The organism is Paraburkholderia nodosa DSM 21604, assembly GCF_000519185.1.
GTDB classification, from domain to species: Bacteria; Pseudomonadota; Gammaproteobacteria; order Burkholderiales; family Burkholderiaceae; genus Paraburkholderia; species Paraburkholderia nodosa.
On sequence record NZ_JAFA01000023.1, the window covers coordinates 54,557 to 106,909 of the forward strand.

Annotated in this window: 68 protein-coding genes, 1 tRNA gene and 1 riboswitch (2 of these 70 only partly in view); of the genes, 38 read left to right on the forward strand and 31 right to left on the reverse strand. The window is 64.2% G+C overall.

The genetic code is table 11. The features are described 5' to 3' along the window. Positions 1–1,384, reverse strand: the 5' portion of a protein-coding gene (locus A3CW_RS0128295; RefSeq protein ID WP_028206556.1) for an ABC transporter ATP-binding protein/permease. The gene continues 374 nt to the left of window position 1, outside the view; the window shows 1,384 of its 1,758 coding nt (coding positions 1–1,384); it begins with the start codon at positions 1,382–1,384; its stop codon lies beyond the left edge, outside the window. 310 nt (positions 1,385–1,694) lie between these two features. Continuing rightward, a riboswitch (TPP riboswitch) is annotated at positions 1,695–1,809 on the forward strand. A gap of 256 nt (positions 1,810–2,065) precedes the next feature. Here A3CW_RS0128295 and A3CW_RS0128300 point away from each other — a divergent pair. The 28 genes from A3CW_RS0128300 (at position 2,066) to tatC (ending at position 23,999) form a co-directional block, all read left to right on the forward strand. Next, positions 2,066–3,214: an FAD-dependent oxidoreductase gene (locus A3CW_RS0128300; RefSeq protein WP_028206557.1), complete on the forward strand. Its 1,149-nt coding sequence runs from the start codon at positions 2,066–2,068 to the stop codon at positions 3,212–3,214. Between the two features lie 42 nt (positions 3,215–3,256). Continuing rightward, positions 3,257–3,454, forward strand: coding sequence for a sulfur carrier protein ThiS (gene thiS / locus A3CW_RS0128305; RefSeq protein WP_028206558.1), 198 nt, complete (start codon positions 3,257–3,259; stop codon positions 3,452–3,454). 80 nt (positions 3,455–3,534) lie between these two features. Further along, positions 3,535–4,350 (forward strand): thiazole synthase, encoded by an 816-nt coding sequence (locus A3CW_RS0128310; RefSeq protein ID WP_028206559.1) that lies wholly within the window; start codon positions 3,535–3,537, stop codon positions 4,348–4,350. Then, positions 4,347–5,459, forward strand: coding sequence for a thiamine phosphate synthase (gene thiE / locus A3CW_RS51310; protein ID WP_081771850.1), 1,113 nt, complete (start codon positions 4,347–4,349; stop codon positions 5,457–5,459). The genes A3CW_RS0128310 and thiE overlap by 4 nt, the downstream gene beginning before the upstream one ends. A gap of 169 nt (positions 5,460–5,628) precedes the next feature. Then, complete coding sequence (locus A3CW_RS0128320; protein WP_028206560.1) at positions 5,629–6,450, forward strand: ABC transporter ATP-binding protein; 822 nt, start codon at positions 5,629–5,631, stop codon at positions 6,448–6,450. Beyond that, entirely contained in the window at positions 6,447–7,223 is a 777-nt protein-coding gene (gene mlaE / locus A3CW_RS0128325) for a lipid asymmetry maintenance ABC transporter permease subunit MlaE (RefSeq protein WP_028206561.1), read from the forward strand. Before A3CW_RS0128320 ends, mlaE begins: the two co-directional genes overlap by 4 nt. A gap of 73 nt (positions 7,224–7,296) precedes the next feature. Beyond that, positions 7,297–7,878, forward strand: coding sequence for an outer membrane lipid asymmetry maintenance protein MlaD (gene mlaD, locus A3CW_RS0128330; RefSeq protein ID WP_028206562.1), 582 nt, complete (start codon positions 7,297–7,299; stop codon positions 7,876–7,878). A gap of 14 nt (positions 7,879–7,892) precedes the next feature. Then, a complete protein-coding gene (locus tag A3CW_RS0128335; protein ID WP_028206563.1) occupies positions 7,893–8,879 on the forward strand; it encodes an MlaA family lipoprotein in 987 nt (328 codons plus the stop codon). 178 nt (positions 8,880–9,057) lie between these two features. After that, positions 9,058–9,690, forward strand: coding sequence for an MlaC/ttg2D family ABC transporter substrate-binding protein (locus A3CW_RS0128340; RefSeq protein ID WP_028206564.1), 633 nt, complete (start codon positions 9,058–9,060; stop codon positions 9,688–9,690). Continuing rightward, positions 9,687–9,959, forward strand: coding sequence for an STAS domain-containing protein (locus A3CW_RS0128345; RefSeq protein WP_028206565.1), 273 nt, complete (start codon positions 9,687–9,689; stop codon positions 9,957–9,959). The genes A3CW_RS0128340 and A3CW_RS0128345 overlap by 4 nt, the downstream gene beginning before the upstream one ends. A gap of 277 nt (positions 9,960–10,236) precedes the next feature. Continuing rightward, a complete protein-coding gene (locus tag A3CW_RS0128350; RefSeq protein ID WP_028206566.1) occupies positions 10,237–11,163 on the forward strand; it encodes an ABC transporter ATP-binding protein in 927 nt (308 codons plus the stop codon). Further along, the gene (locus tag A3CW_RS0128355; RefSeq protein WP_028206567.1) at positions 11,160–11,915 is read left to right on the forward strand and encodes an ABC transporter permease; all 756 of its coding nucleotides are present in this window, start codon (positions 11,160–11,162) and stop codon (positions 11,913–11,915) included. Before A3CW_RS0128350 ends, A3CW_RS0128355 begins: the two co-directional genes overlap by 4 nt. Positions 11,916–11,930: 15 nt before the next feature. Then, positions 11,931–12,170, forward strand: a complete 240-nt coding sequence (locus tag A3CW_RS0128360; RefSeq protein WP_028206568.1) for a BolA family protein — start codon at positions 11,931–11,933, stop codon at positions 12,168–12,170. Positions 12,171–12,278: 108 nt separating this feature from the next. Further along, positions 12,279–13,541: a UDP-N-acetylglucosamine 1-carboxyvinyltransferase gene (murA, locus tag A3CW_RS0128365; RefSeq protein ID WP_028206569.1), complete on the forward strand. Its 1,263-nt coding sequence runs from the start codon at positions 12,279–12,281 to the stop codon at positions 13,539–13,541. Then, positions 13,538–14,236 (forward strand): ATP phosphoribosyltransferase, encoded by a 699-nt coding sequence (hisG, locus tag A3CW_RS0128370; protein ID WP_028206570.1) that lies wholly within the window; start codon positions 13,538–13,540, stop codon positions 14,234–14,236. Before murA ends, hisG begins: the two co-directional genes overlap by 4 nt. A gap of 97 nt (positions 14,237–14,333) precedes the next feature. After that, positions 14,334–15,653, forward strand: a complete 1,320-nt coding sequence (gene hisD, locus A3CW_RS0128375; RefSeq protein ID WP_028206571.1) for a histidinol dehydrogenase — start codon at positions 14,334–14,336, stop codon at positions 15,651–15,653. Positions 15,654–15,864: 211 nt separating this feature from the next. Next, the gene (hisC, locus tag A3CW_RS0128380) at positions 15,865–16,941 is read left to right on the forward strand and encodes a histidinol-phosphate transaminase (protein ID WP_028206572.1); all 1,077 of its coding nucleotides are present in this window, start codon (positions 15,865–15,867) and stop codon (positions 16,939–16,941) included. 54 nt (positions 16,942–16,995) lie between these two features. Next, complete coding sequence (gene hisB / locus A3CW_RS0128385; protein WP_028206573.1) at positions 16,996–17,583, forward strand: imidazoleglycerol-phosphate dehydratase HisB; 588 nt, start codon at positions 16,996–16,998, stop codon at positions 17,581–17,583. A gap of 255 nt (positions 17,584–17,838) precedes the next feature. Further along, positions 17,839–18,480 carry an imidazole glycerol phosphate synthase subunit HisH gene (gene hisH, locus A3CW_RS0128390; RefSeq protein ID WP_028206574.1) on the forward strand — a complete coding sequence of 214 codons (642 nt, stop codon included), beginning with the start codon at positions 17,839–17,841 and terminating at the stop codon, positions 18,478–18,480. A 174-nt stretch (positions 18,481–18,654) separates the two neighbouring features. Then, a complete protein-coding gene (gene hisA, locus A3CW_RS0128395) occupies positions 18,655–19,407 on the forward strand; it encodes a 1-(5-phosphoribosyl)-5-[(5-phosphoribosylamino)methylideneamino]imidazole-4-carboxamide isomerase (protein ID WP_028206575.1) in 753 nt (250 codons plus the stop codon). Between the two features lie 223 nt (positions 19,408–19,630). Then, positions 19,631–20,404: an imidazole glycerol phosphate synthase subunit HisF gene (gene hisF, locus A3CW_RS0128400; RefSeq protein WP_028206576.1), complete on the forward strand. Its 774-nt coding sequence runs from the start codon at positions 19,631–19,633 to the stop codon at positions 20,402–20,404. A gap of 4 nt (positions 20,405–20,408) precedes the next feature. Next, the gene (gene hisI, locus A3CW_RS0128405) at positions 20,409–20,846 is read left to right on the forward strand and encodes a phosphoribosyl-AMP cyclohydrolase (RefSeq protein ID WP_028206577.1); all 438 of its coding nucleotides are present in this window, start codon (positions 20,409–20,411) and stop codon (positions 20,844–20,846) included. Further along, a complete protein-coding gene (locus A3CW_RS0128410) occupies positions 20,843–21,211 on the forward strand; it encodes a phosphoribosyl-ATP diphosphatase (protein WP_028206578.1) in 369 nt (122 codons plus the stop codon). The genes hisI and A3CW_RS0128410 overlap by 4 nt, the downstream gene beginning before the upstream one ends. Before the next feature lie 99 nt (positions 21,212–21,310). Then, positions 21,311–21,703, forward strand: a complete 393-nt coding sequence (locus A3CW_RS0128415) for a DUF4870 family protein (protein WP_028206579.1) — start codon at positions 21,311–21,313, stop codon at positions 21,701–21,703. A 41-nt stretch (positions 21,704–21,744) separates the two neighbouring features. Beyond that, a complete protein-coding gene (locus A3CW_RS0128420) occupies positions 21,745–22,113 on the forward strand; it encodes a histidine triad nucleotide-binding protein (RefSeq protein WP_028206580.1) in 369 nt (122 codons plus the stop codon). A gap of 160 nt (positions 22,114–22,273) precedes the next feature. Next, positions 22,274–22,516: a Sec-independent protein translocase subunit TatA gene (tatA, locus tag A3CW_RS0128425; protein ID WP_028206581.1), complete on the forward strand. Its 243-nt coding sequence runs from the start codon at positions 22,274–22,276 to the stop codon at positions 22,514–22,516. 97 nt (positions 22,517–22,613) lie between these two features. Beyond that, complete coding sequence (gene tatB / locus A3CW_RS0128430) at positions 22,614–23,171, forward strand: Sec-independent protein translocase protein TatB (RefSeq protein ID WP_028206582.1); 558 nt, start codon at positions 22,614–22,616, stop codon at positions 23,169–23,171. Between the two features lie 45 nt (positions 23,172–23,216). Beyond that, complete coding sequence (gene tatC / locus A3CW_RS0128435; protein WP_028206583.1) at positions 23,217–23,999, forward strand: twin-arginine translocase subunit TatC; 783 nt, start codon at positions 23,217–23,219, stop codon at positions 23,997–23,999. 117 nt (positions 24,000–24,116) lie between these two features. Here tatC and A3CW_RS0128440 read toward each other — a convergent pair whose 3' ends face one another. Then, positions 24,117–25,334, reverse strand: a complete 1,218-nt coding sequence (locus A3CW_RS0128440) for a Do family serine endopeptidase (protein WP_028206584.1) — start codon at positions 25,332–25,334, stop codon at positions 24,117–24,119. Between the two features lie 19 nt (positions 25,335–25,353). Between A3CW_RS0128440 and A3CW_RS0128445 the strand changes: the two genes are divergently transcribed. The 7 genes from A3CW_RS0128445 to A3CW_RS0128475 all read left to right on the forward strand — a co-directional run bounded on the left by A3CW_RS0128445 (position 25,354) and on the right by A3CW_RS0128475 (position 30,571). Beyond that, positions 25,354–26,100: a Nif3-like dinuclear metal center hexameric protein gene (locus tag A3CW_RS0128445; protein WP_028206585.1), complete on the forward strand. Its 747-nt coding sequence runs from the start codon at positions 25,354–25,356 to the stop codon at positions 26,098–26,100. A 237-nt stretch (positions 26,101–26,337) separates the two neighbouring features. After that, entirely contained in the window at positions 26,338–26,958 is a 621-nt protein-coding gene (gene petA / locus A3CW_RS0128450; protein WP_028206586.1) for a ubiquinol-cytochrome c reductase iron-sulfur subunit, read from the forward strand. Continuing rightward, a complete protein-coding gene (locus A3CW_RS0128455; RefSeq protein WP_028206587.1) occupies positions 26,958–28,346 on the forward strand; it encodes a cytochrome b in 1,389 nt (462 codons plus the stop codon). Before petA ends, A3CW_RS0128455 begins: the two co-directional genes overlap by 1 nt. Before the next feature lie 18 nt (positions 28,347–28,364). Next, positions 28,365–29,165, forward strand: a complete 801-nt coding sequence (locus A3CW_RS0128460; RefSeq protein WP_081771851.1) for a cytochrome c1 — start codon at positions 28,365–28,367, stop codon at positions 29,163–29,165. Between the two features lie 114 nt (positions 29,166–29,279). Further along, on the forward strand, positions 29,280–29,891 hold the full coding sequence (locus tag A3CW_RS0128465) for a glutathione S-transferase N-terminal domain-containing protein (RefSeq protein WP_027797364.1): 612 nt from the start codon (positions 29,280–29,282) through the stop codon (positions 29,889–29,891). Positions 29,892–29,970: 79 nt separating this feature from the next. After that, positions 29,971–30,477, forward strand: coding sequence for a ClpXP protease specificity-enhancing factor (locus A3CW_RS0128470; RefSeq protein WP_028206589.1), 507 nt, complete (start codon positions 29,971–29,973; stop codon positions 30,475–30,477). 18 nt (positions 30,478–30,495) lie between these two features. Next, positions 30,496–30,571, forward strand: a tRNA-Thr gene (locus A3CW_RS0128475). Positions 30,572–30,647: 76 nt separating this feature from the next. On the opposite strand, the gene A3CW_RS0128480 is transcribed toward A3CW_RS0128475, so the two are convergent. From A3CW_RS0128480 to A3CW_RS53985, 12 genes are all read right to left on the reverse strand, one after another. Further along, on the reverse strand, positions 30,648–31,676 hold the full coding sequence (locus A3CW_RS0128480) for a tyrosine-type recombinase/integrase (protein ID WP_028206590.1): 1,029 nt from the start codon (positions 31,674–31,676) through the stop codon (positions 30,648–30,650). After that, positions 31,676–31,957 carry a DUF4224 domain-containing protein gene (locus A3CW_RS0128485; protein WP_245623765.1) on the reverse strand — a complete coding sequence of 94 codons (282 nt, stop codon included), beginning with the start codon at positions 31,955–31,957 and terminating at the stop codon, positions 31,676–31,678. Before A3CW_RS0128485 ends, A3CW_RS0128480 begins: the two co-directional genes overlap by 1 nt. An 86-nt stretch (positions 31,958–32,043) precedes the next feature. Beyond that, entirely contained in the window at positions 32,044–32,439 is a 396-nt protein-coding gene (locus A3CW_RS52575) for a hypothetical protein (protein WP_154678059.1), read from the reverse strand. Next, positions 32,436–35,228, reverse strand: coding sequence for a toprim domain-containing protein (locus A3CW_RS0128490; RefSeq protein WP_028206592.1), 2,793 nt, complete (start codon positions 35,226–35,228; stop codon positions 32,436–32,438). The genes A3CW_RS52575 and A3CW_RS0128490 overlap by 4 nt, the downstream gene beginning before the upstream one ends. 11 nt (positions 35,229–35,239) lie before the next feature. Continuing rightward, entirely contained in the window at positions 35,240–35,494 is a 255-nt protein-coding gene (locus tag A3CW_RS0128495) for a hypothetical protein (RefSeq protein ID WP_028206593.1), read from the reverse strand. Further along, positions 35,491–35,859: a hypothetical protein gene (locus A3CW_RS0128500; RefSeq protein WP_028206594.1), complete on the reverse strand. Its 369-nt coding sequence runs from the start codon at positions 35,857–35,859 to the stop codon at positions 35,491–35,493. The genes A3CW_RS0128495 and A3CW_RS0128500 overlap by 4 nt, the downstream gene beginning before the upstream one ends. A gap of 4 nt (positions 35,860–35,863) precedes the next feature. After that, positions 35,864–36,058, reverse strand: a complete 195-nt coding sequence (locus A3CW_RS0128505; RefSeq protein WP_028206595.1) for a hypothetical protein — start codon at positions 36,056–36,058, stop codon at positions 35,864–35,866. A gap of 47 nt (positions 36,059–36,105) precedes the next feature. Then, positions 36,106–36,306: a hypothetical protein gene (locus A3CW_RS0128510; protein ID WP_028206596.1), complete on the reverse strand. Its 201-nt coding sequence runs from the start codon at positions 36,304–36,306 to the stop codon at positions 36,106–36,108. Positions 36,307–36,310: 4 nt separating this feature from the next. Then, the gene (locus A3CW_RS0128515) at positions 36,311–36,523 is read right to left on the reverse strand and encodes a hypothetical protein (RefSeq protein WP_028206597.1); all 213 of its coding nucleotides are present in this window, start codon (positions 36,521–36,523) and stop codon (positions 36,311–36,313) included. Between the two features lie 85 nt (positions 36,524–36,608). Then, complete coding sequence (locus A3CW_RS0128520) at positions 36,609–36,857, reverse strand: ogr/Delta-like zinc finger family protein (RefSeq protein ID WP_028206598.1); 249 nt, start codon at positions 36,855–36,857, stop codon at positions 36,609–36,611. Then, positions 36,845–37,141, reverse strand: a complete 297-nt coding sequence (locus A3CW_RS47895; protein WP_035514218.1) for a hypothetical protein — start codon at positions 37,139–37,141, stop codon at positions 36,845–36,847. The genes A3CW_RS0128520 and A3CW_RS47895 overlap by 13 nt, the downstream gene beginning before the upstream one ends. A gap of 3 nt (positions 37,142–37,144) precedes the next feature. Continuing rightward, positions 37,145–37,381: a hypothetical protein gene (locus A3CW_RS53985; protein WP_035514242.1), complete on the reverse strand. Its 237-nt coding sequence runs from the start codon at positions 37,379–37,381 to the stop codon at positions 37,145–37,147. An 82-nt stretch (positions 37,382–37,463) separates the two neighbouring features. Between A3CW_RS53985 and A3CW_RS0128530 the strand changes: the two genes are divergently transcribed. From A3CW_RS0128530 to A3CW_RS0128540, 3 genes are all read left to right on the forward strand, one after another. After that, the gene (locus tag A3CW_RS0128530; RefSeq protein ID WP_028206599.1) at positions 37,464–37,901 is read left to right on the forward strand and encodes an XRE family transcriptional regulator; all 438 of its coding nucleotides are present in this window, start codon (positions 37,464–37,466) and stop codon (positions 37,899–37,901) included. 48 nt (positions 37,902–37,949) lie between these two features. After that, complete coding sequence (locus A3CW_RS0128535) at positions 37,950–38,669, forward strand: hypothetical protein (protein ID WP_028206600.1); 720 nt, start codon at positions 37,950–37,952, stop codon at positions 38,667–38,669. A gap of 175 nt (positions 38,670–38,844) precedes the next feature. Continuing rightward, positions 38,845–39,609, forward strand: a complete 765-nt coding sequence (locus A3CW_RS0128540) for a hypothetical protein (protein ID WP_028206601.1) — start codon at positions 38,845–38,847, stop codon at positions 39,607–39,609. A 48-nt stretch (positions 39,610–39,657) separates the two neighbouring features. Here the strand turns inward: A3CW_RS0128540 and A3CW_RS0128545 are convergent, their stop codons facing one another. From A3CW_RS0128545 to lysB, 17 genes are all read right to left on the reverse strand, one after another. Next, on the reverse strand, positions 39,658–40,695 hold the full coding sequence (locus A3CW_RS0128545) for a phage late control D family protein (RefSeq protein ID WP_028206602.1): 1,038 nt from the start codon (positions 40,693–40,695) through the stop codon (positions 39,658–39,660). After that, the gene (locus A3CW_RS0128550) at positions 40,692–41,117 is read right to left on the reverse strand and encodes a phage tail protein (RefSeq protein ID WP_028206603.1); all 426 of its coding nucleotides are present in this window, start codon (positions 41,115–41,117) and stop codon (positions 40,692–40,694) included. Before A3CW_RS0128550 ends, A3CW_RS0128545 begins: the two co-directional genes overlap by 4 nt. Positions 41,118–41,131: 14 nt before the next feature. Then, entirely contained in the window at positions 41,132–43,786 is a 2,655-nt protein-coding gene (locus A3CW_RS0128555) for a phage tail tape measure protein (protein WP_028206604.1), read from the reverse strand. A gap of 6 nt (positions 43,787–43,792) precedes the next feature. After that, on the reverse strand, positions 43,793–43,909 hold the full coding sequence (locus tag A3CW_RS51320) for a GpE family phage tail protein (RefSeq protein ID WP_028206605.1): 117 nt from the start codon (positions 43,907–43,909) through the stop codon (positions 43,793–43,795). Positions 43,910–43,941: 32 nt separating this feature from the next. Continuing rightward, a complete protein-coding gene (locus A3CW_RS0128565; protein WP_245623766.1) occupies positions 43,942–44,346 on the reverse strand; it encodes a phage tail assembly protein in 405 nt (134 codons plus the stop codon). A 78-nt stretch (positions 44,347–44,424) separates the two neighbouring features. Continuing rightward, the gene (locus A3CW_RS0128570) at positions 44,425–44,934 is read right to left on the reverse strand and encodes a phage major tail tube protein (RefSeq protein ID WP_028206607.1); all 510 of its coding nucleotides are present in this window, start codon (positions 44,932–44,934) and stop codon (positions 44,425–44,427) included. Between the two features lie 16 nt (positions 44,935–44,950). Further along, positions 44,951–46,123 carry a phage tail sheath protein gene (locus A3CW_RS0128575; protein WP_028206608.1) on the reverse strand — a complete coding sequence of 391 codons (1,173 nt, stop codon included), beginning with the start codon at positions 46,121–46,123 and terminating at the stop codon, positions 44,951–44,953. 58 nt (positions 46,124–46,181) lie between these two features. Continuing rightward, a complete protein-coding gene (locus A3CW_RS47905) occupies positions 46,182–47,021 on the reverse strand; it encodes a tail fiber assembly protein (RefSeq protein ID WP_051481768.1) in 840 nt (279 codons plus the stop codon). A 12-nt stretch (positions 47,022–47,033) separates the two neighbouring features. Beyond that, complete coding sequence (locus A3CW_RS0128585; protein ID WP_028206609.1) at positions 47,034–48,623, reverse strand: tail fiber protein; 1,590 nt, start codon at positions 48,621–48,623, stop codon at positions 47,034–47,036. Between the two features lie 2 nt (positions 48,624–48,625). Beyond that, on the reverse strand, positions 48,626–49,168 hold the full coding sequence (locus A3CW_RS0128590) for a phage tail protein I (protein WP_028206610.1): 543 nt from the start codon (positions 49,166–49,168) through the stop codon (positions 48,626–48,628). Then, positions 49,161–50,075 (reverse strand): baseplate assembly protein, encoded by a 915-nt coding sequence (locus A3CW_RS0128595; RefSeq protein ID WP_028206611.1) that lies wholly within the window; start codon positions 50,073–50,075, stop codon positions 49,161–49,163. Before A3CW_RS0128595 ends, A3CW_RS0128590 begins: the two co-directional genes overlap by 8 nt. Then, on the reverse strand, positions 50,072–50,434 hold the full coding sequence (locus A3CW_RS0128600) for a GPW/gp25 family protein (RefSeq protein WP_028206612.1): 363 nt from the start codon (positions 50,432–50,434) through the stop codon (positions 50,072–50,074). Before A3CW_RS0128600 ends, A3CW_RS0128595 begins: the two co-directional genes overlap by 4 nt. Then, complete coding sequence (locus tag A3CW_RS0128605; protein WP_028206613.1) at positions 50,431–51,090, reverse strand: phage baseplate assembly protein V; 660 nt, start codon at positions 51,088–51,090, stop codon at positions 50,431–50,433. The genes A3CW_RS0128600 and A3CW_RS0128605 overlap by 4 nt, the downstream gene beginning before the upstream one ends. Positions 51,091–51,175: 85 nt before the next feature. Continuing rightward, the gene (locus tag A3CW_RS0128610) at positions 51,176–51,637 is read right to left on the reverse strand and encodes a phage virion morphogenesis protein (RefSeq protein WP_028206614.1); all 462 of its coding nucleotides are present in this window, start codon (positions 51,635–51,637) and stop codon (positions 51,176–51,178) included. Then, entirely contained in the window at positions 51,625–52,074 is a 450-nt protein-coding gene (locus tag A3CW_RS0128615; protein WP_028206615.1) for a phage tail protein, read from the reverse strand. The genes A3CW_RS0128610 and A3CW_RS0128615 overlap by 13 nt, the downstream gene beginning before the upstream one ends. After that, a complete protein-coding gene (gene lysC / locus A3CW_RS53990; protein ID WP_245623767.1) occupies positions 52,067–52,303 on the reverse strand; it encodes an Rz1-like lysis system protein LysC in 237 nt (78 codons plus the stop codon). The genes A3CW_RS0128615 and lysC overlap by 8 nt, the downstream gene beginning before the upstream one ends. Continuing rightward, a protein-coding gene (gene lysB / locus A3CW_RS0128620) for an Rz-like lysis system protein LysB (protein ID WP_028206616.1) crosses the window boundary here: on the reverse strand, positions 52,191–52,353 show its end. The gene runs 275 nt beyond the window's last position; only the last 163 of its 438 coding nucleotides appear in the window; the start codon falls outside the window, past its right edge — the gene reads right to left on this strand; the stop codon is at positions 52,191–52,193. The genes lysC and lysB overlap by 113 nt, the downstream gene beginning before the upstream one ends.

Here is a 52,353-nt window from a genome sequence, read left to right on the forward strand (position 1 = left end):
TGAGCGTGCCGATGGGCAGATAGCTCTGCTGCGGGATGAACATCATGCGCGCATCCACAGGGGCGTCGATCGAGCCTTCGCCGAATGGCCAGAGGCCCGCGAGCGCGCGGATCAGCGTGCTCTTGCCCGCGCCCGAGGGGCCGCGCACGAGCCAGCGCGAACCCGGCTTGATGGCGATGTCGCGCACTTCCGAGAGCGGCGTGCCGTTGGGCAGCGAAAGCTTGAGGTGCTCGGTGGCGAGCTCGTTGTTGTCGATGAAGTGCAGGTTGATGCCGCCATGCTCGGTGGCGGGCGAGACCGATTCCTTCAGGCGCGGCGAGTGCACTACACGCACGAATTCGCGCAGACGATTCACGGTAGCGCGCCATTCGACCAGCGTGGAGTAACTGTTGATGAACCACGAGAACGAGTCGCTCACGGTGCCGAACGCCTGCGAGATCTGCATCAACACGCCGAACGTGAAGGCGCCCGCGAAGTAGCGCGGCGCGGCCACCACGAGCGGGAAGATGATGGCGATCTGGCCGTAGAAGCTCAGCACGAAGGTGAGACGCTTCGTGTACTTCATCACGCGCCACCAGTTGTCCTTGATGTGCGCGAAGAGGCCTTGCGCGTTGCCGCGCTCGGTGTCCATGCCGTCGTAGAGGGCGATCTGCTCGGCGTTTTCGCGCAGGCGGATCAGGCCGAAGCGGAAGTCCGCTTCCACCTTTTGTTGCTGGTAGTTGATCGACACGAGCGGGTGGCCGACCTTCTGGATCACGAGCGAGCCGAACACGGCATAGAGCGCGGCGGCCCAGACCATGTAGCCCGGAATCGCGAGCGGCTGGCCACCCAGCGTGACGGTGAGCGCGCCCGCGAGCGTCCACAGGATCGTGATGAACGAGATGAGCGTGACGACCGTCGAGAGCAGGTCGAGCGTGAGCGAGAGCGTGGTCGTGGCGAACGACTGGAGGTCGTCGCTGATCCGCTGGTCGGGGTTGTCGGCGAGGCGGTCGCGCTCGATGCGGTAGAACGCGCCCTTGCCGAGCCACTCGCTCAGGAACCGCGTGGTGAGCCACTGACGCCAGCGAAAGCCGAGCATCTGGCGCAGATAGCGGCCATACACCGCGAGGATGATGAAGCCGAACGCCAGTTCGGTGAAGGTCATCAGGAGCGGCGGGAAGCGCTTGACGTCCTTGGCCTGCAACGCGTTGTAGAACTCCGCGCTCCAGCCGTTCAGGCGCACGTTGATCCACACGACGAGCAGGTTCATCACGATGATCGCGACGAGCAGGCCCCAGGCGATCCAGCGTTCCTCGGAGACCCAGTAGGGCTTGATCAGGCTCCACGCGGTGATCTTCTGATGCTCGTTCTGATCGGGCGTGGCGCGGGCAGGTTGGTTGGTCATGTGCGTCCTGAAGGTGTGGCGGCCCGCTGGGGGCATGCGCCGCGCGCCGCACGGCGGCAGCGTTGCAGCGATTTTGCAGCGATTCTGTCGTCGGGCGCTTAAGTGAGTCTTAACGGGGCACAGGCGGAGTCAAAACCGGCGCCTGGCGTGGAGACAAAAGCGCACGCCGGCGCCGCCGTAGCGTGGCGCCCATTGTCTCACCGCGCGGGCCTGCGAGGCGAAAGAGGCGGGTTCAGGGCATTGTGCCAGACCAGCACCCCCGGCTCCGCCGAGGTTTGCGGGCCGCGCGCGTTTTGTGGTCTAATCATCGTTGACGAAACAGGGGTGCTTCACCGGTATGCCGGGCATGCCGCCAGTGAGGCTGAGAGAAACCCTTTGCACCCGATCCGGGTAATACCGGCGCGGGAAGTTTCCAGAAAGTCTTGGCCGGCGCCCAGCCTGGTTTTTCAAGGAGGGGGCGCCAGGTTTCCCGCCGGGCTGCGCTTTGGGCGCATGGGTTCGTACGAATTCCGCGAATTTTGTACAGGGCCGTCTGCGCCGCATAGCCTCCACGGTCGGCCTTGCCAGCCGGTTTCGTCCTTGGGTACGTCTGCTGCTGCCGTACGGAAAGGATACGATGACCGCCTATTCTCTTTGTTCCCCGATTCTTATCGCGTTCGCCTTGCGTGACGGAGCGTCGTCATGAGCCGCGCCCGCACCCATAACGTGGGCAGCGTGCCCGACTTCGCCGTGCTCGGCGGCGGCCTGAGCGGCCGGCTCGTCGCATGGCGTCTGGCCGGCGAGGGCCATCGCGTCGCGCTTTACGAGCGCGGCGGCCCCGAAGGCGGCGAAGCCGCGGCCTGGGTCGCGGCGGCCATGCTTGCGCCGCTCGCGGAGGCCGCCGTCGCCGAACTGCTCATCACCGAGCTCGGCGTCGCGTCGCTCGAAACCTGGCCGCGCATCCTGGCCGAGCTGCCGGAGCCCGTGTTCTTCCAGCGCAACGGCACGCTCGTGGTCTGGCATAGCGCCGATCGCACCGAAGCGCCGCTCTTCGAGCGCCGCGTGCGCGCCAACGCGCCGCGTTCGCTCACCGATGCAAACTTCGTCGCGCTCGCCGGTGCGCAGCTCGACGCCGCCGAACCGGCGCTCGCCGGGCGCTTCGCGCGCGGCTGGCTGCTCGAAGGCGAAGGCCAGCTCGACAATCGCCAGGCCCTGGCCGCACTGGCGGCGGGGCTCGCCACGCGCGGCGTGGAAACCTACTGGCACACCACGGTCGACGAGGCCAATCCGCCGCCCGCGCGCGTGACGATCGACTGCCGCGGGCTGGGCGCCAAACCTTCGCTGCCGGGTTTGCGCGGCATTCGCGGCGAAGTCGCGCGCGTGCACGCGCCGGGCATCACGCTCACGCGCCCGGTGCGGCTGCTGCATCCGCGCTATCCGCTCTATATCGCGCCCAAGGAACACGATGTCTTCGTGATCGGCGCGACCGAGATCGAAGGCGAGGACCGTTCGCCCGTGAGCGTGCGCTCGGCGCTCGAACTGCTGAGCGCGGCGTTTGCGGTGCATCCGGCGTTCGGCGAGGCGCGCATCCTCGAGTTGAACACGCAGTGCCGCCCGACGCTGCCCGACCACCGCCCGGCGCTCATCTGGGACGGCAAGACCACGCTGCGCGTGAACGGCCTCTATCGGCACGGCTTCATGATCGCGCCGGAAGTCGCCGACGAAGCCGCGCGCTTCGCCGAGGCGCTGCTCGACGCCCGCGTGAGCGATGCCGATTCCTTCGAGGCGCTGCGCCGCGCGTCGCGCTGGGGCGACATGCTGCACGCGCAGGGCGCGCACGAGCCGGCCTGACGCCGCACCAGAAACAATCCGCAGTTTGAGAACGTATTTGCCATGGACATTCATATCAACCAGAAGCCGATCACGCTGCCCGAGGGCGCGACTGTCGCCGATGCGCTCGCCGCATTCGGCGCGCGTCCGCCGTTCGCCGTCGCGCTGAACGGCGATTTCGTGGCTCGCACCCAGCATGGCGCGCGCTCGCTCCAGGCGGGGGACCGCCTCGACGTCGTGAGCCCCGTGGCCGGCGGCTGAGCCTCGCTCGCCCAAGCCACCGGTTGCGCGCATCGCATGTATAGCAAGCGCGTTCACGACACCGCCAAGGATTCCTACCCATGACCACCACATCCACCGCCGACACGCTCACGCTCTACGGCGAAACCTTCGCGAGCCGCGTGCTGCTCGGCACGTCGCGTTATCCGTCGCTGCAGTCGCTCGCCGACTCGATGGCCGCCGCGCGCCCCGGCATGATCACCGTCGCGCTGCGCCGCCAGATGAACGAGGGCACCGCCGAGGCTGGCTTCTTCGACCTGCTCAAGCGCCACGGTGTGCCGCTCCTGCCGAATACGGCCGGCTGTCTCACCGTCAACGAGGCGGTGACGACGGCGCACATGGCGCGCGAAGTCTTCGAAACCGACTGGATCAAGCTCGAACTGATCGGCGACGACTACACGCTGCAGCCCGACCCGGTCGGCCTGATCGAGGCCGCGTCGCGCCTCGTGAAGGATGGCTTCAAGGTGCTCCCGTATTGCACCGAGGATCTCGTGATCGGCCGGCGTCTGCTCGACGCGGGTTGCGAGGCGCTCATGCCGTGGGGCGCGCCGATCGGCACCGGCAAGGGCGTGATCAACCCCTACGGCTTGCGCGTGCTGCGCGAGCGCTTGCCCGACGTGCCACTGATCGTCGATGCGGGCCTGGGCGTGCCTTCGCACGCGTGCCAGGTGATGGAGTGGGGCTTCGACGGCGTGCTGCTCAACACGGCCGTTTCGCAGGCCACGCACCCCGCGGCGATGGCGCGCGCGTTCGCGCTGGGCGTCGAGGCGGGGCGCGCCGCATTTCTCGCCGGACCGATGGCCGAGCGCGAAGCGGCGGTCGCCAGCACGCCCGTGGTCGGCATGCCTTTCTGGCACCAGGATGGAGACAAGCGATGACTGAAACGCTGCGCCTGCAGGACCGCGAACTGTTCTGGCCGCCCGCCGACGAACTCACCGAAACGGCGGAGCGCATCCGCGCGCGCCTGGGCGACTGGCAGCCCACGCACGCACCGTGGCGCATCTGTCTCACGCCGCCGGACGCCCCCAACGGCGGCGATCTGATCATCGTGACCGACGCGGCGCCGCATCTGGCCAACATCGCGCGCTGGATGACCGACGGCGCGGGCGTGATCGAAGCCGCGGGCGAAAACCCGAAGGCGGCGCGCGCCACGCTGCATCTGGGCGGCGAGCGCTACGCGCTCGAGGGCGAACTGGCGGAAGACTGGATTCCGGCGCTGGCGGCGTTCCTCGACTGCGGCTTCGATCCGCACGACGCGCTCGTGCTCGCGCTCGCCTGGCGCGACGGCGACGAGCAGCAGACCGACGCCTGGCCCGTCGACATCGAGCGTTTTCCGCGCGTGCTGGGCTTGCCCGCCGCGCCCGCGCAGCCGTTCGCGCCGTGTCCCGCGAAGCTTGGCTTGTATCCGGTGCTGCCCACGGCCGACTGGGTCGAGCGCGTGCTCGACTACGGCGTCAAGACGGCGCAGCTGCGCAGCAAGCAGCCGAAGTCTCCGGCGCTCTCGAGCGAAATCGAGCGCTGCGTCGCGGCGGGCCGCAAGCACGACGCGCAGCTCTTCATCAACGATCACTGGCAGGAGGCCGTCGCGGCCGGCGCTTATGGCGTGCACCTCGGCCAGGAAGATCTGCGCGAAGCCGACCTCGGCGCGATCGCGGCGGCCGGCGTGCGTCTTGGCCTCTCGACGCACGGCTACTTCGAGATGCTCACGGCGCTTCATTTCCGTCCGAGCTACCTCGCGTGCGGCGCCGTCTTCGCCACCACGACCAAGGCGATGCCCACGGCGCCCCAGGGCCTCACGCGTCTCGCCCGCTACGTGAAGCTGCTGGACGGCGTCGTGCCGATGGTGGCGATCGGCGGCATCGACGGCAATGTGCTGCCCGAGGTGCTCGCCACGGGCGCTGGCAGCGCAGCGGTAGTGCGCGCCGTGACCGAGGCGGCCGACCCGGCTGCCGCGGTTGCTGCATTGCGCAACGCGTTTACGCAATAATGGTCCGCCCTGGCTTCGGGCTGCGCCGCGTGCGCGACCCGAGGCCGAGGGGGCCGCAACCCGCAGCAGCGGGCGATTGCGGCTTACATCGGCGGGACCAGGGGCGTCACGGCAGGTTTTCCACGATGGCCCTATAATCCCGCCTTCGTGTAAATGGACTGTCAGCCACGTGCCCTCAACCTCTGAGACCCTACTGGAGCTGCGCGACGTCGACTTCGGCTACGGCGACCGGCTCGTCCTGTCCGGCCTGAACATGCGCTTCCCGCGCGGTCGGGTGGTGGCAGTCATGGGCGGTTCCGGTGGCGGAAAAACAACAGTGCTGCGTCTGATCGGCGGCCTCGTTCGCGCCCAGCGCGGCCAGGTGCTGTTCGGCGGCCAGGACGTCGGCGCGCAATCGCGCGACGGCCTCTACGCCCTGCGCCGCAAGATGGGCATGCTCTTCCAGTTCGGCGCGCTCTTCACCGACATGTCGGTGTTCGAGAACGTCGCCTTCGCCCTGCGCGAGCACACCGACCTGCCCGAAGAGCTGATCCGCGACCTCGTGCTCATGAAGCTCAACGCCGTCGGCCTGCGCGGCGCGCGCGACCTCGCGCCTTCGGAAATTTCCGGCGGCATGGCGCGGCGCGTGGCGCTCGCGCGCGCCATCGCGCTCGACCCCGAGCTGATGATGTACGACGAGCCATTCGCGGGTCTCGACCCGATTTCGCTCGGCATCACCGCGAACCTCATCCGCACGCTCAACGACGCACTCGGCGCAACCTCGATCCTCGTCACGCACGACGTGCCCGAGTCGTTCGCGATCGCCGACTACGTGTACTTCATGGCGAACGGCCGGGTGCAGGCGCAGGGCACACCCGCCGAGCTGCGCGCCTCGACCGACCCGATCGTGCGCCAGTTCATCGACGGCGCGCCGGACGGCCCGTTCCGGTTCCATTACCCGTCGAACCTGCCGCTCGAAGCGGACTTCGGCATTGGCGGAGGCCGCTCATGATCGGCGCCATCAGCTCGATCGGGCGCACCGTGCTCGAAACGATCGCGCGCGCGGGGCATGCCACGCGCTTTTTCGTGCGCCTCGTCCTCGAATTCTTCCCGTTGCTGCGCCGGCCGCGTCTTGTCACGAAGCAGATCCACTTCGTCGGTAATTATTCGCTCTTGATCATTGCCGTGTCTGGCCTGTTCGTGGGCTTCGTGCTCGGGCTGCAGGGCTATTACACGCTCAACCGCTACGGCTCCGAGCAGGCGCTCGGGCTGCTGGTCGCGCTCTCGCTCGTGCGCGAGCTCGGGCCCGTCGTCACCGCGCTGCTGTTCGCGGGCCGCGCGGGCACCTCGCTCACGGCTGAGATCGGCCTCATGAAGGCGGGCGAGCAACTCACGGCCATGGAGATGATGGCGGTCGACCCCGTGCGCGTGGTGGTCGCGCCGCGCATGTGGGCAGGCGTGATCGCCATGCCGATCCTCGCGGCTATTTTCAGCGCAGTCGGCATTCTGGGCGGCTACGTGGTGGGCGTGCTGCTGATCGGCGTGGACGCCGGCGCGTTCTGGTCGCAAATGCAGGGCGGCGTGGACGTCTGGACCGACGTGGGCAACGGCGTGATGAAGAGCATCGTGTTCGGCTTCGCCGTGACGTTCACCGCGCTCTATCAGGGCTATGAGGCGAAGCCCACGCCCGAGGGCGTGTCGCGCGCGACCACCAAAACGGTCGTGTACGCGTCGCTCGCGGTGCTCGGCCTCGACTTCCTGCTCACCGCGCTGATGTTCAGCTAAAGACGCCGGGCAGTGACCCGGCCGCGCGGCGCGCACAGGAGCGACGCCGCAATGGATTCTCATTGGGATGACGATGAAAAAGAATGCTCTCGACTTCTGGGTCGGTCTGTTTGTGGTGCTGGGCTTTATCGCGCTGCTGTTTCTTGCGCTGAAGGCCGGCAACATGAGTTCGCTGTCGTTCCAGTCCACCTACCCGGTGAAGCTCAAGTTCGACAATATCGGCGGCCTCAAGCCGCGCGCGCCGGTGAAGAGCGCGGGCGTGACCGTGGGCCGGGTGGCGTCGATCGGCTTCGACTCCAACACGTATCAGGCGCTGGTGACGATCAACCTCGACCAGCAGTACCAGTTTCCGAAGGACACGTCCGCGAAGATCCTGACGTCGGGCCTGCTCGGCGAGCAGTACATCGGCCTCGAGCCGGGCGGCGATTCGGAGATGCTCAAGGCCGGCGACACCATTTCGATGACGCAGTCGGCCATCGTGCTCGAGAACCTGATCGGCCAGTTCCTCTATAGCAAGGCGGCCGATTCGGGCGCCGCGAAGCCGTCCAGCGGCGCGAGCACGGACGCGGCGCCTGCTGCCGCACCCGCGCCCGCACCGGCTCAGGCACCGGCACCGGCTGCTTCGGCGGCACCGGCGGCTTCGGCGGCCCAATAAGAAGGAGAAAAAGAATGACGACCATACGCATGCGCGCCATTACGATTGGCGTCGCAGCGCTTGCACTCGGGGGCTGTTCGACGGTGCAGACGCCGTCGAAGGAAGATCCGTGGGAAGGCTTCAACCGCACGGTGTACACGTTCAACGACAAGGTTGACACGTACGCGCTCAAGCCGGTGGCGCAGGGCTACGTGAAGGTGACGCCGCAGCCCGTGCGCGACAGCGTAACGAACTTCTTCGCGAACATCGGCGACGTGTACAACGCGGCGAACAACTTCCTGCAGCTGAAGATCACCGATGGTGTCGAGGACATCATGCGGATCGTGATCAACACGGTCTTCGGCCTCGGTGGCCTGTTCGACGTCGCGACGCTCGCGAAGCTGCCCAAGCACAACCAGGACTTCGGTCTCACGCTCGGCCACTATGGCGTGCCGCCCGGCCCGTACCTCGTGCTGCCGCTGTTCGGTCCGAGCACGGTGCGTGACGGCGTGGGCCTCGTGCCCAACTACTTCATCAATCCGCTCACCTATGTGGATCCGGCCGCGCTGTCGTGGGGCCTTTACGGCCTGAACGTGGTGAGCACGCGCGCCAACCTGCTTGGCGCGAGCGACCTGCTCGAAGGCGCGGCGATCGACAAGTACTCGTTCATCCGCAACGCCTATCTGCAGCGCCGCCGCTATCTGCTTTCGGACGGCCGCGCGTCGTCTGACAGCAACCTGCCGGATTACGGCGATGGCGCGCCGCTGCCGAAGTACGACGACACCGACGAGGGCGCGGCGGCCGGTGCGGCGGTCCCCGCATCGGGCACTGCGCCTGCGGCCACGCCGAATGCGGCCAGCATGGCGCCCGCCAACCCCAACGGCGCAACCACCGCCCCGGCAACGCTGGAAGGTCCGGCTGGCGCCGCGGCGCCCGTGGGCGCGTCGGAAACCACGGTGCCGGGCGATCAGATGATCCCGCCCGCGCGCATCGGCTTCCCGAGCATGCTGCGTCTGCACTGAGCGCTGCGCTCCGGCGTGGCGCGACGCCTCGCCGGAGCGTTCGTCTGACATATACGTCTGACGTAACAAGCAGAAACGCTTGTCGCACTTTGCTGGCAGTTTTTGACATAGCGAGATAGATCTCGCGTGATATCGTTGGCTCCAACGGGGCAATGTCCCCCTACTAGCAGGACTCGATATGAAAAAATTCTTTCTGTACCCGTTTTTCGCCATGTTTCTTTCGTTTGCCGGCGGTGCGTTCGCCCAGACGGTAGACACCAGCAATCCCGACGCAATGGTTCAGACGGTCACGCAGCAGGTCATGAGCCAGATCAAGGGTGACAAGACCATCCAGTCCGGCGACATCAGCAAAATCACGCTGCTCGTGAACGAAAAGATCCTGCCGTACACCGACTTCCATCGCACCACGCAGCTCGCGATGGGGCGCAACTGGCGCACCGCCACGCCGGAGCAGCAGCAACAGGTCATCGAGCAGTTCAAGACGCTGCTCATCCGCACGTACTCGGGCGCGCTCGCCCAGGTGCGCGACCAGCAGATCCAGTACAAGCCGTTCCGCGCGAACCCGGACGACACCGACGTCGTGGTCCGTTCGACGGTCATGAACGGCGGCCAGCCGATCGAGCTCGACTATCGCCTCTACAAGACGCCGCAAGGCTGGCGCGTGTATGACATCAACGTGCTCGGCGCGTGGCTCATCCAGGCGTACCAGCAGCAGTTCCAGGAAAAGATCCAGCAAGGCGGCGTGGACGGCCTGATCCAGTTCCTCACGCAGCGTAACCAGCAACTCGCATCGGGCAAGGCGACCTCGTGAGCGAGCGTTTCGCCACCGGCGCCAACCTGACCCACGAGAGCGCAAAAGCAGCGCTCTCGGCCGGGTACGCGCAGATCTCGGCGGGCGCAACCGCCGTAGACTGCGCGGCGCTCACCCAGTTCGATTCATCGGCGCTCGCCGTGCTGATCGCCTGGCAACGCGCCGCGCGTGAGCGCGGCGCTTCCCTCGCTGTGCTCAACATGCCCCCCGCGCTCGCCTCTCTCGCGCGCGCCTACGGCGTCGATTCGCTTCTCAACGAGCGACATTGACCCGCGTCGCCTGGCCGGACGCTAGCGTTCGAGCGGTGTAACGCCGCACTGCCGGGCCGACGCCGTTCCCCGCCAAGGCCAGGCCGCGCTTTCCGACTTGGCCTATAATCAACCGTTTTTTGGGCGCTGCCTCGGCGCAAAAAGCACCGCTTGGTATGTAATAAGCGTGCACTGAGACAGCAAAGCCGGCCTCGTAAGCCGTCCCCAATTCCGGTCTTCCCCGCAGCATTGATGCACTCTTGAGCCGCACCGTTCGCAAACGGGCGGCGTATTAGTCATGCCAGCCATAGAAATCCGTAACGTCAAGAAGCGCTACAAGTCGCTTCAGGCGCTCAAGGGCGTCAGCTTCACGGTCGAAGACGGCGAGTTCTTCGGGCTGCTCGGCCCGAACGGCGCGGGCAAGACGACGCTCATCAGCATTCTTGCCGGCCTCGCGCGCGCGGACGAGGGCTCGATCGCCGTCCGCGGCCACGATGTCGTCGCCGACTTCCGCAACGCTCGCCGCAGCCTGGGCGTCGTGCCGCAGGAACTGGTGTTCGATCCGTTCTTTACCGTGCGCGAGACACTGCGCATCCAGTCCGGCTACTTCGGTCTGCGCAACAACGACGCGTGGATCGACGAAGTCATGGCCAATCTCGATCTCACAGAGAAAGCCGACGTGAACATGCGCGCGCTGTCCGGCGGCATGAAGCGCCGCGTGCTCGTGGCGCAGGCGCTCGTGCACCGGCCGCCCGTGATCGTGCTCGACGAACCTACCGCCGGCGTGGACGTGGAACTGCGCCAGACGCTCTGGAAGTTCATCGCGCGCCTGAACCGCGAAGGGCACACCATCGTGCTCACCACGCACTATCTCGAAGAAGCCGAGCAGTTATGCGACCGCATCGCCATGCTCCGGCGCGGCGAGATGGTCGCGCTCGAGCGCACGAGTGCGCTGCTGCAGCGCTTCGCCGGCACGCAGTTGTTCCTGCGCTTCTCGGAAGGCGTGCTGCCGAGCGATCTGCGTGCGCTCGAAGTCGATCCGGCGGGCGCCAGCGCACACCAGCATCTGCTACGCCTCGCGAGTTACGACGACGTGGAGCGTATTCTGGCCAAGTGCCGCGCGAACGGCTGCAAGCTCGAAGAAGTGGAAGTGCGCAAGGCCGATCTGGAGGATGTCTTCGTGCAGGTGATGAACGGTCCTGAAGTGGTCGAGGGTCTCGCATGAGCGGTTTCCGTACACTGTTCTACAAGGAAGTGCTGCGGTTCTGGAAGGTCGCTTTCCAGACCGTGCTTGCGCCCGTCATTACCGCACTGCTCTATCTCACGATCTTCGGCCATGCGCTGCGCGGCCACGTCGAGGTGTATCCGGGCGTGGAGTACACGAGCTTCCTGATTCCCGGCCTCGTGATGATGAGCGTGCTGCAGAACGCCTTTGCGAACAGCTCGTCGTCGTTGATCCAGTCGAAGATCACGGGCAATCTCGTATTCGTGCTCTTGCCGCCGCTCGCTGCATGGGAGATGTTCGGCGCCTATGTGCTCGCCTCGATCGTGCGCGGCCTCGCCGTTGGCGCGGGCGTGTTTGTCGTGACGATCTGGTTCATTCCGATGAGCTTCGCCGCGCCGTTCTACATTCTCGGTTTTGCGGTGCTCGGCTCGGCGATCCTCGGCACGCTCGGCCTGATCGCCGGGATCTGGGCGGAGAAGTTCGACCAGCTCGCGGCGTTTCAGAACTTTCTCATCATGCCGCTCACGTTTCTTTCGGGCGTGTTTTATTCGACGCATACGCTGCCGCCCCTGTGGCGCGAAGTGTCGCGGCTCAATCCGTTCTTCTACATGATCGATGGTTTCCGCTTCGGGTTCTTCGGCCTGTCCGACATCAACCCGCTCGTGAGCCTGTCGATCGTTTTCGTGTTTTTCGTGGCGCTGGCCACGCTCGCCATGCGTTTGCTCGCGAGCGGGTACAAGCTGCGTCACTAAGCAGGAGCCATACTCATGTTGCCGACTCCGGAACAGATCAAGCAGTACATCTCGGCAGGGCTCGCGTGCGAGCACCTCGAAGTCGAAGGCGATGGCCAGCACTTCTTCGCGACCATCGTCTCCTCAGCATTCGACGGCAAGCGCTTGATCCAGCGCCATCAGCTCGTCTACGCGGCGCTCGGCGACCGCATGCGCGAGGAAATCCACGCGCTCAGCATGAAGACGCTCACGCCCGCCGAATGGCAGAACGCATAATCTGGAATCTCAGTGCGAATCACCCAGGACAAAGACGCCGCCGCGAGCGGCGCAGCTCAACATCAAGCGACCCCGCAAGCCGGCCGCACCGATCAGGAAACCTCAGGCATGGATAAACTCGTCATCGTCGGCGGGCAGAAGCTCGCAGGGGAAGTGGCTGTATCCGGTGCAAAGAATGCGGCGCTGCCCATTCTCTGCGCAGGCCTTCTGAGCGCGGAACCCGTTCATCTCGACAACGTGCCCGACCTCCAGGACGTGCGCACCACGCTCAAGCTGCTTGGCCAGATGGGCGTGCGTACCGAGCAGAACGGCGCGCGCGTGCAGCTCGACGCCTCGAAGGTCAACAACCTCGTCGCACCGTATGAGCTCGTGAAGACCATGCGCGCGTCGATCCTCGTGCTCGGGCCGCTCGTCGCGCGCTTCGGCGAGGCGAAGGTGTCGCTGCCGGGCGGCTGCGCGATCGGCGCACGCCCCGTGGATCAGCACATCAAGGGCCTGCAGGCGATGGGCGCCGAGATCAACATCGAGCACGGCTTCATCGAGGCGCGCGCAAAGCGCCTGAAGGGCGCGCGCATCGTCACCGACATGATCACGGTCACCGGCACGGAAAACCTGCTGATGGCCGCCGTGCTCGCCGAGGGCGAAACGGTGATCGAGAACGCCGCGCGCGAGCCCGAAGTGGGCGACCTCGCGCACCTGCTCGTGGCGATGGGCGCGAAGATCGAAGGCATCGGCACGGACCGCCTCGTGATCCAGGGCGTGGACAAGCTCCACGGCGCGCACCACACCGTCATTCCGGACCGTATCGAAGCGGGCACGTTCCTGTGCGCGGTCGCGGCCGCGGGCGGCGACGTCACGCTGCGCCACGTGCGTCCGCGCATCCTCGACGCCGTCACCGACAAACTGCGCGAAGCGGGCGTGACGATCGAAGAGGGCGACGACTGGATGCGCGTGCGCATGCACGAGCGCGCGCGCGCCGTGAACGTGCGCACCTCCGAATACCCGGCGTTCCCGACCGACATGCAGGCGCAGTTCATGGCGCTCAACACGATCGCGGACGGCACCTCGCAAGTGGTCGAAAACATCTTCGAAAACCGTTTCATGCACGTGCAGGAACTGAACCGCCTGGGCGCCCACATCACGATCGACGGCAAGACGGCGCTCGTCGCCGGTGTCGAGAAGCTCTCAGGCGCGAAGGTGATGGCAACCGACCTGCGCGCCTCGGCGAGCCTCGTGATCGCGGGCCTGTGCGCGGACGGCGAAACGCTGATCGATCGCATCTATCACCTCGACCGCGGCTACGACCGCATGGAAGAGAAGCTCACGAAGATCGGCGCGAACGTGAAGCGGATCAAGGGGAGCGCGGCATGAGCACGGTCGAGTCGAGGCCCACGCCGGCGGCCGCGGCCAGCGCGCCGCTCACGCTTGCGCTCTCGAAGGGCCGCATCTTCGAAGAGACGATGCCGCTGCTCGCCGCGGCGGGCGTGCATGTGACCGAAGACCCGGAAACCTCGCGCAAGCTGATCCTGCCGACCACCGACCCGAATCTGCGCGTGATCATCGTGCGCGCGACCGACGTGCCCACCTACGTGGAGTACGGCGCGGCCGACTTCGGCGTGGCGGGCAAGGACGTGCTCAACGAGCACGGCGGCGGCGGCCTGTATCAGCCGATCGATCTCGACATCGCGCGCTGCCGTCTTTCGGTGGCCGTGAAGGACGGCTTCGATTACGCGAATGCGGTGCGCCAGGGCGCGCGCCTGCGCGTGGCGACCAAGTACACGGAAGCCGCCCGCCAGCACTTCGCGGCCAAGGGCGTGCACGTCGACCTCATCAAGCTGTACGGCTCGATGGAACTCGCCCCGCTCGTGGGCCTCGCCGACGCGATCGTCGACCTCGTCAGCACGGGCGGCACGCTGCGCGCGAACAATCTGGTCGAGGTCGAGGAGATCATGGAGATCACGTCGCGCCTCGTCGTGAATCAGGCGGCGCTCAAGCTCAAGCGCGCCGCGCTGCGGCCGATCATCGACGCGTTCGAACGCGCGTCGCGCGGCATGCAGGCGAGCTGACAGAGTAGAAGCGAAGGGCCGGCGCAATCACGCGCCGCCCCGCGCGCAGTGCGTCTCAAAAGGCGTGGCGCGCACAACGTAACGGATGGATACCAGCATGGCTATCACGATGCGCAAACTCGATTCCAGCGCCGAAGGCTTCAAGAAGGCGCTGCACGCGGTGCTCGCCTTCGAGGCGAGCGAGGACGAGGCCATCGAGCGCTCCGTCGCGCAGATTCTCGCGGACGTGAAGGCGCGCGGCGACGCCGCCGTGCTCGACTACACGAATCGCTTCGATCGCCTTGCCGCCCCGAGCGTCGCGGCGCTCGAGCTGCCGTTCAGCGAACTCGAAGCGGCGCTGGAAAGCCTCGAGCCCAAGCAGCGCGCGGCGCTCGAAGCGGCGGCGGCGCGCGTGCGCGGCTACCACGAGAAGCAGCGCATCGAATGCGGCTCGCATAGCTGGCAATACACCGAATCCGACGGCACCGTGCTTGGCCAGAAGGTTACGCCGCTCGACCGCGTGGGCCTTTATGTGCCCGGCGGCAAGGCTGCGTATCCGTCGTCCGTGCTGATGAACGCCATTCCCGCGCGGGTCGCGGGCGTGCGCGAAATCATCATGGTCGTGCCCACGCCCGACGGCGTGAAGAACCCTCTCGTGCTGGCGGCGGCGCTGCTCGGCGGCGTCGATCGCGTGTTCACGATCGGCGGTGCGCAGGCCGTGGCGGCGCTCGCGTACGGCACGAGTACGATTCCGGCCGTCGACAAGATCTGCGGACCGGGCAACGCCTATGTCGCTTCGGCCAAGCGCCGCGTGTTCGGCACGGTCGGCATCGACATGATCGCGGGCCCCTCGGAAATCCTCGTGATTTGCGACGGCACGACCGATCCGCGCTGGGTGGCCATGGACCTGTTCTCGCAGGCCGAGCACGACGAGCTCGCGCAGTCCATCCTGCTGTGCCCGGACCAGGGCTTCATCAAGCGCGTGGAAGACGCCATCGACGAGCTGCTGCCCGCCATGCCGCGCGCCGAAGTCATCGCCACGTCGCTCACGAACCGAGGCGCGCTCGTGAAGGTGCGCGACATGGCCGAGGCCTGCGCCATCGCCAACGAGATCGCGCCGGAGCACCTCGAAATCTCGGCGCTGGAGCCGCAGAAGTGGGGCGCCGAAATCCGCCACGCGGGCGCGATCTTCCTTGGCCGCTACACGAGCGAAAGCCTCGGCGACTACTGCGCGGGGCCGAATCACGTGCTGCCTACGTCTCGTACCGCACGTTTCTCGTCGCCGCTTGGCGTCTATGATTTCATCAAGCGCTCGAGCCTCATCGAGGTGAGCGCGGAAGGCGCGCAAACGCTCGGCGAGATCGCAGCCGAGCTGGCCTACGGCGAAGGCCTGCAAGCCCACGCGCGCAGCGCCGAATTCCGCATGAAGCCGGTGTAAGGCACGCCTCGCGACTCGCAGAAACCGGTTGAGTGAGCCGTCGCGCAGCATGGAGACGCGGTGCGGCGGCAAGCCCCGCGAGTGCGCGGGGCGCAGCAGTTAGACCTTCAGTTTGACCCGCACGCAGCAGAGACCACGACGATAACCAGGGCAGCCGGCTCGCCGAGCTGCCCGTGCCGGCGCCCCCGCTTTTCGCGAGCCGCCTTTCGACATGACGACACCACAAGACATCATCCGTCGCGACGTGCTCGCGATGACGAGTTACCCCGTGCCCGACGCTTCCGGTTTCGTAAAGCTCGACGCCATGGAGAACCCGTTTGCCCTGCCCGCCGACCTTGCCGCGCAACTGGGCGAACGCCTCGCGGCAGTCGCGCTCAACCGTTATCCCGCGCCGCGCCCCGAGGCGCTGATCGCGAAGCTCAAGCAGACGATGCGCGTGCCGGCCGACTGCGACGTGCTGCTCGGCAATGGCTCGGACGAGATCATCAGCATGATCACCATGGCGTGCGCGAAGCCGGGCGCGAAGGTGCTCGCGCCGGTGCCGGGCTTCGTCATGTACGCGATGTCGGCGAAGTTTGCGCAGCTGGAGTTCGTCGGCGTGCCGCTCAAGAGCGACTTCACGCTCGACCTCGAAGCGACGCTCGCGGCGATCGCAGAGCACACGCCCGCCGTGATCTGGCTGGCTTACCCGAACAACCCCACGGGCACGCTGTTCGACGACGCCGACATCGAGCGCGTGATCGCGGCGGCTGCGCAGGCGAAGAGCCTCGTGGTGATCGACGAGGCCTACCAGCCGTTCGCGATGCAAAGCTGGATGCCGCGCGCGGGCGAGTTCGACAACGTGGTCGTGATGCGCACGATGTCGAAGCTCGGGCTCGCGGGCATCCGCCTCGGCTATCTGGCCGGGCGTGCGTCGTGGCTCAACGAGTTCGACAAGGTGCGCCCGCCCTACAACGTGAATGTCCTCACGCAGGCGGCGGCGGATCTGCTGCTCGACCATGTCGACGTGCTCGATGCGCAGGCCGCGCAGCTGCGCGCGCAACGTGCGACGCTGGCCGCCGAAGTGGCGAAGCTGCCGGGCGCCCAGGTGTTCGAAAGCGCGGGCAATTTCCTGCTCGTGCGCGTGCCCGATGCGGCGGCGGTTTTTGACACGCTGCTGTCTGCCCGGATTCTGATCAAAAACGTGGGTAAAATGCACCCATTGCTTGCGAACTGTGTGCGCCTGACCGTTGGCACCCCCGACGAAAACGCGCAATTGCTCGCTGCCCTGAAGCTCGTGCTCCATTAAGCCGAAGCTTCGTTCTCCCACTCTCCTGTTACGGGCTGTTTGAAGGAAATTGCCATGCGCGTCGCGCAAGTCGTTCGCAACACCAGCGAAACGCAAATCCGCGTGAAACTCAATCTGGACGGCACCGGCGAGCAAAAGCTCGCGACCGGCGTGCCGTTTCTCGACCACATGCTCGACCAGATCGCACGACACGGTCTGATCGATCTGGACATCGAGGCGCATGGCGACACGCATATCGACGACCACCATACGGTGGAAGACGTCGGCATCACGCTCGGCCAGGCGGTGGCGCAGGCCATTGGCGACAAGAAGGGCATTCGCCGTTACGGCCACGCCTATGTGCCGCTCGACGAAGCGCTCTCGCGCGTCGTGATCGACTTCTCGGGCCGTCCGGGCCTCGAATTCCACGTGCCGTTCACGCGCGCGCGCATCGGCACGTTCGACGTCGACCTGTCGATCGAATTCTTCCGCGGCTTCGTGAACCACGCCGGCGTGACGCTGCACATCGACAATCTGCGCGGCCTCAACGCGCACCATCAGATGGAAACGGTGTTCAAGGCATTCGGCCGCGCGCTGCGCCAGGCCGCCGAACTGGACGAACGTCAGGCGGGCAAGATTCCGTCGACGAAGGGCAGCCTCTAATCGACGCTTTCACCGACCGGGAGGCGGGCCGCGCTGCGCGCACTGTGCCGGGGCGTGCCTGAGCAGGACTTCGGGCGCGGCGCGCCGGGGCCATCGCCCCCATGCGGCATGCGCGCCACATTAGCCGTTCGGCTTATGGGCTTGCACGCGCCGACTGGCGTACATTGACGGCTTCGAAGGCAGATCAGGGCATATCGCGGCGCACATGCGCCCACACAGCCAGGGGCAGGGCCTTTTGAGCAGGCCGGATTCGAGATGAAAACTTCAATTGCGATTGTTGATTATGGAATGGGCAACCTGCGTTCGGTGGCCCAGGCGCTGAGGCAGGCCGCGCCGGAAGCCGACGTGGCCATCGTCGAGCATCCCGAGGCGATCCGTGCTGCCGACCGCGTGGTGCTGCCGGGGCAGGGCGCAATGCCAGACTGCATGCGCAGCCTCGCCGAGTCGGGCCTGCAGGACGCCGTCCTCGAAGCCTCGCGCACGAAGCCGCTCATGGGCGTGTGCGTGGGCGAGCAAATGCTGTTCGACTGGAGCGCGGAAGGCGACACGAAGGGCTTGGGCCTGCTGCCCGGCAAGGTCGTGCGCTTCGATCTGGAAGGCCAGTTGCAGGACGACGGCTCGCGCTTCAAGGTCCCGCAAATGGGCTGGAACCGCGTGCGCCAGGCGCGCGCGCACGCCCTGTGGGACGGGGTGCCCAACGAAAGCTTCTTCTACTTCGTGCACAGCTACTATGTGGTTCCGGCGGATGCGGCGCACACCGTGGGCGAAACGCCGTACGGCGCGGCCTTTACCTCGGCAGTGGCGCGGGATAACATCTTCGCCACCCAATTCCACCCGGAAAAGAGCGCCGCTGCAGGCTTGCGCGTCTATCGCAACTTCGTCCACTGGAACCCCTGATTTCCCGCGGCGCTGACGCTCGCAGCCGCCTTCGCGCACGAGCGCCGCGGCATTCGAATTGCGTCAGCAAGGCCGCCGAAAGAGTTGTACTAAACTAGCGAAACGGCGTCGGATCGGGCCTTTTTTCCGCCGGCGCTGCAGACTTCAACCTCATTCCCAGACACACCCGAAGCTATGCTGCTGATTCCGGCCATCGATCTCAAAGACGGTCACTGCGTGCGCCTCAAACAAGGCGATATGGACCAGGCGACGATTTTCTCCGAGGAACCGGCGGCTATGGCCCGACACTGGGTCGAGCGCGGCGCGCGGCGCCTGCACCTCGTCGACCTCAACGGCGCGTTCGCCGGCAAGCCGAAGAACGAAGACGCGATTCGCGAGATCATCCGCGCAGTCGGCGACGAGATCCCCGTGCAGCTTGGCGGCGGCATCCGCGACCTCGACACCATCGAGCGTTATCTCGACGACGGCCTGTCCTATGTGATCATCGGCACCGCCGCCGTGAAGAATCCGGGCTTCCTCCAGGAAGCATGCACCGCATTTGGGGGTCACATCATCGTGGGCCTCGACGCGAAAGACGGCAAGGTCGCGACCGACGGCTGGAGCAAGCTCACCGGTCACGAGGTCGTGGACCTCGCGCGCAAGTTCGAGGACTACGGCGTCGAGTCGATCATCTACACCGATATCGGCCGCGACGGCATGCTTCAGGGCATCAACATCGAAGCGACGGTGCGCCTCGCGCGCGCGGTGAAGATTCCGATCATCGCGAGCGGCGGTCTTTCCAACCTCGCCGATATCGACGCACTGTGCGAGGTCGAGGACGAAGGCGTGGAAGGCGTGATCTGCGGCCGCGCGATCTACTCGGGCGACCTCGATTTCAACGCCGCGCAAACGCGCGCAGACAGCCTGCGCGAATCGGACGACGCGTAAAGCGTCGTATGCCGGCCTCCGTCACTGGAGGCCTTTTGTTTTTGGCGCTGCGGCGCCATCTCCATGGGGACTGGCGCTCGCGCGGGATAATTTCGCCTCGAGGCGCAAGGCAAGGCGCAAAGCGCGCGACAATGGGCTGCGCGCCACGCCCGAACCGGGTCCGGCAGCCTTCTCGCGAAAGGTGCTCGCCGCACACACACCGACTGGCAACTTCGGCAAGATCATGGCTCTACCCAAACGCATCATCCCCTGCCTCGACGTGACCGCCGGGCGCGTCGTCAAGGGCGTCAATTTCGTCGAACTGCGCGACGCGGGCGACCCCGTCGAAATCGCACGCCGCTACGACGACCAGGGCGCCGACGAACTCACGTTCCTCGACATCACCGCGACCTCCGACCAGCGCGACCTGATCCTGCCGATCATCGAGGCGGTGGCTTCGCAGGTCTTCATTCCGCTCACCGTGGGCGGCGGCGTGCGCGCCGTGGCGGACGTGCGGCGCCTGCTCAACGCCGGCGCCGACAAGGTCAGCATGAACTCGTCGGCGGTCGCCAATCCGCAGCTCGTGCGTGATTCATCCGACAAATACGGCTCGCAGTGCATCGTCGTCGCCATCGACGCGAAGCGGACTTCGGCGCCGGGCGAACCCGCGCGCTGGGAAGTGTTTACGCACGGCGGGCGCAAGGCCACGGGCTTCGACGCCGTGGCGTGGGCGCGCAAGATGGCCGAGCTGGGCGCGGGCGAAATCCTGCTCACGAGCATGGACCGCGACGGCACGAAGAGCGGCTTCGACCTCGCGCTCACGTGCGCGGTGTCCGACGCGGTGCCGATTCCCGTGATCGCCTCGGGCGGCGTGGGCGGCCTGCAGGATCTGGCAGACGGCATCGTCAAGGGCCATGCCGACGCCGTGCTGGCGGCGAGTATCTTCCACTATGGCGAGCACACGGTGGGCGAGGCGAAGCGCTTCATGGCCGACCAGGGCATTTCGGTGAGGATGTAACGCGATGAGCAACACTCAAACCGGCAAACCCGATAACGACCTTGCCAATGCCAACTGGCTCGACAAGGTCAACTGGGACGCCAACGGCCTCGTGCCCGTGATCGCGCAGGAAGCCACCACGGGCGACGTCCTGATGTTCGCGTGGATGAACCGCGAAGCGCTCGCCAAAACAGTGGAACTGCGCCGCGCCGTGTACTTCTCGCGCTCGCGCCAGCGCCTGTGGTTCAAGGGCGAGGAGTCGGGCCACGTGCAGCACGTGAGCGACATCCGCCTCGACTGCGACGAAGATGTCGTGCTCCTCAAGATCGAGCAGGTCTCGGGCATCGCGTGCCACACGGGCCGCCACTCGTGCTTTTTCCAGCAATTCGAAGGCACCGTCGACGAAGGCCGCTGGGTCGCCGTCGACCCGGTGCTGAAAGACCCCGAACACATCTACAAATGACGCAACTGAACACCAACGACACCCTGCTGCGCCTCGCGGCGGTGATCGACAGCCGCAAGGGCGGCGATCCGGACGCCTCCTACGTCGCGCGCCTGTTTCACAAGGGCGACGACGCGGTGCTCAAGAAGGTTGGCGAAGAGGCGACCGAAGTCGTGCTGGCCGCGAAGGACGTGCGTCAGGGCGGCGCACCGAAGGCGCTGGTCGGCGAGATGGCCGACCTGTGGTTCCACTGCCTCGTTACGCTCTCGCACTTTGATCTGAGTCCCGCCGACGTGCTCGCGGAACTGGAACGTCGCGAAGGCCTTTCGGGTCTCGAGGAAAAGGCGCTACGCAAGAGCCGCGAGCGCGAAGAGAGCGGCGAGTGAAGGTTGCCGTGCGGCGCACCCACTAACAGAACGATGGCTTTGCATGGAACCGGAGTAAGGGCTGAAGCCCTAACTCCGGATCGACAGGAGATGAACAACATGTCCACGTCCGGCGACTATCCGCCCCCTTCGTACCGCAACGGCGTTGACGCGGACCGTTTGCGCAGCCTGCGGACTTTCACGCACGTGCTGTACGCGCTCTATGCGGTGTACTGGCTGACCGGCGGCATTTCGGTGCTGGTGGCGATCATCCTGAATTACCTCAAACGCGACGAAGCGCTCGGCACGCCCTATGAGCAGCACTTCACGTGGCAAATCCGCACGTTCTGGCTCGGTCTGGCCGGCCATCTGATCGGCGGCGTGCTCATCTTCGTGCTGGTCGGCATTCCAATTTTGTGGGCTGTCGCAATCTGGACGTTGTACCGTATCATCAAAGGCTGGCTGTACTTGTACGACAACAAGCCGCTGCACAACCCGCGCGCCTGGTTCTGAAGGCTCCGGGGGGGCGTGCGGTTTTGCTCACCAGGAGCACCATGAGTCACGACCGCAGCACCTGTCTCTTCTGCAAGATTGCCGATGGCCATATTCCCAGTACGCGGGTGTACGAGGACGACGAGTTCGTCGCCTTCCGCGATATCCGGCCTGCAGCCGAAACACACGTCCTCGTGATTCCGCGCCAGCATATTTCCACCCTCGCCGATTGCGGTGAAAACGACGCGCCGCTGCTTGGTAGAATGTTTGTATTGGTCGCGCGGCTCGCAAGGGAATTGGGCGTCTCGTACACGGGCGGCGAAACCGGGTTTCGCACGGTGGTGAATACGGGGCCGGGCGGCGGGCAGGAGGTCTACCATCTGCACGCGCATTTGCTCGCTGGGCCGCGTCCGTGGCACCGCATGGGCTGAGTGCCGGCGGCGGTGAAAGTCGGTATAAATGACGGATGGCGTGGGTCTCACTGAAGCGTCGCGCTAAAGGGTCGCACGCCACGTCCATGCAACATCGAACAGGCACAATTTATCGCGTCGCGCAGGTCGCGCGGCGGCGGGGTTAAGGAGAGAGTCAATCATGGGTTCGTTGAGCATTTGGCACTGGCTGATCGTCTTGTTAATCGTTGCGCTCGTCTTCGGCACCAAGAAACTGCGCAATATCGGTAGCGATCTGGGCGGTGCGGTGAAGGGTTTCAAGGAAGGCATGCGCGAGAACGAAGGCGCCGGTGTGGACGCGCAAAAGCGCGAACTCCCGGCCGACGGCGGTGCGGTCGACGTCGAAGCCAAGGACAAGACGCAGCGCTCGAACGATTTCCGCTAAAACGCGTGGCGGCCGTTTTTTTCGCCGCCACTTGTTTTTCCGCTTGTTTCCCGCTTGTTTCCATTAAGGCAGCCAAGGCTGACGGAAAACTCCATTCATGCTCGATCTCGGTTTAACCAAGATGGCGCTGATCGGCGTCGTCGCGCTGGTCGTTCTCGGGCCGGAGCGGCTGCCGCGTGTCGCACGCACGGCGGGCGCGCTGTTCGGGCGCGCGCAGCGCTATATCAACGACGTCAAGGCGGAAGTCACGCGCGAGATCGAACTCGACGAGTTGCGCCGCATGAAGACCGAGTTCGAGGCGGCGGCGCAGAACGTCGAAAAGAACGTTCAGGACAACCTGCGCAAGCATGAAACCGAGTTGAACGACGCGTGGAACGCGGGCACGTCGGTGTCGCCGAGCATCGCAGGCGGCGCGGATCCTGCCAGCGTGGAAGGCGCCGCCAACGCGTTGGACGGCGTCGCCACGCAATCGGGATGGCGCTCCGGCAACGCGGGCGCGAGCGGCGCGAAACGCAAGAACTGGCGTGTGAAGCAAAGCGCCGCGCCGGCCTGGTACAAACGCGCCACGCTGCGCCGCACGCGGGTGCAATCGGGCGCTGCGCGCGTAGCGCAGCATACCCCGGCGAGCCTGCGCCGTCCCACGCGGTTCTTCTGACGCGGATCCGCCTTTGCGCACGACTATTTCCAACCGAGGGCCGGTGTGAGCGACCCCCAGCAAAAACTGGAAGAAGGCTCCGAAGAGACCTTCATTTCCCATCTCGTCGAACTGCGCGACCGCATCATTCGCGCAGGCATTGCCGTGATCGTCGTGTTCGTCGGGCTCGTCTACTGGGCGCCCGACATATTCCGGCTGCTTGCGCGTCCGCTCATGCAGAACCTGCCGCGCGACGGCAAGATGATCGTCACCGACGTGACCGGCTCGTTCTTCGTGCCCATGAAGGTCACGATGCTCGTGGCCTTCGTGATCGCGCTGCCGGTCGTGCTCTACCAGATCTGGGCGTTCGTCGCACCCGGCCTGTACCAGCACGAAAAGAAGCTCGTCGTGCCGCTCGTGGCGAGTAGCTACACGCTCTTCCTGTGCGGCATGGCGTTCGCGTATTTCGTGGTGTTCCCGACCATCTTCCGCGTGATGGCGCACTACAACGCGCCGCTCGGCGCGGAGATGACGACCGATATCAACAATTACCTGAGCTTCGTGCTCACCATGTTCATCGCGTTCGGCGTGACCTTCGAGGTGCCGATCATCGTCGTGTTGCTCGTGCGCATGGGCGTGGTCACCGTGAAGAAGCTCAAGCAGGTCCGGCCCTACGTGATCGTTGGCGCGTTCATCGTCGCGGCAGTGGTGACGCCGCCGGACGTGTTCTCGCAGCTCATCCTCGCGCTGCCGCTCATCATCCTGTACGAGTTGGGCATTATCGCGGCGCGTATCTTCGTCGGCACTGGCGAGAAGAAGCCCGCGGACGAGAGTCAGGCGGCGAGCTAGCCCCGCTGGCTCAGCGGAGAAAAAGCCGCAGGAAAGCAAAAGGCCGCGAATCCACATTCGCGGCCTTTTCGTTTTCTGCTCGCGGGTAGGGCGCGACGCCCCACCTGCGGTGTGACATCAACCTCCGTCGTCGTCGCCTTCGCCGTCTTCCTGGGCCGGCTGCTTCGGCGGCGGCGGGCGCTTGCCGATCAGCACGTCGAGATCCATGTCCTTGTTCTTGCGCACGAGGTGGATCTTCGCGTCCGTGCCCGGCTTGATCTGCGCGATGACGTTCAGGAGGCGCGTGGTGTCGGTGATGGCCTCACCGTTCACCGAGGTCAGGACGTCGCCCGGCTTGATGCCGGCCTTGTCGGCGGGGCCGCCCTGCAGCACGCCCGCGACGATGGCGCCAGACTTCTCCTTGAGCCCGAACGAGTCGGCGATCTCAGGCGTCACGTCCTGTGGCTCCACGCCGATCCAGCCGCGCGTGACCGAACCCGAGGTGATGATGCTCTCCAGCACGCTGCGCGCCGTCGAAACGGGAATCGCGAAGCCGATGCCGAGCGAGCCGCCCGAGCGCGAGTAGATGGCCGTGTTGATGCCGAGCAGGTTGCCGTTCACGTCGACGAGCGCGCCGCCCGAATTGCCCGGATTGATCGGCGCGTCGGTCTGAATGAAGTTCTCGAACGTGTTGATGCCGAGGTGATTGCGGCCCAGCGCGCTGATGATGCCCATCGTGACCGTCTGGCCCACGCCGAACGGGTTGCCGATGGCGAGCACGACGTCGCCCACGCGCGTCTGGTCCATGCGGCCGAGCGTGATGGTGGGCAGGTTCGGCAGATTGATTTTGAGCACCGCCAGATCGGTTTCCGGGTCGATGCCGATCACCTTGGCGTTGGTGGTGCGGCCGTCGGAAAGCGCGATTTCGATCTGGTCCGCGCCGTCGATTACGTGCTGGTTCGTTAGAATGTAACCGTCCGGACTGACAATGACGCCCGAACCGAGGTTGGCGGCAGGCTGCTCCTGCTGCTTCTGGTTTTTGTTGCGATCGCCGAAGAAGTAGCGAAATAGCGGATCGTTCTGGCGGGGATCGGGCGGCAGCGACCCATCCTTGCTCGAGAACACGTTGACGACCGCGGGCATGGCCTTCTGGGCGGCGTCCGCATAGGAGCCCTGGGCGGCGCCTCCACCAATACCTGGCGCCACTTCCCGCAGTGCGACGATCGGTTCGGCAAGCTGCTTGCCGAACTGCCCCTGGTGCTGCAGCCACTGCGGTTTGAGCGTGGCGATGATGAACATCAACGCCAGCAGGACCGTCACCGCCTGGGCGAAGAACAGCCAAAAGCGTCTAAGCATCTGAAGATTAGAGGATTATATGGATCGGATCGAACTGGAATTGTATCTGAACAATCTTCTGGAATCCGCGCGGTTCAAGGACTACTGCCCCAATGGCCTGCAGGTCGAAGGGCGGCGGCGCGTGCAGAAGATCGCCACGGGCGTGACCGCTTCGCTCGCCTTCCTCGAAGCCGCGCTCGAGTGGGGCGCCGATGCCGTGCTCGTGCACCACGGTTACTTCTGGAAGAACGAAGCGCCGCAAATTACGGGCCGCAAGTACCGGCGTTTGAAGACGCTAATCGCGAACGATATCAACCTGTTCGCCTACCATCTGCCGCTGGACTGCCATCCCGAACTGGGCAATAACGCGCAGTTGGGCGCCCGATTCGGCTGGATCGGCGAACAACGCTTCGGCGACCAGGATCTTGGCTGGATGGCCACGCTGCCCATGCCGATCACGCTCGCGCACTTCACCGCCGAGGTCGAGCAGACGCTCGGCCGCGCGCCGCTCGTGCTCGGCGACCCCGACTGGCAACTGCGCCGCGTAGCCTGGTGCACGGGCGCGGCGCAAAGTCTCTTCGACGCCGCGATCGACGCCGGCGCGGACGTCTTCCTCACCGGCGAAATCTCCGAGCCGATCACGCACACCTCGGCGGAAAGCGGCGTGGCGTTCCTCGCCGCGGGCCACCACGCAACCGAGCGCTTCGGCGTCCAGGCGGTGGGCGCGCACCTCTCGGAAGCCTTCGACATCGAGCATCTTTTCATCGATATCGACAATCCCGTTTGATTGCGTATTCGGCGCAAATTGTCGTGGCGCAGCATCGTTTTATTCATGAGGCATTTACAAACTGAAAAGAAAGTGGCCCTCTTTTCTGCGGGAAAACCCCGAGATATCAAGGACTTCCGAGGCTTTTTCGAGAACGCCCCTTGTAAATGCCAACTCCATTCGAGCAAACTAGCGTTCGGCAGCACCGCGGGTAAGCTGGCGTGACGGAAAAATCCAACTCAGAAGTGGGGCGATGTGATGCGAGACAAAGAGAATGACCGCGTCGATGGCAGCCGCCGAACCTGGCTGATTGCGACGTCCGTAGCAGGTGGCATTGGAGGCGTGGCCACTGTCGTACCTTTCGTAGGTTCCTTTGCACCATCCGAAAAAGCCCGCGCCGCCGGGGCGCCCGTCGTAGCCGACATCACGAATCTGCAGCCCGGCTCGATGATGACCGTGGCCTGGCGCGGCAAGCCCGTGTGGATCCTGAACCGCACGGATCGCATGATGGCCGACGTCAAGAAGGCCGATCCCGATCTGGCCGACCCGAACTCCGAACATCCGTTCTCGATGCCGATGCCCGAGTACTGCATGAACGAATTCCGTTCGCGCGCCGAGCATCAGAACATTCTCGTGGCCGTGGCCGTCTGCACCCATCTGGGCTGCACGCCGACGCCGCGCTTCCAGGAAGGCCCGCAGCCGAACCTGCCCGACAGCTGGCCAGGCGGCTTCCTGTGCCCGTGCCACGGCTCCACCTACGATCTCTCCGGCCGCGTGTTCAAGAACAAGCCGGCGCCGCAAAACCTCGACATTCCCCGCTACATGTTCGCGTCCCCGACGCAGATCGTGATCGGCAAGGACGAAAAAGGAGAAGCGTGATGGCGACGGGAACCGAAAAGGATGTGGTGGAGACGGCCGGCCTGCAAGGCTGGATCGACAAGCGCTTTCCGATGACCGCGACCTGGCGCGCGCACCTTTCCGAGTACTACGCGCCGAAGAACTTCAACTTCTGGTACTTCTTCGGCTCGCTGGCGCTGCTCGTGCTGGTCAACCAGATCATCACCGGCATTTTCCTCACCATGAACTACAAGCCCGATGCGACGCTCGCGTTCGCATCGGTCGAGTACATCATGCGCGAGGTGCCGTGGGGCTGGCTCATCCGCTATATGCACTCCACGGGCGCTTCGATGTTCTTCGTGGTCGTGTATCTGCACATGTTCCGCGGGCTTTTGTACGGCTCGTACCGCAAGCCGCGCGAGCTCGTGTGGATCTTCGGCTGCGCGATCTTCCTGTGCCTGATGGCCGAGGCCTTTTTCGGCTACCTGCTGCCCTGGGGCCAGATGTCGTTCTGGGGCGCCCAGGTGATCGTGAACCTGTTCTCGGCGATTCCCTTCATCGGCCCGGATCTCTCGCTGTGGATTCGCGGCGACTACGTGGTGTCGGACGTCACGCTGAACCGCTTTTTCGCGTTCCACGTGATCGCCATTCCGCTGGTGCTGGTCGGGCTCGTGATCTGTCACATCATCGCGCTGCACGAAGTGGGCTCGAACAACCCGGACGGCATCGAGATCAAGGCGAAGAAGGACGCGAACGGCGTGCCGCTCGACGGTATCCCGTTCCATCCGTACTACTCGGTGCACGACTTCATGGGCGTGTGCATCTTCCTGATGATCTTCGCGGCGATCGTGTTCTTCGCGCCGGAGATGGGCGGCTACTTCCTGGAGTCGAACAATTTCGTGCCGGCCAACCCGCTGCAAACGCCGCCTGAAATCGCGCCGGTCTGGTACTTCACAGCGTTCTACGCGATGCTGCGCGCCACGACTGACCCGTTCAAGATCGTGCTGATGATCGTGATCGCGCTGCTCGGGCTGCTCGCGCTCGTGCGCGCCCGCGGCAAATGGCGCGCTGGGCTGCCGGTGCTGGCCGTGCTCGTGGTCCTCGCCATGTACTTCACCGAGTCGAAGTTCTGGGGCGTGGTGGTGATGGGTACGGCGGTGATCTCGCTCTTCTTCCTGCCATGGCTCGACCGCTCGCCGGTGAAGTCGATCCGCTACCGGCCGTTCTTCCACAAGGTGTTTCTCGGCATCTTCGTGCTGGCGTTCCTGACGCTCGCGTTCCTTGGCACGAAGCCACCATCGCCGGCGGCCACGCTGATCGCCCAGATCTGCGCGCTCGTCTATTTCGCTTTCTTCCTCGGCATGCCGTTCTGGACGCGGCTTGGAACTTTCAAGCAGCCGCCCGAGCGCGTGCGGTTCAAGCCCCATTAATTGACGAGCGAGGAAGATATGACGAAACGTTCTCTTTTTTCGACGCTCGCGAAGGTGAGCATACGGGCTGCCGGCGTCCGGGCCGGCTTGGCCGCGCTGGCACTCTCATGTGCCTTTGGGGTTGGATCGGTGGCGGCGCAGGAAAACATTCCGCTCGACCGCGCTCCCGATAACGGCGAAAATCTTGCTTCGCTGCAACACGGCGCCAAATTGTTTGTAAACTATTGTCTGAATTGCCATAGTGCGAACTTGATGCGCTACAGCCGATTGCAGGTTCTCGGCATTCCGCAGAAGCAAATCGAAGATAATCTGTTGTTTACGACCGACAAGGTCGGCAACACGATGTCCATCGCGATGCGCCCGGACGACGCGAAGTCGTGGTTCGGCGTAGCGCCGCCGGACCTCTCCGTGGAAGCGCGGGCGAAAGGGCGCGACTGGCTATACACCTATCTGCGCAGCTTCTACCGCGACGACACGCGGCCGACCGGCTGGAACAATCTGGTGTTCGAAAACGTGAGCATGCCGCACGTGCTGTGGCAGTTGCAGGGCATCCGCACGGCGAAGTTCGAGGACACGACGGATGAGGAAACCGGGGAAAAAGTCCGTCGCTTTGCCGGGTTCCAGCAGGTCACGCCCGGAACGCTATCGCCGGTGGATTATGATGCCGACGTGGCCGACCTGGTGGCTTACCTCGGCTGGATGGCCGAACCCGAGCAGAAAACCCGCAGGCAGCTTGGCGTGTGGGTGCTCCTGTTCCTCGGCGTCTTGAGCTTTTTCGCGTGGCGATTGAACGCCGCGTACTGGAAAGATATCAAATAGGCACGTCCTGACCGACGTGGGGCCGGTGCGACGAGAAGCCGTCTGACGGTTCAGGGACCGTCAGACGGTTTTTTCGCCCGCTGGCCTTTTGGGTTTATTGAGGAAATGTAAATCATGATGGTTCTGTACTCCGGCACTACCTGCCCGTTCTCCCAGCGCTGCCGGCTGGTGTTGTTCGAAAAGGGCATGGACTTCGAAATCCGCGACGTCGACCTGTTCAATAAACCGGAAGACATCGCCGTGATGAATCCGTACGGTCAGGTGCCGATTCTGGTCGAGCGCGACCTGATTCTGTACGAGTCGAACATCATCAACGAGTACATCGACGAGCGCTTTCCGCATCCGCAGCTGATGCCGGCCGACCCGGTCCAGCGCGCCCGCGCGCGTCTGTTCCTGCTCAACTTCGAGAAGGAACTGTTCGTGCACGTGAGCACGCTCGAAAACGAGAAGGGCAAGGCCGCCGAGAAGAACCACGAGAAGGCGCGCCTCGCGATCCGCGACCGCCTCACGCAGCTCGCGCCGATCTTCCTGAAGAACAAGTACATGCTGGGCGAAGAGTTCTCGATGCTCGACGTCGCAATCGCGCCGCTGCTGTGGCGCCTCGACCACTACGGCATCGAGCTGTCGAAGAATGCCGCGCCGCTCATGAAGTATGCCGAGCGCATTTTCAGCCGTCCGGCGTACATCGAAGCGCTGACGCCGTCTGAAAAGGTTATGCGCCGTTAAGCAGTATCCTGGCGGTTGCAGGTAACAGAGGCGGCGTGCACAGCGTGGGTGTGGATGCCGCCTCGCGAAAGGATTGTTGATGCAAGAGATTTCCACCAAGCCGTATTTGCTGCGCGCGCTGTACGAGTGGTGCACCGACAACGGCTTTACGCCGCATATCGCGGTGCGGGTCGACAACCGCACGCGGGTGCCGCGCCAGTTCGTGCGTGACGGCGAGATTGTGCTGAACATCAGCTTCGAGGCGACGAGCCAGTTGCAGATGGGCAACGAGGCGATCGAGTTTCACGCGCGCTTCTCGGGCAAGTCGCACAAGATCGAGGTGCCGGTGTCGAACGTTCTCGCGATCTACGCGCGCGAGAACGGCCAGGGCATGGCGTTCCCGGTCGAGTCGCCGCCCGGCGACGCTGACGATGTGCTGTCCTCGGAGGACCACGAAGAAGCCGAAGCGCACGAGGCGCACGCAGTGCGCGACGAGCCTGCCGAGGAACCCGCTGCGCCGCTCGCGCCAGTTGCGACGCGCGCCGCCGACAAAGACGACGAAGGCGGCAACAAGGGCGGCAAGGGCCACCTCAAGATCGTGAAATGAAGTAGAATAGCGGGCTACGCCGGCTTAGCTCATCTGGTAGAGCAGTTGATTTGTAATCATCAGGTGGCGGGTTCGAGTCCTGCAGCCGGCACCATACACAGCAAGGGGTTACGCGATGTTTGCGTAGCCCCTTGCCGTTTCCAAAACACCCTCCGCGTTTCCAAAATTCATCAACGCGAGGGTTTTACGGGGCGCGTGCCGCGCACGTAGCGTGCTGTCATGCCGGGTCCGCTGTGGCCCGCCAAGCGCTGCCCCGCCTCTAGTCCCTCGTCGATCGTCTTGTGCGTCACGCCGCGCGCGCGAAGGTCGCGGAACTGAAATTTCGCCTTGTCGATGCCCGCCTTATCGCGGGCCTTATCAAACCGTGACCGCAACTGGCCCTTCGTTAGCGGATAGCCTTCTTCGTCACGCAACAGATATGGGGAGACGTCGATCTTCGAACCGCGCCAGGCGAGCAGGCGGTCGATCAGGTTCGCGAGTTCGCCGGTGATCTGGATCGTGACGAAGGCGCCCGTTTTGCGCGTCCGAAAGATGAGGTTGCCCTTCACGATGTTCGAGCGCTGTACGCCCAGGATGTCCGCCGGCCGTTGTGCGCACAGGTCGGCCAGGTCCATCGCATTGCGCAAGGGCTCGTCGGCCACGGCATGGACGGACGCATACAGCTCATCGTCAATCAGCACGTCCTGGCGACCGCTCTCTTTCTTCCCACGCACCCCGGCGCACGGGTTCGCGATCGTCATCATTCCCCAAAGCCGTGCGCAATTCAGGGCGAGCGAGAGGACTGCTTTGGTTCGATTCGCTGTGACGATGCCGCGCTTCTCCGCGGTGGCTCGCCAAATACTCGCCACGTCGGCCGGTTTCAGGGTGTCGAGCTCGCGGTCGCCGATGACGCCTGCCAGCCGGGAGAGGAACAGGTCGTACATGCGGCGCGTCGCGGTCGATTTTTGCGGTAGTTCCCTCAGCCGATACGCGCGGTCGAGCATGGCGAAGGTGTGCCGTGTGACTTCGGACGTCGGCACACGTTTGCCTTCCAGCTCAGCCCATCGTTGGAGCGCTACGACGCGATCTGCGCCAAGTGGTTCCAGAAAGCGACGTCCCTCGATTTCACCATGGTCGTAGTAATAGCGCAGAGCGCCGTTGGCGTTCTTGCGTGTGCGGAGGCGCGGGATTGCGCCTGGAGTTTGTGCCCGGCGTCCCATCACACTGCGCCAAGATTGAGCGGTGTGCTTACCGCGGCCCGGGGAGCACGTGCGAGCTTCGAATCGATGATGCCCATCCGTTTATCGTGGAAAGTGCGTGCGACCAACACGCGGCCGTGGACGTCGACCACATGCGGCCATCCCTGTTGCACGAGCCACAGGATCTGACGCATACGAATCGGTGTGCCGGTTAATTCGCGCAGTTCTTGGCGGCCGAGATACATGCCGCCGCAGCCGGAATATTGTTGCATGGTCATCTTCATCGCGAAAAGGAGGTCCACGCAGCGCAACTCGTGGATTGATGGTTTGCGCGGATATGAACCTTAACTAACTGATTCTTAAAGATTTGTTGTGCCACTAGTTGCCATCATTCAACCATGGCAACCCCCGAAAACTGATGGCCCAAAAAATAGGCAGCGTGCGCGACTGATGGCAAAACAGCCCCGACTCGTGGCACGAGGTATTGCCTGATTCCTTGCCCTTCCTCGTATTCTTTCTTCTTCTTTTTCAATGAATTAGAGAGAAGAAAGGAAGGGGCGTCGCCGGCCAGCGTCGAAAACAGACTCATGGCAAAAGCCACATGACTCGTGGCAAATCCGGGGTGACTCGTGGCGGCACTCGCTTCAAGAATCAAGGGCTTAAGCACGCACTGTCCAGAAATCCATGAGTTTTCTGCGCTGCCTGTCCACTCCCAGTGACGAAACTCGCCTCGTTCCACTGCCGGGTCGTTGCGCGGTCGTTGTGACGATGATTGAAGCTTCATGCGTGGCCACCCTGTAGGGCGTCGGTCGCCAGGTCCTCGCGTACCGAAACGTGCAGCCCGAACGCAGCGAGACGCCCGAGTGAAACCGGCGTGAGGTACGGGACGCGGCGGGTGTAGATACGCCGCTCGACTTCCTTCTCGCCGACGACGACACCCGCGTGCTTGAGCTGCGCCTTGAACACACGGTCGGACTTCACCGGCAGACCGTTCCACTTGTCGCGCAGCGCACTGGTGTGGGCAATGTGATCCATCACGTGGCCCGTGCGCAGCAGAAGGCAGAACTCGCCGTCGACCGTGTCGAAGGTAAAAGGGTGCTTGTAGTTGCCGCCGTCGATCTCGGACAGGACGGTTTCCATGATCCAGACCCACGGCTCGCGGTCGGCGCTCGTCTCGGCGATGTGGCCGTTCATCTCGGTCAGCAGGTCGCGCGGGAAATCGCCTTCGCTCGCGTCCATGCCGGCGAACTCGCACAGGTAGCGCCAGGCGAGTGCGACGGCCGCATAGTTGCCGGCCATGCGCTTGGCGCCGTCGTCCTGGCCGCTCGCCCGGCAGTTGGCGAGCGCCTTGCCGAGCAGCGCTGCGTATTGGTCGAGCACGGCGCGCTTGTCGAGGCCAGCGAGGAATTCGAGCCACTGCCGGAGCGGGAAGCGCGGCAGGTCGTCGGGCAACAGCGGGCCACGCTTGCCGGTGAGCGTGGTGCGCACGAGCTTGCCGAGCAGGCTGCGCACCGGCACATCCTCGCCGGCCAGCATCACGGGCGCGCACAACAGGTATTCCGTCATGTCGCTACCGCGGCGCGTCACCGTGTACTGGTAGTTCTCCTGCAGCAGCCCGACCGCCTTGTCGATCACGTCCTGCCGGCGGGCCGACAGCTCTTCCCATCCGACCGGGTGGCTAGTGTGGCTGATGCTGGTCAGCAGCCGGAATTCCGTCTGCAGCGACTGCCCCGAAAACATCGTGAACGCCAGCGAGCGCTCGAGGCGCTTGATGAGCGTGGACTTGCCCGCCCCCTTGTTCGCCTGAATTGTGATGTGCGGCCAGAAGCCGAGCAGGGCTTTCAGGTGGCCGCCGAGTGCCCAAACGAGCGGGATGGTGGCCGCGTTCTGTTTGAATGTCGCTTGGTACGCCGTGATGACGCGGCGCGCGTCGCCGATTGGCCCGCTCGGGAACGTCAGGTTGTGATACGGGCACTGCTTGTCGGCCTCGGTGAAGTAGCAGTCCGGGCCTTCGTTCACGATGAGGCGGCCGTCGCGCCATGCGAGCCCGACGAAGTTGGCGGCCTGCCGCGCGCCGAGATCGGCGCCGCGCTCAAGGATGTTCACCATGCGCTTGAACGGGGCCGGCGCCCAGATCGGGCCGAACTTGCCCCACTGGTCGACGTTGTGGAGCTGGTCGTCGAGCATCACGCGGCGGATGAGCTGTGCACCGTGTCGCGGGGCCTGCACCGATACCGCGAAATAGACGGTAGGTGCCTGGTCGGCATCGCCCGTCATAGTCGACGTTGCGCTCGCGACGGACACGCGGCTGATGGCGGCGATGCGGAAGCCGCACAGGTCAGTCGTTACCGGCGTCTCGACTCCCGATTCCTCGTTCCGGTCCATCTTCGTGATGTAGCTCGTGAAGTCGGGACGCACGCGAAAGCGCCAGTACTGCGCGAAGTCGTGCGACGGCAGGAAGATGCGCGGCCGGCCTCGGCGTGTCGCATCGCCGGGCATACCGGCGATGAGCCACGGCTCGATCTGTTCGAGTGCTCGCGCCAGTTCGGCGGCGCCGCGCAGTTGCAGATAGTCGTTCACGTCGTTGATGGGGCGACGTGTCTTTTCGCCGTCTGCGAGATCGGCAAGCCACTCGGCTTGGTCGACGAGCACAGCGCTGATGTTGAGCGCCGTGAGCCTTTCGTAGAGCGCCCATGCCGCTTCGGGGCCAGGGCGGTGGCCGGCGCGCGGGTGGCCGTCCGCGAACGGTTCGTCGTTGTCCAGGCAGACGACGACCTGTCTGCCACGCAGCGACGAGAAGTCGACGGCGTCGACGTTGGCGAGGCCGCGCAGCGCGAGCGACGCGACGCCAGGCATCGCGCAAGTGTCGATCGACAGCGCGTTGATCGCGCTTTCGACGACGACCACGCGCCGGGCCTTGCCAAGCCGGCGGGCGTCGGCGGTCCAGAAGTAGCCGGATTTGTCGCCCTGCGTCTGGGTTTTGACGCCGCCGTTCTGGGCGGGGTCGAGATAGCGCATGTCGACCGCGACGACACGGGCCTCGCCCGGCGCGCGCACGATGAACGCGGCGGCCGGCCCGCCGTGGCCGACCTCGCCCGCGGCGATCTTCGGGCTCGCCCACATGTTGAAGCCGATCGAGCGGGCGGCGATCGCCGCGTCGATCGCTTCGGCCGAGATGCCGCGACTGCCCAGATATTCGCGCACGCGGTCACGTTCGGCGAAACACCGGTCGGCGATGTATTCGACGGTCGATTTCTCGCGGCGCTCGCCCGATTCGGGACGGTCGGCCGGAATGCCGTAGGCGTCATGCAGGTAGCGCACAGCGTCGGCGACAGTGCTGCCGCGCGCATGCATCACGAGATCGATACAGGAGCCACCCGCATTGGCGCTGTGGTCGCGCCAGCCCGTTCCGTGCTTCGGGTGATTCACGTAGATCGACAGTGACGGGCTCCTGTCGTCGTGCAGCGGCGAATGGTAGAGCGCACGGTCGCCGCCACGGCCGCGCTTGAGGCCGAGGCGGTCTGCAAGGTCGTGCAGGTCAATTCGCTGTTTTAGTTCGTCAATTGTGGCCATCGTTACATGTGTTACAGAGGTTGCTGCTTGGATGTTTCAGCCGGGTTACCGCTTGTCGACGGGCCGAACACGAGGGCATGCAGGGCGCCGGCAGATGCGGGGAAAGCAAGGGCAAGCTGGTCGCTTAGCGCGGCGACAAACAGGCCGAGCGTGCATTGACGCTGGAGGCTGCCTGGCCGGTTGTCGAACCGAAGCGTTTCGGCGGCTGCCTTGATCGCGGCAAGCAATGCCGCGTCATCCGGCGTGGTGTGAGCGGCGGGTGTCATATGTATTTCCCCCCGAGTAATTCGAGGCGGTTGCGCTCGAACTGGCACGTGGCGAACTGAAAACCGGCACGTGCGATCATCGCCTCGTCGAGCATCTGCCGAAGGCGGTGGCGATGGCGCTCAAGGTTCGTCGTCGCCTGCGTGATCGCGCCGGCTCGCGTCGCACCCATGCCGCTCTGCATTCCCGAGGCGAGGTGAGTGACGACCCACTTCTCAGGGTGGCCGTCCGTAAGGTGGCGCTCGGCATGGATGCCGAACGTAGCGCCAGCGTTGTTCGGTATGACGACGTGCTCACCTGTGACGGTGCGCAGGCCTGCAGACGTAAGCAGTTCGTATCGAATGGCCTGTGTGCTTGTGGCGTTCATTGCTTCACCCCCGAGGCGGAACAGACCAAGCCAGCGTGGTAACCAGTGCGATGAGCGCACAGGCCGCGAGCGCCAGCGACCGCAGCGGCGCATTCCGCAACTTGAGCTGGCGAAGAATGCCCCCGGTGGTGAAAGCCATGCCGGCGAAAGAGAAGCCGAGCATCAGCAACACGCCGATGCTGAAAATGCAGGTTTTCATGATGAGATTGCTCCAGAGACGGTGCGCCGCCGGACAGCGCGGATAGATCAGTCGTCGTCGTTCGCTGCGAGTCGCTTCGCGTCGATTGAATTGCGCATGCGCATCTGCTCGCGGGCCAGCATTGCACGCGCGGCGGATTCGACGACAAGGCGGACGGCGCGGTTGCGCATGGACATTTCGAAGTCGCCGACCATGCGCAGGCGATGCCATGCCGCGCGCAGTTCGAACTCCGTGATGGGCGTGCGCATGCCATTAATGCAGGACGATCGGATTGAGTACGGGCATACCGGCGTCGGCATCCCATCGGCAGCCGAGCACGTATCCGAGACGGCGCGCGGTGCCGACAAAAACAAATGGGTCGACGTCGGCACTCCAAAGCGTCTGCAGGTAATCGCGACGCAGTTCCAGCGGAAGGCTTGCCGGATCGAACGGCATAACGATTGGCGTAGCGGCAAGTGTGGCCATGCGAATCTCCTTTCTTTGGGCAAAAAAAGTCCCTCGCGCCGCTAAGGCACGATGCGAGGGGAAACAGTGGAAGCTGGTTAGGGCGCTAGACGGGCAGCTCGAGTTGTTGCGCGAGGCGCTCGCGCACGTGCGGCGAGAGCGGCAAGTTCAGCGTCAAATTGGGTGTTGCCGATGGCGACAGCGTGCGGGCGAATTCCATGTTCACCACATAGGTGTGACCGCACTCGGGGCTGTTGCATTGGTACGTGACTTCGCGAAAGGTCAGTGACATTTCGCGGCTGCTGCGCGCGGTGGCCCGTGTGCGGCAGTGGGGGCAGCGGTTCAGGATTCGCATGACGACCTCCCTGGGCCGCATTCGCCATAGCCGCGACGGGCGCATTCACAGTGCACACCCACCTCGCCGAGCGTGGCGACGGCGTCGAGGTATTTGCGCGTAACGAGAACGAAGCCGACGGCAGCAACGAGCGTGTCAATCTTGTCGATGACAACGCCTTGCCCGCCGCTCAGGAAGCGGCTGACTTGCGAATCGTCCCAACCGAGTGCGGCTTGTACGTCTTGACGCTTCGGGCCGTGCAGCGCTTGGCGCAGCGACGGTTCAATGAGGGCAGGGCTCCGCATGGTTCAATGCCCTGCAATAGTATTTGAGTGCGCTTGCGCGTCCGAGCCGGTAACTTTGGCTTGGTATCGCTCAACGCCTTCGAGGTAGATGAGGCGCGCAACGCTAGAGGTTGATCTGTTAAGCGACGCGGAGAGTTCTTCGAGCTTGCGGCGCTCATCGGGCATGAGCCGCATGTAAACCGGCTTGCTCGACAGCACGCCTCGCGGGGAGCGAGTGATGGGGGGCTTTTTACGAAGCATGTCGTATACTTCCTGTCATTAACCTTGCACAACTGTAATGCTAGTACCCATTTGGGTACCTGTCAACAAATTTGGTGTCTAAATGGAATCTATTGGCGCGCGATTGCGGGAAGAGCGGCAACGGCTCCGGTTGAGCCAAGTCGAGCTGGCGACGCTGGGCGGCATTGGCAAGCAGGCGCAGCTCCGGTACGAGAAAGATGAGCGCGTGCCGGATGCCGCTTACCTCGCCTCGATTGAAACGGCCGGGGTCGACGTGCTCTATATCGTTACCGGGCGCCGCAACACGTCCGACCTTTCCGCCGATGAGTCTGATCTTGTGCGGCGATATCGCGATGCACCTGAGGCCGTTCGTGCTGCTGCGCTTGGTGCACTTGCTGCGGGCACGGTGCCGAGCAAATTCCAGCAGGATTTCAGGGGTGCGAACGTTGGCCAGCAAGTGAGCGGCGACGTAACCGGCGCCTTCACGATCAACATGGGTTCAAGCAAGGCGCGTAAGAAGCAAAACAGCGAAAGCGACTGAGCGGACCACGCAATACGGCAGGACCAGCCGTAGGAGAACAAGAAGTCGATGGTGCAGAAGTTCACCGGGGAGGTCGGGCAGGTGGCCGGCCGAGATGTGAAGTCCAGTAACGCACAAGCCAACGTAAATATCCATCTCCATAGCGGAGAGGAATCGAAGCGATACATTAGCGATCGACAGCGGCGCGCGATTGCGGCGAAGGTCTTCGAGCTCGAAGAGAGGACTGGCGTCGAAAAGCTCATTGTGTATCGGCGTCTGATGACTTGTTTCAAGTTCCAGAGCATGGACGAGTTGCCGCGAGACCTGTTTGAACGCGTAATGCGCTATCTCGACGGGTGGCTACGCAATGGAACAGCCGATCAGGCGGCGCCGCCGCCCGCGTTGTCGGAAGGCGGCGAGTCGATTCCAGCCGTCTCTTCGCCGATCGCTCCAGCACATCACCAACCCGGCTTCGCCGCTTCGGTGCCGGCCGCCGCGCACTCCCCATTCGCGCCTTTGCCGAAACATACGATGCAAATCCCGTGGCTTCCGATTTGCCTCGCCGTGATTGCGTCAATGGGCGTGTTTGCCGCAGTCGCCTGGGTGGTGCATCGCTCGAGCCATGAGACCCAGCCCCAGACGGTGACCCCGACGCCGCATTGCGAATATGCGGGCACTCGCTACACGATAGGCAGCATCGTTCGGCAGGAAGGTCTCAGGCAGCGTTGCGCGGCGACGGGGAACCACCCAGCCGAATGGCAGCCGCTTGCTTCAGGCGGACGGGATTAGAGACCGGTTGCGCTTTTCTTGAAAGATTGACATGGGGCACCGACCGCAGCTAGCCGGTGCCGTTGCCGATTTCTCCATAGTCAACTTCGCGTCCGGCTCAGATCGACCCGTAGGCGAGAGTCGTGATTCCTCGACGTGGGATAATGTGCGCCGTCAAACTAGCGGAGAGTGCGCAGTGCAATCCATCATCTTTTGTACGAGCTTCATCAAAAACGAGAAGGCATGGGACGAGCGTTATTTGCGGTGGCTGAACTACTACAACCGGTCGCCCGTCGCAGATGCAATGAAATTCATGATCGATGATGGATCACCCTTCACGCCCCCTAGTGCGACTATCAAAACCGTCTCTCATGCAGATCCGATTCAGTACGCGGCAGGCAGCAACGTTCTAGTTCGATTTCCGAACAATCTAGGCCGGCAAAGTGTGGCGGAGTATCCGGGTTGGTGGAGAAGCTTTTTCCATTCCATCGAAATCGCCCGTGCCGTTGGCGTGCAAAAAATCATCCACATCGAATCAGACGCCTACATTCTGAGCGAGAGATTGTTTGATTTCGTCAACGAGGTCGAGTCCGGTTGGCATGTGCTTTGGGCTCAACGCTACGGCATACCAGAAACGGCGATACAGGTCATTTGTCATGACCAGTTTGACGTCTTCACCAGCTTCAAGGCGCAGGCAGCGGAAACGCCCATTTCCGATATCGCGGAAAGAGTCCTGCCATTCTCCGCTATCGACAAAAGATTCAAGGGCGATCGATACAGCGAATTCAAGCGCAATCGGTGGCCGTTTTTCAAGTCGCGAAAATTCGACGCTATCCCGCTATTCCAGAGCCAATTCTTTTGGGAACCGATACCCGATGATGCCGACTTTGCAACGCAGATTGTCATGAGGCAGAAAATTGCGCCGTTCGAAGCGCGTCGGCAAGGCGGCGTCGGCGCTTGATGTAGTCAAGCGCCGACGCCTTCGATTGATGGCATCGGCGCAGTTTCATCACTTACCCGGCTTCCTGAAGTTCGAGCGGTGCCGGTCGCTCGTCGGATCGTCGCGCACTTCGAGGTCGAGTTCGCACGTATAGCCCGCGTCGCCCAGCTCGTGTCGCACCTTTTTCACGAGCCATGATTCGTTGTCTATGTCGGGCTTGAACCCGTTGAGATAGACGGGCACTTCCGGGTAAAGGTCGGGCAGGCCGAGCGCGAGCGTGTAACTCATGGTCGCCTGACTTCGCTGCGTGCGGTTGAGTTCAGCCGTTGCAGCGGCGCGCGCCTCGGCCTCGGTCGGGTATGTCTCGGGCAAAACCTTGATGCTGTGATTGTTCTCGCCGCCGACGACGACAGATTTGCGCTTCGCGCGCCCGGTCGCGTGATAGAACGCACGCACGCCGGCATAGTTCTCGCGCTCCGATACGTGGTAGCGGTGCCGGTCGCCTTCGCGGCGCGTCAGTTCGATCGACGTGAGCGCCTTGCCGCTCGCGCTCGTGCCGTGTCCGATCGGCATGAAAAGCAGGTGCGAATCCTTCACGTTCATCACGGCGTCGTAACGCTTCGCGACTCGCGTGAGAAACGACATATCAGACTCGTGAGTTTGATCGATGTGCGCGATCACGACTTTCGCGAGCGCATCGGCGACAGCCGCCTTGAGGTTGTGCGCGCCGGCAATCTTGCGCACGATCGCACCGATCGTCTCGCCGTGCCAGCTCTTTTCCTTTCGTTCGCTCATGGCGTTCGTCATCGAGGCCGATCGCGCTTGCAGGGTGATCGTGTCCGGTGCGCCGGCGTGTTCGACTTCGTTGATCGTGAAAGAGCCCTTGTCGACGAGGCCCGTGTCGGCCCATCCGATCGACACGCGCACTATTTCGCCGCGCTTCGGGATCGCGAGCTTGCCGTCTGAGTCGTCGAGCGTGAGCGTCAGCGTGTCGGCCTCTTCGCCGCGCGACTCGTCGATCGATAGGCTCACAAGGCGCGGCTCGATCTTGCTCGTCAGGTCTTTTCCGTCGAGCGTGATTTGATAGATCGGCGTCGGCTGTTTCATTTCGCCTCGTCCTTCGCCGGCTCGGTTTTCGTCTTTACGAGGCCATCGTCGACGCGCATGAGGCTCAACGTGAATTCGACGCGCCTCGGCGTGCCGTCCTTCTGGTGCAGCGATTGCCCTTCGTCGAGGCCTTCGATGATGAATGCGCCGTACACATTGCCGGCGCCGTCGACGAGCGCATAGGCGTCGCCGTCATCGCCCATGTTGCGTAGCTCGGTAAGCGACGACAGCTTGCCGATACCCTGGTCGGGGGCAAACCATCCCTGCATGGTGATCGCGTCGTCGCCTTGGCCGGTGTATTGCCGCGCATCGCGCCCGCCGACGCGCGAGGTGTTGCGATGCTTCCAGCTCGTTTTGCGTTGCAGCTCTTGATAGGCGAGGGTGGACAGGCTGAAAACGAACTGCCCGAGGGCCATCATCATTTCGATATCTCCAATTAATCCGACAGGCGCGAGCTTGCGCGCGAGGCCTTCTTGCGCTCGATTTGCTCGATCGCCTGGCGTACCTGATTCGCGATCTCCTTCGGGTCCGAACCGGTGATATGGAAAATGTATTGATCGCCGCCGGCTGCCGATGCCACGCCGGCCGCAATTCCGGCCGCCTGAGGGGCTTGCAGGGCCGGTCGGGTGTCAATGGCTACGCCGGGGCCGCCGGCGGCCTGTGCGGCCCCTGTGCCGCCGAACGAGGTCGCCGCGAGCGTCGCGAGGCCGATCGCGGCTTTCGCGATACGCCCTTGCTCGGCTTCCATGCCGATCGCCGCGCCCTGGGTGATGAATCCGCCCAGCTCGCCGAACACGCGCGACGGGCTATGAATGCCGAGCTTTTCCTTGAACCATGTGACGGTATTGCTCGCGACGTTGGTGATCGCGTCTTTCACGGTTCCGAGGCCGCTCGTGATGCCGTTGACGAGGCCTGAAATCAGGTTCGAGCCGAAACTCGAAAACGTCGCCGGCATGTCGACGCCGAACCATCGCAGCACGCCCGCGAAAGCCTGATAGAACAGGCCGAGCGGGGACCAGTTGACGATAAGCGCGCCGATGCCCGAGAGGCCGCCGGCGAACGCATGTTGAATGTCGCCCCACAGGCCAGCGAAAAAGGCCTTGATCGGCTCCCAGTAGCGATAGATCAGATACGCGCCGACTGCGATCGCCGTGATCGCGAGGCCGATCGGATTCGTCAGCATCGCGCGGCCGGCGAACATGATGCCGCGCCCGAGGAACCGCCACGCGCCCGCCTGCATGGCGAGCACGCGCGAAAGGATGCCGCCTTGCATGCCGAGCGCCGTCATGCTGAATTTGACGAGCGCGAGCGGGCCGAGCACGCCGGCTAGCGCGATCGTGAACATACCGCCGCCGACGAGCATCGCGGCGAGCGCGGCGAGCGTCACGAGCACGACGCGCGCGGCCGTGCTGTGATCCTTCATGAAACCCGTGACGCTATCGAGCAGACCAGCCGTGAGCGACAGGCCGGCGTTATAGATCGGCGAAACCTTTTGGCCAATTTCGAGCTTGAGGTCGCGGATCTTTGCGAGCGCTTCGAGTTCGCGGCCTTGCGTCATCTGGCTCGCCTTCTCGGCCCCTTCGTCGATGCCGTCAGCGCCGGCGTTGAGCCGTTCGTTTTTGTGGATTTGATCGCGCTGCATGTACATCGTCGTGAACAGGTTTGCAGCGGTGCGATTGGTGAAAATCGTTGCGATCGTGTCCTTGATCTTGTTCGGGTCGGTGACGCCCTTCGCGGCGAGCTGCGGAAGCAATACCTTTTCCATCCATTCGAGCGGCGAGTTTTTCAGGATGTCGCTACCCTTGAGCGCGCCCGTCTTGAAGTGGTTTACCTGCCCCATCTTGTTGTACTCAACGCCGTCTTTCGAGATGAGGCCGAGGCCTACCAGCTCGCGCGCGGCCTTTACGGTCGTCTTGCCCTGGTAGACGTTGTTATAGGCCGACATAAGGCCCGTGCCGACAGCATGCCCGCCCATTTCCTGAATAAGCGGCTCCATCTGGTAGAAAAATGCGTCCTTGCGCATCTGTTTCGCCGCGACGCCGCCGGTTTGAATGAACTGCATCCATTGATCGCCGCCGACACGGCCGCCGGTCGCGGTAATCACCTTTTGCACCATGTTCGCTTCGTCCTTAAACGTCGCTTCGTCCTTGGTGCCGCCGCGCAGCTCGATCACCTTGAGCATGTTCATAAACTTCTCTTCGTTCGCGTGCCCGTCCTCCGCGCCGAACAATGCTTCGTTGGTGAATTTCATTTTCGCGAGCGTCGGCATCACCATTTGCGCATGGTGCTCGTCGGCGAAAATCGTCAGCGAGTCGCGCATGAGCGTTAGGTTATCCGTCGTGCTCGTGCCCATTTGCTTCATTGCCTTCGCGTACTTCACGGCGTCGGCCGTCGCGTGATCGCCCAGGCCGAGCGCCTTGATGCGCACGGCTTCGCTTTCGAAGGCCTTCGATTGATCGAGCGTTTCGGACAGGTCGCCAATGATGTGCGAGCCGGCCGCCTTCGCGGCATAGCCGGCGACGGCCATATTCGCCGCGGTGCCTTGCAGTCGGCCCATTTTCGCGCGCGCGGCGGCCATCGCCTTTTCGCGCTGCGTGAGCTGTTCGAGCTTCGACACTTGCCCGTCAATGGTGCCGCTCGTCGCGGCGATGCTCGCGCGCAGCTCGCGTTCATGCTGCGCGAGATTGCGCGTGCTGATACCAGCGCCGCCGAGCTGCATGCGCAGCTCGTTAAGGTTCACAGTTTGCGCACGGTGCGCGGTCGCGAGCTTCGCCGTCGCGCTTTTCGCCTTCTCAAAGTCGGCGATCATTTGACGGCTCGGCGGGCCGGATGCGCGCAGGCCGTTTGCAAGCGCCTTGACGTGCGCATTTGCGTCGGTCAATTCGCGCTTGGTGCGCGCGAGGCCGGAGGCCATTTCGCGGAACCCGGTAACGTCCTTGTGCGCCTTCTGGAGTCGCGTGAGTTCGTCGCGCGAATCCTTGAGCGACTTCGCGAGGCCCTTGTTTCCCGCCATGATGTTCTTTAGGGGCTTCGTCGCGCCGTCGATCATGTCGAACAGCACGCGCAATTTGAGGTCGCTACCGTTTGCCATCGTGTTCTATTCCGTTCCGCTTCGTGCTCGCGCGCGCTCGCGCCATTCGGCCAATTCCACGAGGGTGAAGTCGTGCATATCGCGAGGCGTCCAGCCCGTGAAAACCGTCGCGATATCGGCCATCGCTTCTTCGACCCTATCGGGTATGCCGTGCTCTACTGAGCACGCTTCGGCAGCAAAAAACCGGCGAACACAACCCCCAATTGCACGAGGTCGGCCGGGTCGAGCTGCTGCACGTCGAATTCGGTGAGCGTCGGCGACGAGATGCGCGGCAGTACCTTGCCGAGCGCGTCAACATCGAGATTCACGAGCGCGTTAAGCGACGTGCCGCGCAGCTCGCCGGCGGCCGGCTTGCGCAGCGTGATTTCGCCGATCGACTGCCCGCCGTTGCGCTCGATCGGGTAGTCGAGCGTGACCGTGTTCGGCTTCGGTTGCGTCGCCGGCGCGATGCTGTGCGAGTGGCCGGGGCCGGTGATGCCGTGCGAGTGGCCGGGGTCGGTAATGCCGTGCGAGTGGCCGGCGTCGTTGATGTGGTGCGAGTGCATGGCGTGTTCGGTCATTTCGTTCTCTGTTGTGTTTTGGTGGTGTGCGTGCCCGGTACGTCGACCAGGCACGCGGGGCAGGGCAGCGCCGGCCGGTTACAGGCCGATCGCGTTGCGCAGCTCGGAAAGCAGGTCCGCGCCGTTGACCTTCTCGATCATGTTGATGAGGTCGATTTCGACGAGCGTTTCGCCATTGACGGACAGCTTGTAATAGCTGCACGAGGTCGAAACCTTGAACGAGGTATCGTCGCCGGGTTTCGCGCTTCCGAAGTCGAGTTCCTTGTGACGGCCGCGCACGACGATTTCAACGGCGTCGGGCTTCGCCGTGTCCTCGGCGCGGTATGCGCCGGCAAAGCGCAGTTGCACGCCGTCGTGCGTGGTGATGCCGTATTGCGCGATAACCGAACGCATGAGGCCGCCGCATGTCCATTCGAGCGCGATCGCCTCTTGCCCTTGATCGATATCGATCGGGCCATTCATGCCGCCGCCCCGATACGCTTCCATTTTTCGCGTGAGCTTCGGGGGCGTGACTTCGGCAACCTGGCCGACGAAATTCTCGCCGTTGTGAAAGAGGTTGAACGCCTTGAGCTTTTTCGGCAGTGCCATGTTCTATTGCTCCTGGTTAGGCCGAGATGCGCGAGGCGAAATCGGCGAGGTAACGGTCGGTGATGCGCTGGCGCAGCATCAGGTTTTCGATCGGCGGCACGGGCGTGTAGTCGTAGTCGATCGCGAGCTTGCCGGCCTTGAGCGAGTCTTTGTCGTTCGCACTTTCGTCGAACCACGCTTCGCCGCCGATGAGGTAGCCGTTGCGGATCAGCTCGCGGAATTTCGCATTGATGCTCTCGATCATGTCGCGCACGAGCGACGGGTGTAGATCCTTGTCGACGTACAGCATGTGCGCCTCGGCCATCGTGTCGGCGAGCACTTGCGCGGTGCGCGTGTAGTTCTCGAACGCGAACAGCGGATCGTCCGAGCAGGTTCGCGACCCCCAAAAACGGTAACCTTTCGAGTTGATGAGCGTCGTCACCTGTTGCTCGTTCAGGTAGCCCGCATCGGTCGCCGGGTCTTGCAAGTCCCAGAAAACATCGCGGCTGATACCCGTGACGCCGTTGACGCCGACATTCGAGAGCGTCTTGTGCCAGCCGGTTTCCTCGTCGATCTTGGCGCGCAGGCCGAGCGCGATCGCCGTCGCGTCAACGGTGTCGTATGCGTTCGTGCTCGTGTTCCAGCCCACGAAATCCGGCCACAGGACCATCATTTCGCGTTGGCTGAATTGCTTGCGATACGTGGTCGCCGCTTCCTTCGTTTCGCAGCCATTCGCCGACACATAGGCGAACCCGCGCAGCTTTTGCGCGAGCGTGCCGAATGCAGTCGCGACGGGTTGCGTGTCGAGGCCAGGCGCGCCGAGAATGCGCGGTTTGACGCCGAGGCGCGATTGCGCGGCGAGCAGTGCTTGCATGCCGGTAAAACGGCCGCTCGTGTCGGTCTTGCCGATCACGTTGCTCGTCGTCGCCGCGTCGTCGCTACCTTCTGCGACGCGCACGACGATCGTGACGGGCTTCGTTTGCGCCGAGATAGCGTCGAGCGCGCGCGCGAGCGTGCCCTTGTCGCCGGCCTTGCCGAGTGCCGCTTGTACGTTCGTCACGAGCACGGGCGTATCGAGCGGAAACATATCCTTGTCGGCATCGAGGCCGGTCGCCACGAGGCCGACAACGGCCGTGGATACGGTTTTAATCGGGCGCGTGCCTTCGTTGATCTCTAGAACGCGTACGCCGTGGTGGTAGTCAGTTGCCATGTGCAATCCTCGTTAGGGGCAGTGAAAGGGCGGGGTGCAGCTCGCGACGCTTGCGGCGTTACGCGGGATCGGCCGGCGAGGCCTCGGGCGTTTCAGGGGTCGCCGGCTCGGGGAACGGTTGCGGGTCGATCGGCCAATGGACGACGGGCAGCGGGTCGCGCTCGAGAACGGCCGGCAGCTTGCTCGCGTATTCACTCCATACGCGGTATTCGTAGGATTCGCGCGGGGGCAGCGTGCCGGCCGCATAGGCCTCGGCCTTGCCGTCCGTGTATGACTTCGCCTTTGCCATGCGTGCTTCGAATTCGGCCATCACGGGGGCCGTTGCGACTTCGAACGAAATCGGATCGGCCGGCCACGTCACAACATCGGGGAACCCGTCGCGCTGGATCGCGCGCACAAGGTCGAGCTGATACGTCGACCAGGCGCGAAAGTAATAGGCCTCCTCTTGCGTGAGCAGGCCCGCCGCGAGCGCGTCGGATTTGCCGGCGTTCATGTCGCGGGCGCGCGCCATGCGCTTTTCAAACTCCGCCATCGCGGCCGATCGCACGTTCGCGGCGACGACAGCCGGATCAAGCGTCCATGCGCCGTTAGCCCAGGTGTATTCGGTCGAGGGGCGCGGCGTGTCGGTCAAACCTGCATCGGCCGGCGTCGTGCCGGCAATGATGATTTCGGCCGGCTCGCCGTTGTCCTGCCGATAGAGCATCCGGCCGCGCCAGTCGGGCAGCAGCTTCCATGCGCCGTTGAGGTAGAACGGCCATTCGAGCGGGCCGCGTGCCGGCAGCTCGTCGGTCGTGCTGAATGCGGGCACGAGCCAGCGGCCGAGGTTGAGCGGGTCGGAGTCGGCCAGGTGGCTCGAAAGGTATTGGCCGGTCTGGGAGTCGTAGTTGTGAATAAGCATGGTTTCAGGCCTTTAGAAAGCGCGGATCATTGCGAGCAGAGCGACGTTTCGCGGCCTTGCTTCGTTGCCGCCGTCCGCGTTGACGGTGATTGCGTGCGAGTGGTTGCCGGCCCCGCCGACGCCGATGTTGTGGCCGTGGGTGCCGTCGCCGTTGAGCCAGATGCCGACTCCGGCGCCGTAGGTCGCGAACGCATTGCCGCCCACGCCGAGGCGGGTGTTACCCCCGCCGGAAAATTCGCCGGTGCCGTTGCCGAGGTACGGACTACGGCCGCTTGATGAAATGTCGATCGCCGGGTGTGAGTGGCCCGGATCGTTGACGCCGTGGCCGTGCCAGCCCTGGGCGTCCGTCCATGCGCTGTGCGCGTGGTCGCCGACCCCGCTCGCGCTCGCGCCGTGGGCGTGACTGGCGTTCTGTCCGGCCTGCCACGAGCCAATGGCTCGGTTGGCATCAGTGCCGCGCCCATCGTCCAGACAGCGCAGGAATTCGCCGCGCAGCTCGGGGATTCGAAATGTCGTCGTGCCGTTGCCCGTCGAGAAGCAGCCGAAATTGTTCGCCGACCATTGCGCCTCGGTGACGATCGCGCCGCTCGCCTGTGCATACGCCCACAGTGCCGGATAGTCGACGCGGTTGAGCAGCGCGCCGTTTAGCTTGAGAAAGCCAGCTCGTGCGATGGTGCGCGCCTCAAAAACGATTTGGCCGACGAGCGCGCTAGTCACGGCCGCGAGAACCCATTCGGTTGTCGCGACTTTCTTCGAGCTATCCGACGCCGGCGGGGTCAGCGCCGTTATCAGGCCGCCCACGTCGAGCGCGCCACGAAAGCCGGCGTTACCCGTGCGCGTGTCGAACCAGTGCGAAAACTCGGCTTTCGGCACGCTCATGCCGTCGATGCTCGGGCCGAACCCGATGCCGAACCACGAGCGCAACGCGACGTTGTTGATCGTGTTCGATGCGTTGTCGCCGTTGCCGGGGCCGAGCGTGGCAGAACCGCCGCCGGGGGCCGCCGCGAGGCGGAAAGCATCGGTCGTGCTCACGCGGCCGGTGAAGTCCGCGCCGGCGAGGTCGGCTTTCGTATCGAGCCGCGGCTTGAGCGTTGCGGGCGTCACGGCTTTCGCAGCGTCCGCGCCGGCGTTGACTTCGGCTTGCGTCGCGAGCTGGATCACGCCTTGACGTTGCACCGTCGCCGGCGGATTCGTGAAAGACGCGTCGCCGAAAACGAGCTGCGCGGCGTCGATCGTCGCGAACTGCATATCGGCCGACAGCAACAGCAGCGCGTCGGGCGACTTTTCCATGATCGGCGTCGCCTGCCCGTAGGCAGCGACGAGCACGCCGTTTTCGAGGTACAGGCCGAACCCGTACAGCGTGAATTGATCGGCCGTGTCGTCTTTTAACGTCACATGGATCGTGTCGGCCGCGACGTTCTCGCCGGCGAAAGTCTTGATGCGTTTGCGCTCGCCGGGCAGCGCCTTCATTGCCTTGTCAGCTGCGAAAGGAACGGTCGCGAGGCCGATTTCGACAACCTTGTGCGCGGTCGTGCCGTCATTGCCTTGAGCGACGAGCGCAGCACGGCCAATGTCGGTAACGGTGATGAGGGTTCCGGCCATATTCAGGTATCCGAGAAAGAAAGACGGCGATACAAAGCGGGCCGCACGGCCGCCGCGACGCGCTGCACGGTTTGCATCGCAAAGCCCTGTGTAAAGGTGTAATGCGCCCGCACGGGCTTCGTGCGGTCGATTTCCGCGATGATGTCGGCGACAAACTCGGCAGTCGGTGCCTGCCCGTTGCGCGAGCTAACCGTGAGCACGACGTCGAACGTCCCAGGCTTGCCGCGTGGCGTTTGCTCGAACCACTCGCGCAGCGCGATGTTTGCGCCGAACGCGGCGACAACCTGCCGAACGGCCGCCGCCGTGCCGTTCTTGCGCGCGATCGGGATCGCCGCCTTTACGCGGGCGCGCTTCGTTTGCTCGGGCCAGTAGTCTTTCCACGCGTCGACGCCGAGGTGCCACGCAAGCCACGGCAGCAGCGGCAGCGGGATCGCGTCAGGGTCCATCAGCACGGCGATCGGCGTCGGAATGTCACTGATTCGCGCGCCGACGCGCGCAAGGTTGCGCTCGGCCGTCGACGAGTTCGGGGCGAGAAGGTCACTCATTGTTGTAAATGCCTCCATCGATCAGCTCGATCGCCGTGCAATAGGCCGCTTCCAGCTTCGACACGGGTATGTCGTCGGACGGCTCGGTGAGGATCACCTTTTGCACGCCGGCAGGGCGCGCAGCGGCATAAATGCCGTCTTTCGTGATTTCCATTCCGAGCTTGTGCATTTCGTCGGCGTAGGCCTTGACGCGCTTGTTTGCCTCGGCGAGTGCGACAGTGCGATCGGGGCCGGCGAAGAAAATGAGCGTCGCGCGGATCGCGTATTGCTTGATCGTCGCGCTACGTGTCGTTACGAGGTCCGTGAGCGGGCGCTTGTCGTCGGCCGACAATGCGACGTCAACCTTGTCGAGCAAGTCTTGCGGGGCCGTGCCGTCGCCGAGGCGGGACAGAACCGTAACGACAACTTCGCACGGTGCGGGGCTAACCGCAGAGGCATCGAGCACGCGGCCGTCAGCATTGCGGGCGAGCGAGATATACGCCCCTTCGGGGCCGGCGACGGAAAACCCTTGCGGCGCGAGCTGCGTGCGGGCGCGCAGGTCGGTATCGTTCTCATATACCGCGTCGATATCGTTGGCCGGGTCGGCTTCGACGATTGTTTGCCGCTCGATTTCGAAAAACGCGGCGAGGTGTTCGAGGTCCGTGCCGCGCGCATAGGCCAGCATGACGGCGCGCGCTGCATCGTTGACGCGTTGGCGCAAAACGACTTCGCGATAGGCGTTTTCCTGCAAATGGATATTCATCGGCTCGGATTCGAGCGCGAGCGCCGCCGCTACTTCGGCCTGTTGATCGGCCGGGTAGCGCGCCACGAGTTCCGCCTTGCGCTCGGCGAGCAGCTTTTCATAGTCGATCGTTTCGACGATATCCGGCGACGGCAGGCGCGACAGGTCGATCGGGGTCGCGCTCATGCTGCACCCCCGTTCGTGAGCTGCACGCGCGTCGATATCGGGTCGCCCGTTTCCGTAGTCCAGCCTTCGAGGTCGACGTATTGAACGCCCTGGCCGACTTCGTTCGCCTCGGTCGCGAGCTGCACGCGCGTCAGACGCAAGCGCGGCTCCCATCGCATGAGCGCCGTCGCGGTCGCGGCGTACAGGCGCACGCGCGTCGTGTCATTGTTCGGCGCGTCGATCAGGTCGGGCAGCTCGGAACCAAAATCACGGCGCTTGATGCGCGAGCCGAGCGGCGTCGTCAGAATCTTCGTGATCGACTGGCAAAGGTGGGCGAGGCCGGTCGTCGCGCGGCCGGTCGTTGCGTGCATTCCTCTCATTTGATCGGCTCACTCGTCGGGGCGTTTGCGCCCTGTGCTTGGTGCTTGTGTCCAGACGTGCTCACGCCGTTCGCAACCACGTCTTTCGTGAATTCGGCTCCGCCGTCGATCTTCATCGTCGAGCCGCCGGCCCCGCCCTTGCCGGTCATGCCGGATTCGAACGCGAACGCGCCTTTAACCAGCATTGCGCCGGTTACGGTGGTCTGTTTCGCGTCGATCGTCATTTCCTCGGCTTCGACGGTCGCGGTTTTGGTCTGCACGTTGACCGCGCCCGGTGCCACGATCAGCACGGTCGCGCCGGCGGGCAGGTTGGCGGTGAGAGAGTGGGCGGCCATGTCGTATTCGACGAGCGCGCCGTCGCGGTACTTGCGGACATGCTTCGCCGGGTCGGTGCTCGGCGGGGGGAAATCTTCGGAATAGAACCCGCGCAGTGCGACGGCTTGCGTCGGGTCGCCGCCCGGGCAGAGCAGCATGACCCCTTCGCCGATCGAGGGCGCGAGCCACTCGATCGACTCGCCGGCGAAAGGGCTGAACCATTGAATCCAGTCGGTGGATAAATCGCCGCTTTCCACACGGCATAGCGCGCCGTCGACGGCCGCGACCGTCCCTTTGCGGATACCGTTCAAAAATTGGCGTGAGGATTCGTTTGCGTTCATGGCCTCCATGTTGCCGAGCACGCACGCGCGAGTCATCACGCGGCGTTTGTTAGCGTGTCGGGTACAAACTTCGGGGGGCGAACGATTATTTTGTGAGGTGCTTGAGCACGAGGTCGCGGATCATTTCGCGATCGGCGTCGGAGAATCCGAGCAGCACGCGGGCCGGGTATTTGTACATCGGGCCGCCCTTCGCGACGCGATCGCTTTCGCCGTACTGGTGGATGCGTGCCACGCGCGCCACGCGGCCGGCGAACCCGATCACGAGGCCGGCCGCATCAGACTCGGCGCGCATGTAGCGGGCTTGCCGCAGCTTCGCGAACATCGCCGCGCGCTTGATGCGGCCGGCCTTGTCGCGCAGGTGCTTTTTCGGGCGTGGCTTGCGCTTGTCGTAGTCGGTGCCGTCCGGGTTGCGTTGCTGCGCGATGCGCGCGCGTTGACTGCGTTGCAGCTCGCGCGCAATCTCGCGCGTCACGGTGCGACGAGCAGCCGGCGCGAGCTGCGAGAGCAGCGCGCCGGCCCACGATTCGAGGGCGCTTAGTTCGTCCATCGCGACGGGTCGACGAGGCCTTGCACGTCCCACTCGGGCACGGGTTCGTCGACGTGCGTGATTTTCTGCGCGCCGGCGTCGTCAGTCGACACGAGCACGCTTTCGGTGAGCTTGAGCTTGATCGACAGGTCGACAGTCGTTTGCGTCAGTTGATCGGCTTCGAAAGAAATGCCGGCGCGGCGCAGCTCGTCGTTTGTGAGCAGGTCGGATTGATTCACGCGAACCCATTGCAGCAGCGCGGCGAACACGATATCGCCGTCGCCGGCGAAGTCGAGCAGCATCACATTCAGCGTATAGGCGTAGTCGAACGAGGTCGATTGAGCGCCGGTCGCGATGATGTTGCCGGCGTCGATAAACACGAGCAGCTTGTCGGGATCGGTCGCGAGCGCGGGCACGGCAGCCGTGAGCGCGCGGCGCAGGCTGTTCGCCTTATTCATGGCCGGCCTCGTCGGGCAGGGGCAGGCCTTGCGCCTGGCACGTCGCGATCATGTCGACGCGGGCCGCGCATTCGCCCCATGCGGCCTCGGTCGCGTCGAGCGCGCGGCGCAGCTCGTCATTCGTGCGCGGGGCCGTCGCCGGCAGCGTGCAGCGCGTGACGGGCGCGCATTGTAGAAAGGTATTCGTCGGCTCCGGTGATCGCGGGGCGCTTGTACAGGCGCACAACATCGTCAGGCAAAGCGCCGTCAGCCCATGCGCGCAGCGTGTCGTTTTCATGC

Coding starts and splice junctions, on each gene's coding strand:
- A3CW_RS0128300 (WP_028206557.1), top strand. CDS start 2,066: ATGAGCCGCGCCCGCACCCATAACGTGGGCAGCGTGCCCGACTTCGCC.
- thiS (WP_028206558.1), top strand. CDS start 3,257: ATGGACATTCATATCAACCAGAAGCCGATCACGCTGCCCGAGGGCGCG.
- A3CW_RS0128310 (WP_028206559.1), top strand. CDS start 3,535: ATGACCACCACATCCACCGCCGACACGCTCACGCTCTACGGCGAAACC.
- thiE (WP_081771850.1), top strand. CDS start 4,347: ATGACTGAAACGCTGCGCCTGCAGGACCGCGAACTGTTCTGGCCGCCC.
- mlaE (WP_028206561.1), top strand. CDS start 6,447: ATGATCGGCGCCATCAGCTCGATCGGGCGCACCGTGCTCGAAACGATC.
- mlaD (WP_028206562.1), top strand. CDS start 7,297: ATGAAAAAGAATGCTCTCGACTTCTGGGTCGGTCTGTTTGTGGTGCTG.
- A3CW_RS0128335 (WP_028206563.1), top strand. CDS start 7,893: ATGACGACCATACGCATGCGCGCCATTACGATTGGCGTCGCAGCGCTT.
- A3CW_RS0128340 (WP_028206564.1), top strand. CDS start 9,058: ATGAAAAAATTCTTTCTGTACCCGTTTTTCGCCATGTTTCTTTCGTTT.
- A3CW_RS0128350 (WP_028206566.1), top strand. CDS start 10,237: ATGCCAGCCATAGAAATCCGTAACGTCAAGAAGCGCTACAAGTCGCTT.
- A3CW_RS0128355 (WP_028206567.1), top strand. CDS start 11,160: ATGAGCGGTTTCCGTACACTGTTCTACAAGGAAGTGCTGCGGTTCTGG.
- A3CW_RS0128360 (WP_028206568.1), top strand. CDS start 11,931: ATGTTGCCGACTCCGGAACAGATCAAGCAGTACATCTCGGCAGGGCTC.
- murA (WP_028206569.1), top strand. CDS start 12,279: ATGGATAAACTCGTCATCGTCGGCGGGCAGAAGCTCGCAGGGGAAGTG.
- hisG (WP_028206570.1), top strand. CDS start 13,538: ATGAGCACGGTCGAGTCGAGGCCCACGCCGGCGGCCGCGGCCAGCGCG.
- hisD (WP_028206571.1), top strand. CDS start 14,334: ATGGCTATCACGATGCGCAAACTCGATTCCAGCGCCGAAGGCTTCAAG.
- hisC (WP_028206572.1), top strand. CDS start 15,865: ATGACGACACCACAAGACATCATCCGTCGCGACGTGCTCGCGATGACG.
- hisB (WP_028206573.1), top strand. CDS start 16,996: ATGCGCGTCGCGCAAGTCGTTCGCAACACCAGCGAAACGCAAATCCGC.
- hisH (WP_028206574.1), top strand. CDS start 17,839: ATGAAAACTTCAATTGCGATTGTTGATTATGGAATGGGCAACCTGCGT.
- hisA (WP_028206575.1), top strand. CDS start 18,655: ATGCTGCTGATTCCGGCCATCGATCTCAAAGACGGTCACTGCGTGCGC.
- hisF (WP_028206576.1), top strand. CDS start 19,631: ATGGCTCTACCCAAACGCATCATCCCCTGCCTCGACGTGACCGCCGGG.
- hisI (WP_028206577.1), top strand. CDS start 20,409: ATGAGCAACACTCAAACCGGCAAACCCGATAACGACCTTGCCAATGCC.
- A3CW_RS0128410 (WP_028206578.1), top strand. CDS start 20,843: ATGACGCAACTGAACACCAACGACACCCTGCTGCGCCTCGCGGCGGTG.
- A3CW_RS0128415 (WP_028206579.1), top strand. CDS start 21,311: ATGTCCACGTCCGGCGACTATCCGCCCCCTTCGTACCGCAACGGCGTT.
- A3CW_RS0128420 (WP_028206580.1), top strand. CDS start 21,745: ATGAGTCACGACCGCAGCACCTGTCTCTTCTGCAAGATTGCCGATGGC.
- tatA (WP_028206581.1), top strand. CDS start 22,274: ATGGGTTCGTTGAGCATTTGGCACTGGCTGATCGTCTTGTTAATCGTT.
- tatB (WP_028206582.1), top strand. CDS start 22,614: ATGCTCGATCTCGGTTTAACCAAGATGGCGCTGATCGGCGTCGTCGCG.
- A3CW_RS0128440 (WP_028206584.1), bottom strand. CDS start 25,334: ATGCTTAGACGCTTTTGGCTGTTCTTCGCCCAGGCGGTGACGGTCCTG.
- A3CW_RS0128445 (WP_028206585.1), top strand. CDS start 25,354: ATGGATCGGATCGAACTGGAATTGTATCTGAACAATCTTCTGGAATCC.
- petA (WP_028206586.1), top strand. CDS start 26,338: ATGCGAGACAAAGAGAATGACCGCGTCGATGGCAGCCGCCGAACCTGG.
- A3CW_RS0128455 (WP_028206587.1), top strand. CDS start 26,958: ATGGCGACGGGAACCGAAAAGGATGTGGTGGAGACGGCCGGCCTGCAA.
- A3CW_RS0128460 (WP_081771851.1), top strand. CDS start 28,365: ATGACGAAACGTTCTCTTTTTTCGACGCTCGCGAAGGTGAGCATACGG.
- A3CW_RS0128465 (WP_027797364.1), top strand. CDS start 29,280: ATGATGGTTCTGTACTCCGGCACTACCTGCCCGTTCTCCCAGCGCTGC.
- A3CW_RS0128470 (WP_028206589.1), top strand. CDS start 29,971: ATGCAAGAGATTTCCACCAAGCCGTATTTGCTGCGCGCGCTGTACGAG.
- A3CW_RS0128480 (WP_028206590.1), bottom strand. CDS start 31,676: ATGGGACGCCGGGCACAAACTCCAGGCGCAATCCCGCGCCTCCGCACA.
- A3CW_RS52575 (WP_154678059.1), bottom strand. CDS start 32,439: ATGAAGCTTCAATCATCGTCACAACGACCGCGCAACGACCCGGCAGTG.
- A3CW_RS0128490 (WP_028206592.1), bottom strand. CDS start 35,228: ATGGCCACAATTGACGAACTAAAACAGCGAATTGACCTGCACGACCTT.
- A3CW_RS0128495 (WP_028206593.1), bottom strand. CDS start 35,494: ATGACACCCGCCGCTCACACCACGCCGGATGACGCGGCATTGCTTGCC.
- A3CW_RS0128500 (WP_028206594.1), bottom strand. CDS start 35,859: ATGAACGCCACAAGCACACAGGCCATTCGATACGAACTGCTTACGTCT.
- A3CW_RS0128505 (WP_028206595.1), bottom strand. CDS start 36,058: ATGAAAACCTGCATTTTCAGCATCGGCGTGTTGCTGATGCTCGGCTTC.
- A3CW_RS0128510 (WP_028206596.1), bottom strand. CDS start 36,306: ATGCGCACGCCCATCACGGAGTTCGAACTGCGCGCGGCATGGCATCGC.
- A3CW_RS0128515 (WP_028206597.1), bottom strand. CDS start 36,523: ATGGCCACACTTGCCGCTACGCCAATCGTTATGCCGTTCGATCCGGCA.
- A3CW_RS0128520 (WP_028206598.1), bottom strand. CDS start 36,857: ATGCGAATCCTGAACCGCTGCCCCCACTGCCGCACACGGGCCACCGCG.
- A3CW_RS47895 (WP_035514218.1), bottom strand. CDS start 37,141: ATGCGGAGCCCTGCCCTCATTGAACCGTCGCTGCGCCAAGCGCTGCAC.
- A3CW_RS53985 (WP_035514242.1), bottom strand. CDS start 37,381: ATGCTTCGTAAAAAGCCCCCCATCACTCGCTCCCCGCGAGGCGTGCTG.
- A3CW_RS0128530 (WP_028206599.1), top strand. CDS start 37,464: ATGGAATCTATTGGCGCGCGATTGCGGGAAGAGCGGCAACGGCTCCGG.
- A3CW_RS0128535 (WP_028206600.1), top strand. CDS start 37,950: ATGGTGCAGAAGTTCACCGGGGAGGTCGGGCAGGTGGCCGGCCGAGAT.
- A3CW_RS0128545 (WP_028206602.1), bottom strand. CDS start 40,695: ATGAAACAGCCGACGCCGATCTATCAAATCACGCTCGACGGAAAAGAC.
- A3CW_RS0128550 (WP_028206603.1), bottom strand. CDS start 41,117: ATGATGATGGCCCTCGGGCAGTTCGTTTTCAGCCTGTCCACCCTCGCC.
- A3CW_RS0128555 (WP_028206604.1), bottom strand. CDS start 43,786: ATGGCAAACGGTAGCGACCTCAAATTGCGCGTGCTGTTCGACATGATC.
- A3CW_RS51320 (WP_028206605.1), bottom strand. CDS start 43,909: ATGGCCGATATCGCGACGGTTTTCACGGGCTGGACGCCTCGCGATATG.
- A3CW_RS0128565 (WP_245623766.1), bottom strand. CDS start 44,346: ATGACCGAACACGCCATGCACTCGCACCACATCAACGACGCCGGCCAC.
- A3CW_RS0128570 (WP_028206607.1), bottom strand. CDS start 44,934: ATGGCACTGCCGAAAAAGCTCAAGGCGTTCAACCTCTTTCACAACGGC.
- A3CW_RS0128575 (WP_028206608.1), bottom strand. CDS start 46,123: ATGGCAACTGACTACCACCACGGCGTACGCGTTCTAGAGATCAACGAA.
- A3CW_RS47905 (WP_051481768.1), bottom strand. CDS start 47,021: ATGCTTATTCACAACTACGACTCCCAGACCGGCCAATACCTTTCGAGC.
- A3CW_RS0128585 (WP_028206609.1), bottom strand. CDS start 48,623: ATGGCCGGAACCCTCATCACCGTTACCGACATTGGCCGTGCTGCGCTC.
- A3CW_RS0128590 (WP_028206610.1), bottom strand. CDS start 49,168: ATGAGTGACCTTCTCGCCCCGAACTCGTCGACGGCCGAGCGCAACCTT.
- A3CW_RS0128595 (WP_028206611.1), bottom strand. CDS start 50,075: ATGAGCGCGACCCCGATCGACCTGTCGCGCCTGCCGTCGCCGGATATC.
- A3CW_RS0128600 (WP_028206612.1), bottom strand. CDS start 50,434: ATGAGAGGAATGCACGCAACGACCGGCCGCGCGACGACCGGCCTCGCC.
- A3CW_RS0128605 (WP_028206613.1), bottom strand. CDS start 51,090: ATGAACGCAAACGAATCCTCACGCCAATTTTTGAACGGTATCCGCAAA.
- A3CW_RS0128610 (WP_028206614.1), bottom strand. CDS start 51,637: ATGGACGAACTAAGCGCCCTCGAATCGTGGGCCGGCGCGCTGCTCTCG.
- A3CW_RS0128615 (WP_028206615.1), bottom strand. CDS start 52,074: ATGAATAAGGCGAACAGCCTGCGCCGCGCGCTCACGGCTGCCGTGCCC.
- lysC (WP_245623767.1), bottom strand. CDS start 52,303: ATGTTGTGCGCCTGTACAAGCGCCCCGCGATCACCGGAGCCGACGAAT.